The 57,163-nt window shown below is 62.2% G+C and carries 50 protein-coding genes and 1 riboswitch (2 of these 51 only partly in view); of the genes, 26 read left to right on the top strand and 24 right to left on the bottom strand.

The window, feature by feature from the left end; genetic code table 11:
* Together WKV53_RS19155 and WKV53_RS19160 are read right to left on the bottom strand one after the other, a co-directional pair.
* On the bottom strand, positions 1-469 hold the beginning of the coding sequence (locus WKV53_RS19155; RefSeq protein WP_341406398.1) for a DUF4139 domain-containing protein. It extends 953 nt beyond the left edge of the window; only the first 469 of its 1,422 coding nucleotides appear in the window; the start codon lies at positions 467-469; its stop codon lies beyond the left edge, outside the window.
* A 2-nt stretch (positions 470-471) separates the two neighbouring features.
* Positions 472-900 carry a hypothetical protein gene (locus tag WKV53_RS19160; RefSeq protein ID WP_341406399.1) on the bottom strand — a complete coding sequence of 143 codons (429 nt, stop codon included), beginning with the start codon at positions 898-900 and terminating at the stop codon, positions 472-474.
* Between the two features lie 84 nt (positions 901-984).
* Here WKV53_RS19160 and WKV53_RS19165 point away from each other — a divergent pair, with 84 nt between their 5' ends.
* Together WKV53_RS19165 and WKV53_RS19170 are read left to right on the top strand one after the other, a co-directional pair.
* Positions 985-2,853 carry a GNAT family N-acetyltransferase gene (locus WKV53_RS19165; protein WP_341406400.1) on the top strand — a complete coding sequence of 623 codons (1,869 nt, stop codon included), beginning with the start codon at positions 985-987 and terminating at the stop codon, positions 2,851-2,853.
* Complete coding sequence (locus tag WKV53_RS19170) at positions 2,850-3,782, top strand: histone deacetylase family protein (protein ID WP_341406401.1); 933 nt, start codon at positions 2,850-2,852, stop codon at positions 3,780-3,782. The genes WKV53_RS19165 and WKV53_RS19170 overlap by 4 nt, the downstream gene beginning before the upstream one ends.
* Here the strand turns inward: WKV53_RS19170 and WKV53_RS19175 are convergent, their stop codons facing one another.
* The 4 genes from WKV53_RS19175 to WKV53_RS19190 all read right to left on the bottom strand — a co-directional run bounded on the left by WKV53_RS19175 (position 3,783) and on the right by WKV53_RS19190 (position 5,832).
* The gene (locus WKV53_RS19175) at positions 3,783-4,388 is read right to left on the bottom strand and encodes an acyloxyacyl hydrolase (protein WP_341406402.1); all 606 of its coding nucleotides are present in this window, start codon (positions 4,386-4,388) and stop codon (positions 3,783-3,785) included.
* A gap of 13 nt (positions 4,389-4,401) precedes the next feature.
* Positions 4,402-4,917 (bottom strand): YbjN domain-containing protein, encoded by a 516-nt coding sequence (locus tag WKV53_RS19180; RefSeq protein WP_341406403.1) that lies wholly within the window; start codon positions 4,915-4,917, stop codon positions 4,402-4,404.
* Positions 4,918-5,412 (bottom strand): hypothetical protein, encoded by a 495-nt coding sequence (locus WKV53_RS19185; protein ID WP_341406404.1) that lies wholly within the window; start codon positions 5,410-5,412, stop codon positions 4,918-4,920.
* Positions 5,413-5,478: 66 nt separating this feature from the next.
* Entirely contained in the window at positions 5,479-5,832 is a 354-nt protein-coding gene (locus tag WKV53_RS19190) for an MmcQ/YjbR family DNA-binding protein (protein WP_341406405.1), read from the bottom strand.
* A 78-nt stretch (positions 5,833-5,910) separates the two neighbouring features.
* Between WKV53_RS19190 and WKV53_RS19195 the strand changes: the two genes are divergently transcribed.
* Complete coding sequence (locus WKV53_RS19195; protein ID WP_341406406.1) at positions 5,911-6,234, top strand: hypothetical protein; 324 nt, start codon at positions 5,911-5,913, stop codon at positions 6,232-6,234.
* A gap of 11 nt (positions 6,235-6,245) precedes the next feature.
* Here the strand turns inward: WKV53_RS19195 and WKV53_RS19200 are convergent, their stop codons facing one another.
* Positions 6,246-8,324: a S8 family serine peptidase gene (locus WKV53_RS19200; protein WP_341406407.1), complete on the bottom strand. Its 2,079-nt coding sequence runs from the start codon at positions 8,322-8,324 to the stop codon at positions 6,246-6,248.
* Between the two features lie 150 nt (positions 8,325-8,474).
* Here WKV53_RS19200 and WKV53_RS19205 point away from each other — a divergent pair, with 150 nt between their 5' ends.
* From WKV53_RS19205 to chrA, 11 genes are all read left to right on the top strand, one after another.
* Positions 8,475-9,554, top strand: a complete 1,080-nt coding sequence (locus tag WKV53_RS19205; RefSeq protein ID WP_341406408.1) for an amidohydrolase family protein — start codon at positions 8,475-8,477, stop codon at positions 9,552-9,554.
* Positions 9,551-9,940, top strand: coding sequence for a Rieske (2Fe-2S) protein (locus WKV53_RS19210; protein WP_341406409.1), 390 nt, complete (start codon positions 9,551-9,553; stop codon positions 9,938-9,940). The genes WKV53_RS19205 and WKV53_RS19210 overlap by 4 nt, the downstream gene beginning before the upstream one ends.
* A 161-nt stretch (positions 9,941-10,101) precedes the next feature.
* Positions 10,102-10,815 (top strand): hypothetical protein, encoded by a 714-nt coding sequence (locus tag WKV53_RS19215; RefSeq protein WP_341406410.1) that lies wholly within the window; start codon positions 10,102-10,104, stop codon positions 10,813-10,815.
* A 53-nt stretch (positions 10,816-10,868) separates the two neighbouring features.
* Positions 10,869-11,657, top strand: a complete 789-nt coding sequence (locus tag WKV53_RS19220) for an ABC transporter ATP-binding protein (RefSeq protein WP_341406411.1) — start codon at positions 10,869-10,871, stop codon at positions 11,655-11,657.
* 19 nt (positions 11,658-11,676) lie between these two features.
* Complete coding sequence (locus WKV53_RS19225) at positions 11,677-12,045, top strand: hypothetical protein (RefSeq protein ID WP_341406412.1); 369 nt, start codon at positions 11,677-11,679, stop codon at positions 12,043-12,045.
* 142 nt (positions 12,046-12,187) lie between these two features.
* The gene (locus tag WKV53_RS19230; RefSeq protein ID WP_341406413.1) at positions 12,188-13,414 is read left to right on the top strand and encodes a TolC family protein; all 1,227 of its coding nucleotides are present in this window, start codon (positions 12,188-12,190) and stop codon (positions 13,412-13,414) included.
* Between the two features lie 14 nt (positions 13,415-13,428).
* Complete coding sequence (locus tag WKV53_RS19235) at positions 13,429-14,607, top strand: efflux RND transporter periplasmic adaptor subunit (RefSeq protein WP_341406414.1); 1,179 nt, start codon at positions 13,429-13,431, stop codon at positions 14,605-14,607.
* A gap of 3 nt (positions 14,608-14,610) precedes the next feature.
* Positions 14,611-17,781, top strand: a complete 3,171-nt coding sequence (locus WKV53_RS19240; protein ID WP_341406415.1) for an efflux RND transporter permease subunit — start codon at positions 14,611-14,613, stop codon at positions 17,779-17,781.
* 78 nt (positions 17,782-17,859) lie between these two features.
* Positions 17,860-18,360 carry a hypothetical protein gene (locus WKV53_RS19245; protein ID WP_341406416.1) on the top strand — a complete coding sequence of 167 codons (501 nt, stop codon included), beginning with the start codon at positions 17,860-17,862 and terminating at the stop codon, positions 18,358-18,360.
* Positions 18,361-18,484: 124 nt separating this feature from the next.
* The gene (locus WKV53_RS19250) at positions 18,485-20,440 is read left to right on the top strand and encodes a heavy metal translocating P-type ATPase (RefSeq protein ID WP_341406417.1); all 1,956 of its coding nucleotides are present in this window, start codon (positions 18,485-18,487) and stop codon (positions 20,438-20,440) included.
* Between the two features lie 119 nt (positions 20,441-20,559).
* On the top strand, positions 20,560-21,855 hold the full coding sequence (gene chrA, locus WKV53_RS19255; protein ID WP_341406418.1) for a chromate efflux transporter: 1,296 nt from the start codon (positions 20,560-20,562) through the stop codon (positions 21,853-21,855).
* Between the two features lie 120 nt (positions 21,856-21,975).
* Here the strand turns inward: chrA and WKV53_RS19260 are convergent, their stop codons facing one another.
* The 4 genes from WKV53_RS19260 to WKV53_RS19275 form a co-directional block, all read right to left on the bottom strand.
* Positions 21,976-22,476: a single-stranded DNA-binding protein gene (locus WKV53_RS19260; protein ID WP_341406419.1), complete on the bottom strand. Its 501-nt coding sequence runs from the start codon at positions 22,474-22,476 to the stop codon at positions 21,976-21,978.
* A gap of 74 nt (positions 22,477-22,550) precedes the next feature.
* Positions 22,551-22,838 (bottom strand): 30S ribosomal protein S6, encoded by a 288-nt coding sequence (gene rpsF / locus WKV53_RS19265; protein WP_341406420.1) that lies wholly within the window; start codon positions 22,836-22,838, stop codon positions 22,551-22,553.
* Between the two features lie 15 nt (positions 22,839-22,853).
* Positions 22,854-23,441 (bottom strand): aminoacyl-tRNA hydrolase, encoded by a 588-nt coding sequence (gene pth / locus WKV53_RS19270; protein ID WP_341406421.1) that lies wholly within the window; start codon positions 23,439-23,441, stop codon positions 22,854-22,856.
* Positions 23,442-23,511: 70 nt separating this feature from the next.
* Positions 23,512-24,102 carry a 50S ribosomal protein L25 gene (locus tag WKV53_RS19275; RefSeq protein WP_341406422.1) on the bottom strand — a complete coding sequence of 197 codons (591 nt, stop codon included), beginning with the start codon at positions 24,100-24,102 and terminating at the stop codon, positions 23,512-23,514.
* Positions 24,103-24,475: 373 nt separating this feature from the next.
* Here WKV53_RS19275 and WKV53_RS19280 point away from each other — a divergent pair, with 373 nt between their 5' ends.
* Positions 24,476-25,768: a reverse transcriptase family protein gene (locus WKV53_RS19280; RefSeq protein WP_341406423.1), complete on the top strand. Its 1,293-nt coding sequence runs from the start codon at positions 24,476-24,478 to the stop codon at positions 25,766-25,768.
* 24 nt (positions 25,769-25,792) lie between these two features.
* Here WKV53_RS19280 and WKV53_RS19285 read toward each other — a convergent pair whose 3' ends face one another.
* From WKV53_RS19285 to WKV53_RS19295, 3 genes are all read right to left on the bottom strand, one after another.
* Entirely contained in the window at positions 25,793-27,076 is a 1,284-nt protein-coding gene (locus WKV53_RS19285; protein WP_341406424.1) for a sensor histidine kinase, read from the bottom strand.
* A gap of 2 nt (positions 27,077-27,078) precedes the next feature.
* Positions 27,079-27,756, bottom strand: a complete 678-nt coding sequence (locus tag WKV53_RS19290; protein WP_341406425.1) for a response regulator transcription factor — start codon at positions 27,754-27,756, stop codon at positions 27,079-27,081.
* A 140-nt stretch (positions 27,757-27,896) separates the two neighbouring features.
* On the bottom strand, positions 27,897-29,006 hold the full coding sequence (locus WKV53_RS19295; protein ID WP_341406426.1) for an Lrp/AsnC family transcriptional regulator: 1,110 nt from the start codon (positions 29,004-29,006) through the stop codon (positions 27,897-27,899).
* A 327-nt stretch (positions 29,007-29,333) separates the two neighbouring features.
* Between WKV53_RS19295 and gap the strand changes: the two genes are divergently transcribed.
* From gap to WKV53_RS19320, 5 genes are all read left to right on the top strand, one after another.
* Positions 29,334-30,380 (top strand): type I glyceraldehyde-3-phosphate dehydrogenase, encoded by a 1,047-nt coding sequence (gap, locus tag WKV53_RS19300; RefSeq protein ID WP_341406427.1) that lies wholly within the window; start codon positions 29,334-29,336, stop codon positions 30,378-30,380.
* A gap of 187 nt (positions 30,381-30,567) precedes the next feature.
* Positions 30,568-31,692 (top strand): alpha/beta hydrolase fold domain-containing protein, encoded by a 1,125-nt coding sequence (locus WKV53_RS19305; protein ID WP_341406428.1) that lies wholly within the window; start codon positions 30,568-30,570, stop codon positions 31,690-31,692.
* Between the two features lie 654 nt (positions 31,693-32,346).
* Complete coding sequence (locus WKV53_RS19310; protein WP_341406429.1) at positions 32,347-33,096, top strand: hypothetical protein; 750 nt, start codon at positions 32,347-32,349, stop codon at positions 33,094-33,096.
* 72 nt (positions 33,097-33,168) lie between these two features.
* Complete coding sequence (locus tag WKV53_RS19315; RefSeq protein WP_341406430.1) at positions 33,169-33,690, top strand: PH domain-containing protein; 522 nt, start codon at positions 33,169-33,171, stop codon at positions 33,688-33,690.
* A gap of 33 nt (positions 33,691-33,723) precedes the next feature.
* A complete protein-coding gene (locus tag WKV53_RS19320; RefSeq protein WP_341406431.1) occupies positions 33,724-34,527 on the top strand; it encodes a TIM barrel protein in 804 nt (267 codons plus the stop codon).
* Between the two features lie 4 nt (positions 34,528-34,531).
* Here the strand turns inward: WKV53_RS19320 and WKV53_RS19325 are convergent, their stop codons facing one another.
* The gene (locus tag WKV53_RS19325; RefSeq protein ID WP_341406432.1) at positions 34,532-35,491 is read right to left on the bottom strand and encodes an endonuclease/exonuclease/phosphatase family protein; all 960 of its coding nucleotides are present in this window, start codon (positions 35,489-35,491) and stop codon (positions 34,532-34,534) included.
* Between the two features lie 53 nt (positions 35,492-35,544).
* A complete protein-coding gene (locus WKV53_RS19330) occupies positions 35,545-36,465 on the bottom strand; it encodes an endonuclease/exonuclease/phosphatase family protein (RefSeq protein WP_341406433.1) in 921 nt (306 codons plus the stop codon).
* Between the two features lie 108 nt (positions 36,466-36,573).
* Positions 36,574-36,755, top strand: a riboswitch (cyclic di-AMP (ydaO/yuaA leader).
* A gap of 135 nt (positions 36,756-36,890) precedes the next feature.
* Between WKV53_RS19330 and WKV53_RS19335 the strand changes: the two genes are divergently transcribed.
* Together WKV53_RS19335 and WKV53_RS19340 are read left to right on the top strand one after the other, a co-directional pair.
* On the top strand, positions 36,891-37,214 hold the full coding sequence (locus tag WKV53_RS19335) for a hypothetical protein (RefSeq protein WP_341406434.1): 324 nt from the start codon (positions 36,891-36,893) through the stop codon (positions 37,212-37,214).
* A 142-nt stretch (positions 37,215-37,356) separates the two neighbouring features.
* Positions 37,357-38,928 (top strand): endonuclease/exonuclease/phosphatase family protein, encoded by a 1,572-nt coding sequence (locus tag WKV53_RS19340; protein WP_341406435.1) that lies wholly within the window; start codon positions 37,357-37,359, stop codon positions 38,926-38,928.
* A 71-nt stretch (positions 38,929-38,999) separates the two neighbouring features.
* Here WKV53_RS19340 and WKV53_RS19345 read toward each other — a convergent pair whose 3' ends face one another.
* Together WKV53_RS19345 and WKV53_RS19350 are read right to left on the bottom strand one after the other, a co-directional pair.
* Positions 39,000-42,233, bottom strand: a complete 3,234-nt coding sequence (locus WKV53_RS19345; protein ID WP_341406436.1) for a discoidin domain-containing protein — start codon at positions 42,231-42,233, stop codon at positions 39,000-39,002.
* Between the two features lie 243 nt (positions 42,234-42,476).
* Positions 42,477-43,649 (bottom strand): BaiN/RdsA family NAD(P)/FAD-dependent oxidoreductase, encoded by a 1,173-nt coding sequence (locus WKV53_RS19350; protein WP_341406437.1) that lies wholly within the window; start codon positions 43,647-43,649, stop codon positions 42,477-42,479.
* Positions 43,650-43,696: 47 nt separating this feature from the next.
* Here WKV53_RS19350 and WKV53_RS19355 point away from each other — a divergent pair, with 47 nt between their 5' ends.
* Entirely contained in the window at positions 43,697-43,891 is a 195-nt protein-coding gene (locus WKV53_RS19355; RefSeq protein WP_341406438.1) for a hypothetical protein, read from the top strand.
* Positions 43,892-43,946: 55 nt separating this feature from the next.
* Here the strand turns inward: WKV53_RS19355 and pyrG are convergent, their stop codons facing one another.
* The 3 genes from pyrG to WKV53_RS19370 form a co-directional block, all read right to left on the bottom strand.
* A complete protein-coding gene (gene pyrG, locus WKV53_RS19360; RefSeq protein WP_341406439.1) occupies positions 43,947-45,563 on the bottom strand; it encodes a CTP synthase in 1,617 nt (538 codons plus the stop codon).
* Positions 45,560-46,321 carry a 3-deoxy-manno-octulosonate cytidylyltransferase gene (gene kdsB, locus WKV53_RS19365; RefSeq protein WP_341406440.1) on the bottom strand — a complete coding sequence of 254 codons (762 nt, stop codon included), beginning with the start codon at positions 46,319-46,321 and terminating at the stop codon, positions 45,560-45,562. Before kdsB ends, pyrG begins: the two co-directional genes overlap by 4 nt.
* 66 nt (positions 46,322-46,387) lie before the next feature.
* On the bottom strand, positions 46,388-46,630 hold the full coding sequence (locus WKV53_RS19370; RefSeq protein ID WP_341406441.1) for a hypothetical protein: 243 nt from the start codon (positions 46,628-46,630) through the stop codon (positions 46,388-46,390).
* Positions 46,631-46,707: 77 nt separating this feature from the next.
* Here WKV53_RS19370 and WKV53_RS19375 point away from each other — a divergent pair, with 77 nt between their 5' ends.
* From WKV53_RS19375 to dnaN, 3 genes are all read left to right on the top strand, one after another.
* Entirely contained in the window at positions 46,708-48,330 is a 1,623-nt protein-coding gene (locus WKV53_RS19375) for a sodium:solute symporter (RefSeq protein WP_341406442.1), read from the top strand.
* 379 nt (positions 48,331-48,709) lie between these two features.
* On the top strand, positions 48,710-50,131 hold the full coding sequence (dnaA, locus tag WKV53_RS19380; RefSeq protein ID WP_341406443.1) for a chromosomal replication initiator protein DnaA: 1,422 nt from the start codon (positions 48,710-48,712) through the stop codon (positions 50,129-50,131).
* A 140-nt stretch (positions 50,132-50,271) separates the two neighbouring features.
* Positions 50,272-51,369: a DNA polymerase III subunit beta gene (gene dnaN / locus WKV53_RS19385; RefSeq protein WP_341406444.1), complete on the top strand. Its 1,098-nt coding sequence runs from the start codon at positions 50,272-50,274 to the stop codon at positions 51,367-51,369.
* Between the two features lie 136 nt (positions 51,370-51,505).
* On the opposite strand, the gene WKV53_RS19390 is transcribed toward dnaN, so the two are convergent.
* From WKV53_RS19390 to WKV53_RS19400, 3 genes are all read right to left on the bottom strand, one after another.
* On the bottom strand, positions 51,506-53,797 hold the full coding sequence (locus tag WKV53_RS19390) for a DUF7133 domain-containing protein (protein ID WP_341406445.1): 2,292 nt from the start codon (positions 53,795-53,797) through the stop codon (positions 51,506-51,508).
* 162 nt (positions 53,798-53,959) lie between these two features.
* Complete coding sequence (locus WKV53_RS19395) at positions 53,960-55,267, bottom strand: CCA tRNA nucleotidyltransferase (RefSeq protein ID WP_341406446.1); 1,308 nt, start codon at positions 55,265-55,267, stop codon at positions 53,960-53,962.
* Between the two features lie 41 nt (positions 55,268-55,308).
* A protein-coding gene (locus WKV53_RS19400) for a protein kinase domain-containing protein (protein ID WP_341406447.1) crosses the window boundary here: on the bottom strand, positions 55,309-57,163 show its 3' portion. The gene runs 428 nt beyond the window's last position; only the last 1,855 of its 2,283 coding nucleotides appear in the window; its start codon lies off the right edge, out of view; it ends in the stop codon at positions 55,309-55,311.

Consider the following 57,163-nt stretch of genomic DNA (forward strand, 5'->3'; position numbering starts at 1 on the left):
GACGAAGGATCGAGCCGTCGCCCAGCGCGGGAAACAAGGGTTCGCCGGGGAGTTGGAAGCGCAGCTTGCCATCGACCTCGATGATCGGGTCCTGCGGTTGGCCGCCGGGCACGTAGCCGGAGCGGATGATCTTGCCGGGCTTCACCTCGATCTTGCCATCCGGGTAGGTGGTGCGGAACTCGATCTCTTGTCCCTCGAAATGCTGGAGCAGCAGCCACTTGCTGACCGGGTCATTGCGGTAGCTCTGCTCGAGGATGGAGAAGGCGTTTTTCCCGGTGGGGTCGCGCAGCACCACGGAGTCCGGGAGCACCTGCGCGGTGGCGCGGTCGAAGGTCAGCGGATTCTCGCCGGCCTTTAACTGCAACGGAAGCGACTCGCGCACGACGGCGAGGTTTTGATTGTAGATGGTCAGCGCGGTCTCGGCGCTGGCGGTGGCAACAAGGGCGGTGGCGAGAGCGATGGTCTTCATGATTATTTCTGCGGAGCGACGGGGGCGTGGCGAATGATGGAATAGTAGGCCTCGTGACGGACCGACTTGTCCCGTGACAAGTCAAAGGTCATGGCTCCCTCGCGAAAGGGCCAAGGCACCTTCCTGGCCCGAATCCCCGATTCCGGCGTGGGATTGCTGTCCTGGCAGACAAAGATGAGCTCGCGCAGGGGAAATCCGGCGTCAGCGCCGGTGACGTCATAGGTCACCAGATGTTCCGTGCGGATCCAGTTTCCCTGGATCACCGTGCTGAGCACGACGTCACTTTTGAAAGTCGCCGTGACTTTCTGTTCTCCCGCCGTCTCCGCCTTCGCCAAGATGATCTTGTCCTCGGGAAGTTGCGCGTTGGTTTTCACCGGGTCGGCGGCGAATGCGAGACACGAAAGGAGTGGTAGCAGGGCGAGCGCTTTCATAGAGGGTTCATGAAGCATGACACCGATCTGAGGATTTCCTTGGGAAATTTTCGCCATGGGCGGGCGGCGTGTTAGCATCGCAACGTGAAGCCGCTCGATGAACGCGATTGGCCGCGCCTGCCGCGTCCGGGCAGCCGCGTGTTCATCGGTGGCGGGGCGGCGGTGCCGCAGGCGCTTGTGGCTTCGATGCTTGCGCATGCGGAGCGCTTCGTGGACCTCGAGATCGTGCACATTCACGGACTCGGTCCCACACCGTGGATCGAGCCGCGCTACGAGCAGGTGATCCGCACGAACTCATTTTTCCTGACGCCCGCGCTGCGCGAGGCGGTGGAGCGTGGCCAGGCGGACTACACGCCCTGTGCGATGTCGGAAGTTCCGGCGCTTTTCCAAACCGGTCGCATGCCGATCGATGTCGCGCTGGTCCAAGTGACGCCTCCGGACGAAAGGGGGCTGTGCTCGCTGGGCGTGAGCGTGGACGTGACCCGCTCCGCGGTGAAGAGCGCCCGCCTCGTGATTGCGCAGGTGAATCCGAAGATGCCGCGGACCGGCGGAGATAGCCTGATCCCGGTCAAGGACATCGACTTCTTTCTCAAGCATGCCGCGCCCTTGCCGGAAGCAGAGGTCGCGAAGATCGATGAGCGTCAGGAACGAATCGGGTGCTATGCGGCACAGTTGATCGACGATGGTGCGACGCTTCAGGTTGGGCTTGGCAATACGCCTGAGGCGGTGGTGCGTGCGCTCACCAAGCACCGGCAGCTTGGCATTCACTCCGGGATGTTCAATGACGCGCTGATGGACTTGGTCCGCTGCGGCGCGGCGGACAATTCGCGGAAGAGCTACAAGCCGGGCAAGATCATCGCCAGCCGTGTGCTGGGCGGTCGCAAGCTGTATCGCTTCGTCGACGGGCATCCCGATCTCGAATTGCATCCGAGTGACTGGGTGAATGATCCGCACCGCATCGCGCGGAATGACCGCATGGTTGCGATCAATGGTGCTCGTGAAATCGACCTGACCGGGCAGGTGGTTCGGGATTCGAGCGGGCACCGTTTTTATGGCGGCATCGGTGCCTTGCAGGATTTCATCCGCGGCGCGGGGCGGAGCAAAGGAGGTAGGCCGATCATTGTGCTCACGTCGCTGACGGATGATGGCAAGGCTTCGCGCATCGTCACGGGATTGCAGCCGGGAAGCGGTGTTTGCACGGGACGGGGTGACGTTCATCACGTGGTCACCGAGTACGGCATCGCCAGCATTTACGGCAATAGCATCCGGGAGCGGGTGGCGAGGCTGGTGGAGATCGCGCATCCCGATCACCGCGAGTCATTGCTGGAAGGTGCGCGCACGCGGGGATGGCTGCCGAAGTTCTTCACCATGCCCGGCGGGGCCCGGGGCGAGGTGGAGAGCGAGTGGGTCACCTTTTCCGGAGCACGCTTTCGGCTGCGTCCGCTTCATCCCAGCGACATGCATGCGCTGCAGTCGTTCTTTTACTCGCACGATGAGGAGACGGTGCGGCTGCGCTACGGCTATCAGCGTGGCCGCATGACCGGCGAGTCCGCCTACAAGCTGGCCGCGGTGGATCAGGCGAAGGATCACGCGCTGGGCTTGTTTGCCGAACAAGGTGGCCGCGAGGAGCTGCGGGCGGTGGGGCGCTTCTATCTCGATCCCTCGGGCAACACGGCGGAGGTGGCTTTCGTGGTTCACGAAAGCACACGGCGTGTGGGGATGGCGGGGTTCCTGTTAGGCGAACTGGCGCAGGTCGCGAAGAAGCGCGGTATCAAGGAATTCTGGGCCAGCGTGCTGGCGGAGAATCACGGGATGGCGGCGCTTTTCGTTCGTGCCGGTGGTGTCTCCGACGGGCTTGGCGAGGACTGTGAATTTCGTCTGCCGGTTTCCCGCATCCTGCGCTGGCGGGACGGCTATCTGGCGGGCAAGACTATCTTCCGCGAGACGAGATGAAACCGATCGGAGTTCACTACGATTCCTGTTACGAGCGGCACGATACCGGTCCCGGTCATCCCGAGTCCGCAGCGCGGTATCGCGTTCTGCGCGAGAAGCTGGAGGATTTGCCTGAGGATATCGTGCGTCTGCCCGGTCGCAGGGCGACGGTGGCCGAGGTCTTGCCCGCCCATGAAGCCTACTATCACGACCTCGTCTATCGCGACGTGATTTCCTGCGCCGATCAGCTGCGCACGGGCGACACGGCGATCTGTGAGGACAGCTACGATGTCGCGCTCGAAGCGACCGGTGCGGTGATCGAGGCGGTGGATGTAGTGATGCGCGGTGAGGTATCGAGGGCTTTCTGTGCGGTCCGTCCGCCGGGCCATCACGCCACTGCCTCGCGAGGCATGGGCTTTTGCGTCTTCAATCACGTGGCCATTGCTGCGAATCATTTGCGCCGGGTTCATGGCCTGAAGCGCATCGCCATCGTGGATTGGGACGTCCATCACGGGAATGGCACCGAGGCGATCTTCGAGGCCGATCCCGGCGTCTTCTACGTGTCGCTCCATGAGGGAAACATTTATCCCTACACCGGGCGTGCTGGCGACCGCGGTTGCGGACCGGGGGAAGGATTCACGCTCAATCTGCCCTTGCCGCATGGTTCCGACGGCAGCGTGGCTCTCGCGGCGTGGGATGCGCATGCGGCACCTGCGCTTGATGCCTTTCAGCCGGAATTTGTTCTAGTGTCGGCAGGCTTCGATGCGCGGAAGGACGATCCTCTCGGCGGCCTGCGGTGGGACGATGAGACCTTCGCTGGATTCACCCGGCGCGTCGTTTCGCTGGCGGAGGCGCATGCACAGGGGCGCGTGGTTTCATCGTTGGAAGGCGGCTACCATCCTCCGGGACTTGCCTCAGCGGCAGTGGCCCATGTCATGGCGCTGCGCTGATCAGAACTGCCAGCCGAGACCGATGGTGAAACCGAACGCGTCGATGCCGGGGTTCGGATCGGTTTGGCCGCCATTCGAGTGGTGGATGAAGTAGGCTCCGCCCAGCACCGAAAGATTCTTTGCAATCTCCTGGCGTACGCCGAGCTGGGAGAACCAGTTCAAGGTGAAGTCCTGGCCCTGGCCTTCGGGGTCGCGGGTGGAGTTCGTCCAGCCCAGGCCGCCGCCGATCGAGAAGAAGAGCGAGGTCTTCTGGTTCGCGAACCAATACTCGATCGAAGGCGCGCCATTGACGCCGAAGTAGTAGTCTTCCGGTCCCTCGACGATCGATTCCGTCAGCAGCGAGAAACGGCTGCGGACGATGAGCCGCGCACCGCTTTCATCTTCCCACCAATTCAGGACTACCGGACTGCGGAGGGTGAACTGGGTGGGTGCGATCTCATAGTCGATGGCGGTGTTGTTGCCGATGTTCCAAAGATAGCCGGATTCGAGCGTGAGTTCCCATGCCTCCGCCGGGTGTTTAGCGGCGGGGAGCTGGCAAAAGGCGAGGTCACTTGAACCGGCGAAAGCGGGGACGGTGAGCAGGGCGAGGGCGGAAAAGGTTTTCATGGGCTTTGAATTCTCAGATGTAGTCCTCTTCGTCTCCGGGCACGGGCGGGATGAAGTCGTCACGTTGAAGCAAGCGCTTGATGTCGAGATCATCCAACAGGTCTTCCGGGGTGCGGACCACCGTCATCGCATAGGGAGCGATGCGATCCATTTCCGCCACCGCGCAGTGGACCATGGAGGAAACGATGTCGGCATCGTAGCGTTCCTTGTCGAAGAGATTGGTGATGCGGAAGACGAGGCGATCGCGGTCGAGGTCATATTCGAAACCGCCGAGATTAAGCGTCTTGTTGGCGCGAGCCAGCAGTTCCAGCACATAGGGCCGGTGCTCGTCATCGAGCGGCAGCGGCATTTCGCCGATGACCGCGAGCGCGTTCATCGGCGGATAGGCCTGGACGGTCATCTCGATGCGCGTGTGGTGGCCGGAGAAGACCGAGCGCAGCACGTCGCGGCCTTCGACCAGTTCGGCGTGCCAACCGTTGGCACCAAAGGCTTCTTCGACGGTGAGGATCTGGCGGGATGGCGGACGCATTTAGTGAGGAGATGGTGAATCGGAGATGGAAGCAACAGGGCTCGCGGGAAGCCGGCCTTGAATCGCCTTGGCGAGCAAGCTGCGGCCGTCCTTGGAGATCGGCGAGAGCGAGAGGTGGATGCCGGCGGTCTTCTCCGCGGAAAAGTGAAGCGTCAACCGCGAGTCATTGATGTCCGCGGCGGCGATCTGCGCCCATGGGATGACCTGCATGTTCGAGGCGGGACGGAAGAACGGGAAAATCTCGACGCCGATTGGGCTGAGCAGCACGTAGGCGTGCTTGGCGCAGTGGACGGCGAGCCAGACGAGCAGGAGCGCGATGCCGATAGGGACGAGGCCCCAGGCAGGGTGGGGGAGTTCCGGAGTATCGGCGCGGTAGGGGGCGACGAGGAAGAACACGAGGCCGGCCATGACGCAGGCGGCAGCGGCGATCCCGAAGACCACGGCCTGCCCGGCGCGGGTGAAGCGCAGTTCCTTCTGGGGCTCGGCGACGGACATGCGGGGAGGGTGGAGTGCCGGGCGTGACGTGCCAAGTGCCAAGGAAGATTGAGGGGAAACCCCTTCCTAACCATTGAGTTCGGCGCGCCGTGCCCTCGGCAACCCGGCGACGACGAGGTCGTAGGAGTGGTCGATCAATTCGCGGACGAGGGTGGATGGGAGCGAGCCATCCAGCACCACGGTGTTCCAGTGGCGCTTGTTCATGTGGTAGCCGGGCAGGATGGCGGAGTACTCGTCGCGCAGCAGCAAGGCGCGCTCGGGATCGCACTTGAGATTGATGCGGGACGGGAAGTCTTCCGGGACCGCGAGGCCGAACATCTTCCCCGCGACCTTGTAGACGAGGACGTCCGGGCCGAAGGGCGTGGTTTCCTCGGAGCCGGGCTTGGACAGGAAGTGTTCGATCGCGTCGGGCAAATCCATGTCCGGAAATTGATGGCCAAGTGCCGGGACGTCGAGATCGGGATTGGCGGAGCCGGGTGACTTTGCTTTTTTCGGACGATGGAGGACGACCAGGAATGGAACTTTCCCGAACCCGGTGATCGCCAGGTGGTGCCGCCGGAGCAGCAGGATCGCTTCCGCCGCTTGCTCACCGAAGTCGTGTTCAGTTCGCTCGGGGCGGCTGTTTTCGGGCTGGCGTCGGCATTGATCCGTCCGCCGGTGAGGATTTCAACGTCGTGGGCGAAGGTTCCACCGCCGCCCCAGTGGGAGATAGTGCTTTATGAATGGCTGCCTCTGGCCTTGTTCGGGATCGCCTTCGTTTGCCTGGTCTGGCTGGTGACCGTGCTGATGCGGATAGGGGAGCTCAAGAAGGAGAGGAGCTGAATGCTCCACGCTCAAGGAGCGGCGGAAACCACCTGCAAGCGGTAAAAGCGCCGCGGCGTGGAAGGGGCTGAAACAGCGTCGGCGAACACATGAGAGCTGCCATCTCCTGTGATCACGCTGCCGAAGGCGTTCCACGGGCCGGAGGACGGATTGTTCGACCACTCCATTTGATAGGTTCGTCCGGCGACGGTGGGAAAGGAGATGGAGACGCCGGAGGCATTCGAGTTGAAGCTGGTGAAGGCGAACTTGCTGGCACCATTGAGAGGCGCGGTGCCGGCGAGAAACTCGTCGGCATTGGTGATGCCATCGCCATCGGGATCGGCCGTCGCGGTGTAGGCAAGGGTGCCGAGTTGCTCGGTCTCCCACCAGTCGGGCAACGAGTCGTTGTCAGTATCGATCATCTTGAGCAGGTCGAGCCTGCCGCCGGAGAGGACCTTTCCTGACAGTGAGGAAACCGCGGTGGTATGGTTGACGATCCGCGAGATCCGCTGGGCCATGGTTTCCGAAGGGAAATTCATCGCGGCGAAAGCGACGGCACCGGTCACATGGGGCGTCGCCATCGAAGTGCCATCCAGATACTGATAGGCGTTCGCGAAATCGACGAAACGCGTGAAGGTGGCCGAGACCGGCAGGGCCAAGGCGGCGATGGACTGGCCATCGGCCTGGGAAATGCGGATGGCGGGGATCAAATTGCTGCCCTCGCCGAGTGTCCAGCCGCCGGTGGAAGTACTGGTGTTATCGTAGATGATGGCCGCAACCGCGCCGGCAGCCATCGCATTGGTGACCTTTTGGGCGAAGGTGAGCGTGCCACGCTGGATGAGAGCGATGTTTCCCGAGACCGCGGAAGGGAATTGGCCGGTCTGGCCGATGCCGCAGTTGTAGATCGATTTCGTGAGGCCGGAGGAACCGGTCGTTCCCGAATACTCGATGTAGCTCGCCGAGTAGTTGGTGCTGCCGATTTTCAAGGCGGTCTGCGACACGTAGGGGAGCGGCAGGGTCGAATAGATCTCGCTGCCGGGCGCGGCGAGATCGACGGTGGTCGCACCATAGTTCGAGTAGCTGGCGAGCTGGTTCGTGGGAGTGAGTGCGGCGACGGAAATGATGTTGGAGACGGCGTAGTTGGCCGGATAGCTGGCGGTGGTGTCGTTGTTCGCGGCGGAGTTTCCGGCCGCGGCGCAGAGGACGATGCCTGCATCGCGCAAGGCCTGGATGGCGGCCAGCTCGGTAGAGGAAGAAGAGCTGCCGCCGAAGGAGGCATTGATTGCGACGATGTTCACCCCGCGCGCCTTCATGCTCACCGCATAGTCGAAGGCGGAGAGAACAGCCGATGATGTGATCGATTCGCCGTTGCTGGATACCTTCAGTGGCAGCAGTTTCGCATGGAATTGCAGGCCGGTGATGCCGAGGCCGTTTCCGCCGGTGGCGGCGATGGTGCCGGCGACGTGGGTCCCGTGCTCGCCGGAGTCGGACATGGAGCCGGTATTGGCGGTAAAGTCGAAGCCATGGACGTCGTCGATGCGGCCGTTGCCGTCGTCGTCGATGCCATTGCCGGCGATCTCGCCGGGATTGGTCCACAGATTTCCGGAGAGGTCGGGATGGGTGAGATCAAGGCCGGTGTCGGCGACGGCCACGACGACTTCCGGCCCGTTTTGTCGGGCAAGCGCCCAGGCCTCGGAGAAGCGTGTATCGGCCCCGGCGGTGGCGACGACACCATTAACGGTTTGGCCGGTATTATGAAGGCCCCAGAGCTTGGTGAAATCGGGATCGCCGCTTGCTGCCGCCGAGACGTGGCGAATGTAGTTCGGCTCCACGGTTTCCACGGTGGGGTCGGCCTTGAGTTCGGCGATGAGCTTGGCGGTGCCGCGATTCTTCTCACGGACCAAGGTGGAAACCTTGCCGCGTTGGCGTGAAATGCGGTCGAAGCGCTGCGCGACTGCCAGCGAGCGGCGGGCCAGTGCGGCATCTGCGCCGGTGTTGTCGACGGTGGGCTTGAAGGTGACCAGCACCTCGCCCTCGACATAGGCGTCCTCCGCCATGGCAAAGCCCGTGGCGATGGCAAGCACAGCCAGGATGCGGGGAAGAAAAGGCACGATGGGTAACAAACCACGGTTTCCCGATTTCGCGACGGTGATTCCTGAAGCAAGTGGATTCATGGCTAGGGCCGGTATCCGTAATCTTTCACACGGATCGTGAAGCGACGGTTAAGACGCGATGGCTTTTCTTCGGAACAAATCCGTGCAATGGATCAGTCCATGGAGGGCGAGAGCAAGGTGAAGGGGCAGTGGTCGCTGATTGACTGCGATGTGCACTGTACACCGCTTTATCCGGACGAAATTGTCTCCAGGTTACCGGCTTATTTTCGCACCCAGGGGCTGGTGCTGCCGGGCGGGCCGGGATTGCCGCATCCGACCGGCGTCCGGCGTGTCGATGCGCGCGGGCCGCAGGGCGAACCAGCGGGTTCGCTGCCGGAGAAGATGCGGGAGCAATTGCTGGATGCCTACGGCGTGGACTTCGCGGTGCTGATCGAGGCGAAGCTGCTGACGGTGGGTGTCCATCCCGACACCCACTTTGGCAACGAGATCGCACGCGCTCACAATGACTGGCTGCGGGAAAAATGGCTGCCTGCGGATCCCCGCTTTCTCGGCAGCATGCTGATCAACCTGCTCGACCCAACCGCCGCCGCTGCCGAAATCCGGCGGGTCGCCGGATCGGAGCGGATCGTGCAAGTCGTGATGACCAGCGCGACGCGCATCCCGCTCGGCGATCGCATTTACTGGCCGATCTATGAGGCGGCCTGCGAGGCAGGGCTGCCGGTGGCCGTCCACCCCGGTGCCGAGGGGAAAGGAGTCGCCGGGCAATTCAGCGCCGGCTTTCCCGCAAGCTATCTGGAGTGGCACACGAATCTGTCCCAGAACTTCATGGCCCAGCTCACAAGCTTGCTGTGCCGTGGCGCGATGAGCCAATTTCCCGAGCTGCGCTTCGTGATGGTCGAGGGCGGCTTCGGCTGGGTGCCGCATCTGCTGTGGCGGCTGGACAAGAATTGGAAGGGCTTGCGTTCTACCGTGCCATGGCTGGACCGTCCACCGAGCGAATACGTGCTGGAGCGGGTGCGCTTCACCAGCCAGCCGGTGGAGGAGCCGCCGTCGAATGACCAGCTGTTAGAACTGCTGCACATGATGCAGGCGGAGCGGACGCTGATGTTTTCGAGCGACTATCCGCATTGGGACAATGACTCGCCGCTGCGGGCGTTTCCCCGCTTGCCGGAGGAAATGAAGGAGCGGATTTTCTGGAAGAACGCGGCAGAGCTCTACCGGCTGTGAGAGAGAAGCGAACCATCCCTGTCTGCCCTGCGGCGGAGCTGCCGCCGGGGTCGCGGAAGATCATCGATGCCGGTGACGGCCGCTCGATCGGCGTCTTCAATGTGCACGGGAACTACTATGCCCTTCGTAATTTGTGCCCGCACGCCGGAGCGGAGCTGTGCCAGGGCATCGTGACGGGAATGAATGAGCCATCCGCCGTGGGCGAATTCCGGTGGACGAGGGAAGGGGAGATCCTGCGTTGTCCGTGGCACGGCTGGGAGTTCGATATCCTGACCGGCCGTTCGGTGTTTTGTCCGGAGAAGGTTCGCGTGGCGACCTACGAGGCCGGGGTGGAGACCTACGAGACGGGCGTGGACGAGGCGGGGGTGGTGGTCGTGCGGGTTTGAGGATCCTGGTGCGTAATTTGCGAAAATGCGAAGACTAAACCCCCGTGAATACGTAGGTTTTTTGAAATCCAGGGTCTCACGCGATTACGTAATGGGAAACTAGTTAAGAATCCCGAATAGTGGCCATGTCGAACGCAATCACCCTTCACCCCGTTCCTCCCATGACCGCTCAAGACAAGATCCAACAACTCGCGATGGCCGCTCTCCGCTCCGCTCCGTCGCCAGCAGGCGCTCCGAAGCCGTCCACGTTCATGGCGGATCCGGAAAAGCTGCGTGCCATTCCGACGGCTGCTCCGATCGAGCCGACTGCGAAAGCTGAGCCAGCCGCTCCCGTCACTCCTTCGATGCCGGTGACCGAGGCAGGCCTCCAACCGGAAGCCAAGCCCTTCAAGGATGAAGGTTGCCCGGAACTCCGCGCGATGATCGAGGAGCGCGACGCGACTAAGGAGAAGTCACACAAGCGCAAAAGCCTGGCCGTCACCTGCTCTCTTCTCGCCATGCTGGCCGCCTTGGGTGGTTGGTTCGCGGTGAGCCCCTCGGCCCAGGCCAAGGTCGCCAAGATCGTCCCTCTGATGAAGGCGTCGGTGCAAGACGTGAAGTCGCTGGCGAACACCAAGAAGAATTTCGACAAGCAGCTCGAGAAGATCGGCAATCATGGCAACCAGATCGCCGACGCGACCCGCGCGATGGGCGTCGACCCGGACTCGGTGCCCAAGGGCAATGGCGAAGAGATCGACGGTGCCATGAAGAGCATGAGCGGCGGTCAACGGACCACCACCGAGCGCAACAAGGACGTGCAGGACAAGCTCGGCTTCGTTGGCAAGCTGCTTGGAAACAAGACGCCGGGTGCCGAGGCACAGCCTGAGGCGAAGTAATCCGCCGCGGAAAAAGCTGGCCATGCTGCCAGCGTCGCGGCGGCATCAGGCGCGTGGAGCACGAGCCCTTTCTGGAAATTCGCGATGCGACCGTGTGGCGTGGGGAAACCCGCGCCCTTCGCGATTTCTCACTGACCCTTCGCCACGGTGAGAGCGTGGCCATCCTCGGCCCGAATGGTGCCGGCAAGAGCACGCTGCTCAAGCTGCTGACCGGCGAGGTCCGGCCGGAGGCAAATCCGGAAACCGTCTGCCGTCTTTTCGGCGAGGAGCTCTGGTCACTTGAGGAGCTGCGGCACCGGATCGGAGTGGTGATGCCGGAGGATATCGCCCGCTTCGAACGGGAGGAGGTGGCGCGGGATGTGGTGCTTTCGTCGCTGCGGGGTGCCTTCGGGCGCACGCGCGACATGCGATTCTCTGCCAAGGAGCGCGCCGCGGCGGATGCGGCGATGAGCCGGCTCGGCGTGGTTCATCTGGCGGAGCGTGAATTTGGAACCCTCTCGTCCGGGGAGCGCCGGCGCTTCCTGATCGCGCGGGCGCTGGTTCACGATCCCGAGGTGCTGGTGCTGGACGAACCGTCCACTGCGCTCGATTTCAGCGCCTCGATGGGGCTGACCGCGGTCATGCGAGAGTTGCTCGGCCAGGGTCATACGCTGGTGCTGGTCACGCATCACCCGGGGGAGATTCCACCGGAAATCGACCGGGTGATCTTGTTGGAAAAGGGTGCCGTGCGGGTCGATGCGCCGAAGCGCAAGGCTTTGAAGAATGAGCTCTTGAGCGCGCTATTCGGACTGCGGCTGCGGGTAACCTGGAGCCGGGGTTGGTGCGAGGTGCGGCCGGGGTAGCTGAGAAAATCGGCTTGCCGTGATCTATAATCGGGGCTTTCTGGTGAGCGTGCGCAGCGTGTTTGCATGGCTCATGGTGTTCGGCGTGATCGCCGGGCTGTGTGCCCGTGTGCTCGATTTGGATCATGTGCATCCGAAGGGCGTGCAGACCGAGTGCTGCGGACATGACCACGATGCGGGGGATGATGATCATCACTCGTCCGACTGTCCTCCGGGACCGCACAGCCATCACACCCATGCCTGCTGCCATCCGGCACCGCTGGCGGGAGTGGAGCTGTTAGCACAGCGTCAGGTGTCGCTCGACGCGCAGTGGCTTGGTGTGTCGTGGGCCTCGGCCCGGCCGCCGGATGAGCCCGTGTTTGCCCTGGATAAGCCTCCTTTGATCTGAGCGTCCCTTCTTGATGCTCCATCGTGCCCGCGTGGCGCGATGTCTTCCGCCTCGTGACCCCTTTGTCCGGCGGATCTCCTGTTAGGAAAATCACCAGGTCCGTGCCCCGCCGTCAGTGGGGCGACCTCTACCTTTTTCATTCATGCATTCATTTTTCCCAAGTGCCATCTTGGCACTCCTCATCACGGCTTCCGCGGTCCGGGCGGAGCCGGGGGTGGTGGTCTCTCTCGCCAGTGTCGGCGACCGGGTCCGCGCCCAGAATCCCGACCTTGCCGCCGCCCGCCTGCGCATCCGCGAGGCGCTCGGCCGCATGAACCAGTCCGGCCGCTTGGCCAATCCCGAGATCGAAACCGAAATCAGTCACGACCCGCGTTATCGCGAGCGGAAGCTCGAGATCGGTTTCAACCAGCGCTTCCCGCTCACCAACCGGTTGCGGCTTGAAAAGGACGTCACGCTTGCCGAGTACAAGTCCTCGGAAGCGGAGGTCCGCGAAGTCGAGCGCCAGATCATCGCCGAGGCCCGTGAGGGCGTGGTGAATGTGCTGGCGATCCGCAGTCGCCGCGAGCTGCTGAACCAGCAGTCAGCTCTATCGAAGGAGTTCGCGGACTTCCTGTCCGCTGTCGCCGACAAAGGCGAGGGTTCCAGGCTCGATGCCGGTCAGGCGAAGCTCGAGGCCGCCAGTCTGGCCTTGGAAATGCGCCAGCTGGATGCCTCCGAAACCGCCGCTGTGGGCACGCTCAAGCCGCTGCTCGGCATGATGCCGGCGGAGACGCTGATGGTCAGTGGCACCTTGCCCGTGCCTGCCCTTCCGACGGCTGCCGTCGATCATGTCCGCCGTCCCGACTATCAGGCCGCCGTATTGCAAGCGGATGCCGCGGCGAAAGGCGTGGCACTCGAACAGGCCAAGCGCTACGATGATGTCGAAGCTGGCATCTTCGCCGGTGCCGAGAAGACGGAGGATGCTCCGGAAGGCTACGACAAGGAGGCGCTGGTCGGCGTGCGCTTCAAGTTCCCGCTGCCCTTGTGGAACAAGAACGAGGGTGCGATCCAAGAGGCCCAGGCCCTCAAGGAGCGCAAGGACAAGGAGGCTAGTGCCCTGGCCCGCTCCATTCATCTGGAAGCGGAAGCAGCGCGAGCCGAGATGGAGCAGTGGCAGAAGCTGCTCGCCGAGACCGGTGAGACCTTGCTGCCGCTCGCCGAAGAGCAGGCAAAGGCCGCGGAGGACGCCTACCGCAAGGGTCAGGGCGAACTCCAAACCGTGTTCCGCATGCGCGAGAAGCGCGTCCAACTGCTGGCCGCGCGGCTTGATGCGCTGCGCCAGTTTCACCTCGCCCGCGTGCGCTACGAGAGCGCCTTGGCAAAACCGTGACCTCCTTCCTATTCATGAAATTTCGACGCCAAATTTTGGCCGCTATTGGCACCGCGGCATTCTCATTCATTCCGCCCGCACTTTTCGCGGCGGCCACCTCCAGCAACACCATCGTCCTCGATGAGACCGGGGTGAAGAACCTCCGCATCGAAACGGTCGTCGCTGAAGAGACGACCTTCGAGGAATCCGTCTTCTCCCTGGGGCGCATCGAATCGATCCCGAGCCGTGCCTCTGCCGTGAGCAGCAGGATCTCCGGCCGCATCGTCGAGCTCGGTGTCTCTCCCGGCGATACCGTCCAGGCGAATCAAGTGGTCGCGAAGGTGGAAAGCCGTCAACCCGGCGACCCGCCACCGGTCATCGATATCCGTGCTTCCGCCGGCGGCATTGTGATGAGCAGCGCTGCTCGCCTTGGCGAGCCTGCCGAGCCGGACAAGGCGCTGTTAGAAATCATCGATCTCAGCGAGGTGTATGCGATTGCCCGTGTCCCGGAGCATCAGGCTGGCACCATGAAGGCGGGGACCAAGGCACACATCCGCGTCGCGGCGGTGCCCGGGGGCGACTTCGACGGTGAACTGCTCCGCTTCGGCAATTCAGCCGATCGCGAGAGCGGAACCATCGATGCGATCTTCCGCCTGCCGAATACCGGCGGCCTGTTGCGTCCCGGCATGCGTGCCGAGTTCTCGATCGTCATCAGCAAGCGGGAGAACGTGCTCAGCGTGCCGCGTGCCGCGCTCCAAGGCGAGGCGAGCAAGCGCTATGTCTACGTGAAGGACTTCGATCTCGAACACGCCTTCATCAAGACACCGGTCGAGGTCGGGGAAATGAATGACCGCGCGGTGGAAATCGTCAGTGGGATCTTGCCCGCGGATGAAGTCGTGACGCGTGGTGCCTATTCGCTGTCCTTCGCCGGTGGTGGCAGCATCTCGCTGAAGGAAGCGCTCGATGCCGCCCACGGCCACGAGCACGCGGAAGACGGTAGCGAACTGACACCGGAGAAGCGGGCGGAGATGGCCGCGAAGAAGCGGGCTGCCGCAGGCCTGCCGCCTGAGAATGCGGGTGGCGGCAATGCCAACCCCGTCTGGATGTACATCAGCATCGTCCTCTTCGTGCTGCTGCTCGCCTCGCTCTTCACCAGGAAGCGTGGCACCGCGCCAGAGGAAGAAGAAGTCACCCCAACCCCCGAGGCCCACTGAATCATGCTCAATAAACTGATTCACTGGTCGCTCGCAAACCGGGCGATCGTCATCGGCCTTGCACTGATCCTGATGGTGATGGGTTTCCGCACCTCGACCGAACTTCCGGTGGAGGTGCTGCCTGACCTTTCGAAGCCGACCGTCATCATCCTCACGGAATCGGCGGGTCTCTCGCCGGAGGAAGTGGAGATGCGCGTCACGCAGCCGATCGAAAGCGCACTGATGGGCGTGGCGGGGCTCACCCGCTTGCGCACGAACTCCGATGTCTCGCTCTCGCTGGTCTATGCCGAGTTCGGCTGGAACACCGACATCTACAAGGCCCGCACCATGGTGCAGGAGCGCTTGCAGGGCGTGAGCGAACAGCTGCCGGATGGCGTGCAGCCCTTCATGACGCCGGTCGCGTCGCTGATGGGAGAGATCCTGCTGGTAGGTGTTAGATCCAAGATAAAGGAAGGCGAACCCGGCTACATGTCGCCCAGCGACGTCCGCTCGTTGGCCGACTGGACGATCAAGCGCCGGCTCCAGAGCGTCTCCGGCATTGCCGAGATCCTCAACATGGGCGGCGGGGTCAAGCAGATCGAGATCCAGCCGGATCCCTATCGCATGCAGGCGAATGGCGTGAGCTTCGAGGAGCTCGAGAAGGCCGCGCAGGAGTCCGCTACCACGACCACTGGCGGCTTCATCAATACCGGCACTACCGAGATCATGGTGCGGAATCTCGCGATGAGCGTGCAGCTCGGCGATATTTCCAGTACCGTCATCAAGACGGTCAACGACCGCCCGATCTCCATCAGCGATGTCGCCAATGTGGTCTGGGGAATCGAGCCGATGCGCGGAGACGCCACCGTCAGCCAGAGTCCTGAAAAGACGCCGACCTACGGGGTCATCATGTCGATCACCAAGGCTCCCGGCTTCGATACCCGGGCGCTGACCAAGGAGATCAATGATGCCCTTGAAGGCTTGAAGGCATCCTATCCGTCAGGGATCGAGACCACGCTGCTATTCCAGCAGAAGGACTTCATCGATCACGCCATCGGCAACCTCACCGAGGCGATCCGCGATGGTGCGATCATGGTGACCATCGTGATCTTCATCTTCCTGCTGAATTTCCGCACCACCTTCATCACGCTACTGGCGATGCCGCTGTCCTTCGGCATCACGGTGCTGATCTTCAAGTGGGCGGGGATCAGTGTGAACTCGATGACCCTCGGCGGCCTCGCCGTAGCCATCGGGATGGTGGTGGACGATGCGATCGTGGACGTGGAGAACGTCTTCCGGCGACTCAGGGAGAACGCTGCCCTCGCCACGCCTCATCCACGTCTGGCGGTCATTGCCAGGGCCTCGGGCGAGGTGCGGAATTCGATCCTCTACGCCACCGTCCTGATCATCCTGGTGTTCCTTCCGCTGCTGGGGTTGACCGGTGTGGAAGGCAAGCTCTTCGCTCCCATCGCGATCGCCACGATCATCTCGATGATCGCGTCTTTCATCGTCTCGCTCACGGCGATTCCGGTGTTGTGTTCCTTCCTGCTGAATCCGAAGGCGGGCCATGAGCACAAGGACGGCATCGTGACCCGTGCGATGAAGTGGGTGCTGGAGCATGTGTGGCTCCGCTTCAGCCTGAACCAGCCATTGCTGATGTTCGCCATCGTGGCGGTCATCGTCGCGGTGGCGTTTTCGCTCTATCCGAAGATGGGGAAGGACTTCCTGCCGAAGTTCAAGGAGGAGACCGCCTTGGTCGCCGTTACCAGTGCCCCCGGCACCTCGTTGGAGGAGATGAACAAGATCTCGGACATGATCGAGCAGCAGATCCTCTCGGTTCCTGAGGTCCGGAAGGTCGGCCGCAGGCTCGGCCGGGCGGAACGTGGTGACCACGTGGTGCCGGTTTCCACTGCCGAGTTCGATGTCGATTTCCGCGAGCCGGAAGGGGAGCAGAAGGGCACGGGTCGTGACCGGAATGTGATCCTCGAAGATATCACCAAGAAGATCAGGACGGTGCCCGGTGTCTTCGCTGTCGTCGGTGGGCCGCTTGCCGACCGTATCGGGCACATGCTCAGCGGCGTCTCGGCTCCGGTGGCGGTGAAGATCTTCGGGCCCGATCTCGAAGAACTCCGCAAGATCGGCGTTGAGATCCAATCGATCTGCAAAACCATCCCGGGCTTCGAGGATTGCAAGCTCGACCAGACGTCCTCAATCCCACAGCTCCGGATTGAAGCAGACCGCGATCGCGCGCGTGCCTACGGTGTCGCTCCCGGCCATCTCAACGAGCAACTCTCGGCGCTCGTCGGAGGGAAGGAGGTTGCCGAACTTCGCGATGGCCAGCGCGCGGTGAACCTCGTCACCCGCCTGCCATTGGAATGGCGCGACTCGCCTAACAAGATCGCGCAGATCCCGATCGAAACCGGCGACGGGCATCGTGTCCCGCTTTCACTGGTGGCGGACGTCAGGGAAGCGAAGGGCCCGAACGTGATCTTCCGCGAGGATAGCCAGCGGCGCTTCGCCCTGGCCATCAAGCCGACGGTGCGTGATGTCTCAAACCTGGTCGTGAAGCTTCAGGAAGAGGTGAAGGCCAAGGTGAAGTTGCCCGAAGGCTACTTCGTGAAGTTCGAGGGCGAGTTCCAGGCGCAGCAGGATGCCACGCAAAGGATCGCGATCTTCACTGCGGTGATCCTGCTGGTGATCGGGTTCCTTCTCTACGGCTACTTCAGGACGCCATTCTTCGCGCTCCAAGTGCTCTGCGATATCCCGCTGGCGATGGTCGGCGGGCTCATCCTGACCTACTTCATGCTGAACAATATCAGCATCGCCACCTTGGTCGGCTTCATCGCCGTGGCAGGCGTGGCCGCGCGAAATAGCATCATGCTGATCAGCCACTACCTGCACCTGATGCAGCATGAGGGGGAAAAGTTCTCCAAGAAGATGGTCATCCGCGGAACCAAGGAACGGCTCGTTCCCGTGCTGATGACCGCGCTTGCCGCTGGCATCGGCCTAATCCCGCTGGTGATGGCTGCGGATCAACCCGGCAAGGAGATCCTTCACCCGGTGGCTGTCGTGATCGTGGGTGGCTTGGTCACCAGCACCCTGCTGGGGCTCGGCGTCACGCCCGCGGTCTTCTTCACCTTCGGCCGCAGGGCCGCCGCCAAATCCATCGAACTCGAATCCGCTGCATCTCACTGAATGAACCAAGCGGCTGCCCGTCTCACTGGGAACGGGCGCCACTACCAACCTAACGACAACCGACTACCAAGAATAACCATGAAAACGAACATCAGCATCCTCCTCGCCGTCTTCGGCCTTGCCTTCTCACCTGCTCTCCGTGCTGCCGATGAGCACGAGCACAAGGACGGCGACAAAGCCGAGCACGCGCACGAACACGCCAAGAAAGAAGCCGGACCGAATGGGGGCCGGATCGTGACCGCCACCGATCCGCACTTTGAGTTCTTCGTGACGCCCGAGCGGAAGGTGAAGATCACCTTCCTGGGTGAAGACGGCAAGGCGGTCGCCTTGAAGGAGCAGACCGCGACCGCCATCGGCGGCGAACGTGCAAAGCCCACCAAGCTGGCCTTTGCCAAGGATGGCGAATCATTGCTATCCGACAAGTCGCTGCCGGAAGGCAACGAGATGCCCATCGTCCTTCAGGTGAAGATCTCCAAGGAGGCAAAAACGGTCACCGAGAAGTTCAATGTGAATCTCGCCAAGTGTCCGACCTGCGAGCATGCGGAGTATGCCTGCACGTGTGCGCACGGCGGCGAATAAGGTCCCGATCACGGGCATTGAGTAGCTACTGGCTCCTTCCCGATGCAAGGCACGGGAAGGAGCTCTCGTTGCCTGTCGGACATTCTTTGCTGGCCAATCATCCTAACACGCCAACCTTCTGGTCATGAGTTGCGCACCATCCCGGGACAACCACGGATCCTGCTGCGAGCATGGTCATGACGACTCTCCTCTGCCGCGCACGTTCCTGGTCGCGGCTTCCGGCGTGCTGACGGGTGCCGGCCTTTTGCTCCAATGGTTTCATGCGGGGCCGGAGTGGCTGAAGACCGCTGCTTTCGCACTCGCCACGATCGCCGGGGGATTGCTCGTCTTTCCCGCTGCGTGGAAGGCCCTGTTAGGCCGCCGTCTCGACATGAACGTCTTGATGGCCGTGGCGGTCATTGGGGCCTGGGTCATCGGCGAGCATGGTGAAGCCGCCGCAGTGGTGTTCCTGTTCTCCCTGTCGGAGCTGCTGGAGTCATGGGCCGGCACGCGCGCACGTCGTGCTGTTGCCGCTTTGTTGGATTTGTCGCCGCCCACGGCCGTCGTTGTTGGAGACGATGGTTCGGAACGTGAGGTCAAAGTCGCGGAAGTGGAGAAGGGCTCAAAAGTCCGGGTCCGCAGCGGCAGTCGTATCCCGCTCGATGGCGAGGTGATTTCCGGTAGCTCCTCGGTCAATCAAGCGCCCATCACCGGTGAGTCCGTGCCGGTGGACAAGGCGCCCGGCGATCCGGTCTTCGCCGGAACCGTCAATGGCGAGGGCTCGCTGGAAGTCTGCGTCACCAAGGCCGCCAGTGAATCCACCCTGGCGCGTATCATCCAGCTCGTGGGCGAGGCAGAGGAACACAAGCCACCGACGCAGCGCTGGGTCGATCGCTTCGCCACGATCTACACGCCGGCGGTGTTTGTGATGGCACTGCTCGTGGCGATCATCCCGCCGCTACTGATGGGGCAGCCGTGGAGTGCCTGGGTCTATCGGTCGCTGGTGCTGCTCGTCATCGCTTGTCCCTGTGCACTGGTGATTGCGACACCGGTGAGCATCGTTTCGGGGCTTACGGCGTTGGCACGTCGGGGTGTGCTGGTGAAGGGTGGCGTGTATCTTGAGGAAGTCGGCAAGCTTCGCGCGCTGGCCGTGGATAAAACCGGCACCATCACCCGCGGCAAGCCGGAGGTGGTCGGCGTCTCGCCTGTCGCCGGCCTTTCCGAGGAAGAGATCCTGCGCCGTGCTGCTGCCATCAACAGTCACTCCGGCCATCCGCTCGCTGCCGCCATTGTTGAAGCAGCGCGTGCCCGTGCTCTCGCCTTCGATCCGGCGCCCGATTACGTTTCGGTCACTGGCCAAGGAGCACGCGCCACCATTGATGGCCATCCCCATTTCATCGGAAATCATCGCATGGCCCACGAGGCCGGTATCTGCACGCCGGAAGTGGAGCAATTGCTCGCAGGCATCGAGTCGAAAGGGCAATCGCTCGCGGTCCTCGGACACGCGCCCCATGAGGGTTGCAAGGGTGAGATCCTCGGAGTCATTGCCATCGCCGACACGCTTCGCCAGGAAGTCGCCGAGGCACTGAAGGCCATCCATGCCGCCGGCATTTCGAAGGTGGTCATGCTCAGTGGTGACAATCAGCGCACCGCTTCCGCGATCGCCCGGCAGGCTGGCATTGACGAAGCCATCGGCGACCTGATGCCGGATCAGAAGGTCGAGCACGTGCGCAGGCTCGTGGCCGAGCACAAGCATGTCGGCATGATCGGCGATGGAGTGAACGATGCACCTGCGCTTGCGGTGGCCAGCGTCGGCTTCGCGATGGGTGCGATCGGCAGCGACACCGCCATCGAGACTGCGGACATCGCCCTGATGAAGGACGATCTGACGAAGGTGGCCGAGGCTGTCCGAACCGGTCGCCGGGCGGTGGGAATCATCCGCTTCAACGTCATTTTCGCCCTGGTGGTGAAGGCGGTCTTTCTCGTGCTTGCCTTCATGGGCATCGCTGGCCTGTGGCTGGCCATCCTGGCTGATACCGGGGCGACGCTGTTGGTGATTGTGAATGCCTTGAGGCTGCTCAACGGGTCAAAGGAGCGGTGATGATCCTTCCGGATCCGTGAAGTAAGGGCGTGCGTGTTTCGATTTCGCCACCGATCATGGCGCGCATGCCGGATCGACTGCCATCGTCATGACGGCGATTGAAGCGAGCACGCGCGACGATGACTCCACCTCCCGTTCCCACCTTTGCCGAAGCGCTGCGCTTCTGGATCAAGCTCGGCTGGATCAGCTTCGGCGGCCCGGCGGGGCAGATGGCGATCATGCACAAGGAGCTGGTCGAAAAGCGCCGCTGGCTCAGTGAGGATCATTTCCTCCATGCTCTGAATTTTTGCATGCTGTTGCCGGGGCCGGAGGCGCAGCAGCTCGCGACTTACCTCGGCTGGCGCTTGCATGGGGCGCGCGGTGGGATCGCGGCGGGAGCGCTGTTTGTGATTCCGTCGGTCTTCATCCTGTTCCTGCTGAGCTGGCTCTACATGGCGGGAGGTGAGGTGAAGTGGATCCAAGGCATCTTCTACGGGCTGATGCCGGCGGTCATCGCCATCGTGGTGTCGGCAGTGAAGCGGATTGGCTCGAAGGCGCTGAAGACCGCCGCGCTGTGGGCAGTGGCGTTGCTCGCGTTCGTCGCCATCTTCTTCTTCAAGGTGAACTTCGTTGCGATCATCCTCTGCGCGGCCTTGGCCGGGTGGATCGGTGGAAAGCATTTCCCCAAGCAGTTCCCGGCGGGGAAGGGGCATGGCAAGTCCGACGTGGGTGAAGCGCCCTTTGTGGAACTTCCGCCATCGCCACCGGCGAGCTGGGGACGGACGTTCGCGGTGTTGGCGATCTGCCTCACGCTGTGGTGGCTGCCAGTGCTGGCCTGCGGGCTTCTATTAGGTTGGCAGGGGATTCATTTCCAGCAGGGGCTGTTCTTCAGCAAGGCGGCTCTGGTGACGATTGGCGGTGCGTATGCGGTGTTGCCGTATGTCTCGCAGATGGCGGTGGAGCACTACGGCTGGCTGGGCCAGCGGCAGATGATGGCGGGCCTTGGCCTGGCAGAGACGACGCCGGGGCCGCTGATCATGGTGCTGCAATTCGTCGGGTTCGTTGCCGCCTGGCAACATCCGGGCGAGCTATCGCCGCTTCATGCGGCGATGCTTGGCGCGGGGATCACGACGTGGGTGACGTTCTTGCCGTGCTTCATGTTCGTGTTCCTCGGCGCACCGCATGTGGAGGGACTGCGCGAGCGGAAGGTGGTGGCGACCATGCTCACCGCGGTGACTGCCGCGGTGGTGGGGGTGATCCTCAATCTCGCCATCTGGTTCGCCTTGCACGCGCTGGTTCCAGCGGAGGGGAAGTTCGACGTCTTCGTCGCGTTGGCGGCCGTTGGCACTTGGGTGGCGATGGAGCGGTTCAGGATCGGCGTGATTCCGGTGCTCGGGGTTTGCGCGGCCTTGGGCGTGGTGGTGAAGATGCTCTGAGGCGTCGCGTTGCGACGAAGAGCCCAGAGCCCAGAACCCAGGCCGTTGGAGCGATGAACCCTACACGAAAAAGGCCGGGCATTGCTGCCCGGCCTTTTTCAGATAGATCAGATCAGACGATCAGAAGGGAATGTCGTCTTCCTCGTCGTGGTACTCGCCGGAACCGGCTGGTGAGCCGCCTTGCGGCGGACCGGAGGATTGGCGAGGCTGTGAGTAGCCGCCGCCATTGCCGTCTCCATTGCCGGGACGCGGGCCACTGCCACCGCCGCTACCACCTGCACCTTGCTTGCCATCCGGCAGGAACTGCAGGACTTCGGCGACGACCTTGAGCTTGCTGCGCTTCTGGCCGGACTGCTTGTCCTCCCAGGTATCCATCTGCAAGCGGCCTTCGACGAAGACGCCGCGGCCCTTGGTGAGGAACTTCTGGGCGTTCTCCGCATTGGTGCCCCACACGGTGATGTCCACGAAGGTGGTCTCGTCGGACCAGTTGCCATTGCCATCCGAAACGCGGCGGTTCACGGCCAGGCCGAGATCACCGACAGCGGTTCCTTTGGGAGTGTAACGGACTTCAGGATCACGGGTGAGGTTCCCGATCAACATCACTTTATTGAGATTGGCCATGGCAGGGAAAAGTCAGGCTAGTTAGGGCAAAGGAAAAGAAGTGAGCTGTTCGTGAGAACAGCTCAAGCGAAATCTCAGGCGACGCGCGAGAAGTGCTGCAGGTGAACGTTCGTGTTCAGGCGAAGCTTGGCCTGGATACGGGTGATCGTTTCCGGCTCGGCCTTGAAGGAGTAGGTCACGTAGTGGCCGCTTTCCAAGTGCTTCGAAGCATAGGAGAACTTGCGGCGACCGAGTTGCGAGACGTCGGCGACCTTGGCACCTTCGGATTCGATTTCCTTGCTGACGGTGGCGACGAGGTCTTCAAGGGTGCCTTCGATCGACTTGGTGTTGAGGACGACGAGTCCTTCGTACTTGCGGCTCATGTGCGGACGTTTTGGTTAGATGGTTCCGTTATTACTATTGTAAAAACTGGCGGCGGCCGGGAGGCCTTGGGAGAGCGCAAGCTGCACAGCTGCAACGGCCCTTGCAAGTGTGTTTTCAAGCAGGTCACGCTCCTCTTCGCGGAAGGTTCCAAGCACGTGGCCGGTCATGTTTCCGGGCTCCGAGGCGCCGATGCCGACCTTGAGACGGGGGAAGGCGTCGCTGCCCAGGTGCTCGATCATGGACTTGATGCCATTGTGCCCGCCGGCGCTGCCTTTTTCGCGGAAGCGCAGCTTGCCGAGGGGGAGTGAGACATCGTCATAGACCACCAGGATCTGCTCCGGCGTCCACTTGTGGAATGCGGCGATCTGGCGGAGCGGGCGGCCGCTGAGATTCATGAAGCACTGGGGCTTCACGAGTAGAATCCCGGAGCCGGGGAGCTTGGCGATGTGGGATTGCCACTTCGGCTTCGACTCGAAGGGCGCGCCGGCGAGCAGCGCGAGGCGATCCAGCACCATGAACCCGGCATTGTGGCGGGTGTTCTCATACTGCCGGCCGGGATTGCCGAGGCCGACGACGAGGGGGATGGAGGCTTCGGTTTCCAAGAGAACAGGTCCGGGTGCGAAAAAGCCCGGGCCGCTCGTGCGGACCGGGCTTTCAAGAAGGAATGGCCGATCAGGCAGTCGCGGCAGCGGCTTCCGAGACAGCGGCGGCGCTCTTCGCCACGTGGGCGATGACGACGTCGGCAGCGTGGGTCGCGGCAACACCGGCAGGAAGCTTCACGTCGCCGATGTGCAGCGAGTCGCCTTCGTTCAGGTGGGTCACGTCGAACTCGAGGATTTCCGGAAGCACGGAGGCGACGCAGCGCACTTCGAGGGTGTGGCCGAGCTGCTCCAGCAGGCCACCGGCCTTCACGCCAGCAGGCTCACCGGTAAGGTGCACTGGGATGTGGGCGGTGATTTCCGAGTTCTCGTCGACGGAAAGGAAGTCGATGTGCAGCGGCTTGCCCGAAAGCGGGTCGTGCTGGACGGACTGGAGGAAGGCGAGCTGATTGGCACCGCCGAGGTCCAGATTGATGAGAATGTTTTCCGAGGTGGCGTGGGCCAGCATCTCGCCGAAGGCCTTGGCGTCGACCTTCAGGTTCTTGTTTTCGGTGCCACGTCCGTAGATAACGGAAGGGACCCAGCCCTCGCGGCGCAATTGTTTGAGGACACCGGAACCGGAGCGTGCGCGCGGTTCGGCTTTGAGGACGTGCTTCTTGGCCATGACGAAATGGGCGTGAGGATTCAGGATCCCGCCGCGCGGTTTTCGCGGCCGGGGGCGGGGTCTGTAGCGGCAGGCTTTGGGTTTGTCAAAATATTGTTCAGTGCGGTTTTCCGGGAAATCCACCGGGACGAGCAGGCTTTGACGGGACGGGCGTCGGCAGCCTAGGTTAGCAGCCGGATTGCGGGGAGGCCCGTGCGCCAAGCTGGCCGTGTGAAGAAACGCACCCGGCCTCTCCGGGGCTACCCCGGGGGATTGAATTACCAAGGCATTCCGAGGCGAGGGCCTGATCACGCTGCCGCGTGAGACTGCCCGCGCCAGACCGGACGCGTTGGCGGGCGGTGCCTCCCCGCATCCATCCGCGTTTCGTTTCAAAATGCCCTCCCGAGCCCATCACATCCGACTCCTCGCCGCCGCGCTGACGGCCGGGCCGCTGGATGATCCGGCGGCGATGGTGGCGCGGGCGGAGCCGCTGGTCGGGGATTTGCGAAAGGCGCGCTGGCTGGCTACACTGGTGGAAAAGCTGAGCCGGGAATTTGGCGCGCAACCGCGGCCGACCGTGCGGGAGGTGGCGGAGCGGATTGCCGCCCATCCGCCGTTTCTAAAAGCGTGGATCGCGGGGCAGGGGAGGATCCTGCCGGCATTCGTGGAGCTGGGCATGGCTCCCGCGGAGGGAGCGCCGCGGTCGTGGCCGGTGCCGCCCATTGCCACGCTGGGTGAGCTGTCGGGGGAGCTGGGACTGCATTCCGACGACCTCGGCTGGCTGACCGCCTACGGCACGGCGGAGCACTACCGCCACTGCTGGCATGAGAAGAAAAGCGGCGGGCTCCGGCTGATCGAAATGCCGAAGGCGCTGCTGAAGCATGCCCAGCGGCAGGTGCTGCGGAGGATCCTCGATTCGATCCCTCCGCACGAAGCGGCGAAGGGATTCAGGAAAGGAAGCTCGGTCCGCGATTTTGTGGCACCGCACGCCGGCAAGCACGTCTTGGTTCGCTTCGATCTTGAGGACTTCTTTCCCTCCATCACCGCGATGCGTGTGCTGCGGGTGCTTCTAACAGCCGGCTATCCCGAGCCGGTAGCCCGCGCGTTGACTCGCTTGGCCATTCATGCGGCTCCTGCGGCGGTCTTGGCGGAAAAGTCGCTGCCATGGGCGGCGAGGAGACGACTGGCAACGCCACACCTCCCCCAAGGCGCGCCGACCTCGCCTGCCTTGGCGAACCTCTGCGCATTCCGGCTCGATTGCCGTCTGGCCGGTCTCGCGAAGGCGGCAGGAGCGAACTACACGCGTTACGCCGATGACCTGCTGTTCTCCGGCGGCGAGGATTTCGCGCGGCAAGTGAAGCGCTTCGTCGTCATCGCGGGTGCGGTGATCTTGGAAGAGGGTTTCCATCCGAATCATCGCAAGACCCGTGTGATGCGACAGGGGCAGAAGCAGCACGCTGCTGGCATCGTCTTGAACGAGCGGCCGAACCTCGACCGCCGCGAATTCGACCGGCTTAAGGCGATCCTGACAAACTGCGTGCGCCACGGTCCGCAGTCACAGAATCGCGAAGGCCATGCGGACTTCGCGGCGCACCTGTTAGGCAAGCTCTCGTGGGTCGGTTTCCTTCATCCCGCGAAGGAGAAGACGCTGCGCGAGATCTACGAGAGGATTGCCTGGAGCGAGTAAGGAGCGTCTACGGAACGTTGCCCCTTATCCCTCCGTCTTCTGGAGCTCCGGCAGCGAGTTCGCTTCGGCCTCAGCGAGGAGCCGAGCCTCGGCATCGCGGGGGACTTCCATGGTGAAGCGTGTTTCCTGACCCGGCGTGGAGCTCACGCGGATGCTTCCGCCGTGCGCTTCGACCGCCCGTTTCACGATCGAGAGTCCCAGGCCGGTGCCCTTGATCTCTTCCTGCGAGTGATGCTTTTCCACCCGGTAGAAGCGCCGGAAGATGTGCGGCAGGTCGGCGCTGGGAATGCCCACGCCATCATCCGCCACCCAGATCTGGGTCGATTCATCGGTGCAGCTGCAACCGACCGTCACCGTGAGGCCGGCGCGCGGGTTCTGCTTCAGCGCGTTCTCGACCAGATTGAAAAGCACCTGCGTCCAGTAGAAGCGGTCACCGGCCAAGCTCAGGTCGATGTCCGGCATGTCGATCTTGATCGTCGCCTGCTGGTTATGGATCACCGACTCGAGGCGCTCTAACACATCGCTGACGCAGGAGCGGATGCGGAAAGGTTTCACCTTCAGCGCCGCGGCTTCGCCGGACTCGAGGCGGGAAATGACCAGCATGTCCTCCACGATGCGCGAAATGCGCTCGGTGTGCTTGCGCATCACCTTGAGGAAGCGGCGGGTCAGTTCCTTGTCGTCGAGAAGATCGTCGTCGATGAGGTTCTCCAGATAGCCATTGATGATGGCCAGCGGCGTGCGGAGCTCGTGGGAAGCATTCGCCACGAAGTCCTTCCGGATCTGCTCGGTTTGATACTCGTTGGTCACGTCACGGATCACAACTCGGGTGGTGGGGTCGTCCGCCGGACTGTCGGAAAGCCGGGCGGCGTCGATGACCCAGGCGTTCATCCCGCGGCGTTCCTGATCGCCGAGCGGGGAGGATTGTTGTGGTACGATGGCGCGCGTCACGGTCGGCTCGCCGGTTTCCAGGCAGCGCATCAGTGCGGCCGCCAGACGCTGGTCCAGGAAGGCCTCCTGCACCGTGCGGCCGGTGAGATCCCGGCCGCGGAAGAGGGTGCGCGCCGCCTTGTTGGCGAAGAGCACCCGGGAATTCGCATCCACTAGCATGAAGGCATCGCCGAGCGCGTCCAGCAGTTGGTCGCGTTCCCGTTTCGCCTGACGCAAGTCGAGGTCCAGCTTCATTTTCCATGCCGAGACTTCCTCGTTGAATTCCTTTTTCGCTCGTCGCAGGCGGAGCGCTGTCATGCCCAGTGCCGCAAGGGCGGCCAGTGCGGCAGCGGTGGAGAAGGTAGTAAATGGCTCGGGCATCCTCAGAGAGAGGACACGCAGTAGCCAATGCCACGCACGGTTTCAACCATCGCTGCATGTTCGCCGAGTTTCTGACGGAGTCGCTTCATGTGGGTGTCGAGGGTCCGGCTGTGGACCTCATCGCTGTAACCCCAGACCGTGCGGAGCAGATCGTTGCGGTCCTGCGCCTTGCCTGCCCGTTCGGTCAGGAAAAGCAGCAGCTTGAATTCAGTCGAGGTGAGCTCGACGGGCTCACCTTCGAGGTAAAACTTGAGCGAGTTCTTATCAAAGCGGAAGGGCCCGTAGGTGACTTCCACGGAGCCTGGCGGGCCGTCGCTGCGCTTCAGCACGGCCTGCACGCGGAGCATGAGCTCCTTCGGCGAAAAGGGCTTGGTCAGGTAGTCGTCGGCACCGGCTTCGAGGCCTTGGATACGGTCCTCGGTCTGGGCGCGGGCGGTGAGCATGATGACCGGGATGTCCCGGCTGCGGGAGTCGCGGCGGAGTTCCTTGAAGACCCCGTAGCCGTCCTTGCCCGGCAGCATCAGGTCGAGAATCACCAGATCGGGACGCTCGCGGATGGCCACCTCGGTGCCGGTGATGCCATCGTGTGCCTTCAGCACGTTATAGCCCGCGCGCTCCAAGTTGAAACCTACGAGGTCGGCGATATCGCGTTCGTCCTCGACAATCAGGATTTTCTGCATGCGCGGTGAGCTTTACGGCCCCCCCGTGACGCCGGGAACGGGGGGCTTGTGACGAAATTGTCGCAGGGCGATCATTAGTCAATGGTCATCGGCAAGAGGGAAAGCCAAGCGGCTGTTCCCCAATGACTGCTGACTAGTGACTACTGGCCGGAATGCTTCGCGTGCCACTCGCGATAGACGATCGGGGAAATTTCGGACGGCTTGATCTCGGACCGGCCGCCCCAGAAGACATTCGTATAGGAAACCGGGATGCCGATGCTTTCCAAGTGGCGGTCGATGGCGGCCTTATGCTCCAGAACGCGGGGTTTTTCGGTGCCGTGGACCACGCCCATGATATTGACGTCGCCGAATTGCGGACCGCCCTCGCGCCAGTAGCAGTGGGTCATGCAGTAGTGGCGGCCGACTTCGCCGCCTGCCTCGATTTCGCGGCCTTTCGGCACCGCCCAATGGAAGAGGCCGTTGAAACGGGTGACGCGTTCGCCGGTTGAGGACGGCTTGACGTGCTCGAGGAAGGTGGAAAAGCGGCCGATGACCTTCTTGTCATTGAGGGTGGTGGCGACCTCACAGAAGCGATCCACGGAGACGCCGGCCTTGATGGCGCGGCTATCCCACGGGCTGGCGATGACTTCCTCGGGAAGGAGCTCCTCCTTGAGGGCCAGCAGCACGTCCCACTCTTCCTGAGTCAAATCGACCGGGACCGTGGTCATCATGACCGCGGTTTCCTCAGCCTTGTCGCCGGGTTCCAGCGCACGGCGACGGACGTGGCCCACGCCGAGCGCGAACACGCCATGGGCCGGCATGAGAAGGTATTCCGTGGCCCCCGTCAGGCGCAGCAGGGCGGTGGCGTGCTCGTCGAGTGATTCGCCGACCGGCACCTTCAGGGTGGTCCAGAGGCGGTAGCCGGAGCCGGAGACCTCGGTATCCGTCGAGCGGATGACCACGTGGCCGGAGAACGGATCCTCCTTGGACATGAAATCAAAGGCGTCATTCAGCTTCTCCTCCGGGACCTTCCAGGCGACCAGTGCGCCGTGGGCGAGCTTGGTGGAAAGCAGCGTCTGACGCACCCGGCGGACCACGCCAGCTTCCAGCATCGCGCGAATCCGCTCCAGCACCGTGCCGAGGTCCACGCCGCTCTTTTCCGCGATCACATGGAAGGGGTGCCGGTGGAATCCGGACACCAGATCCTCCGAAACGGCGAGGATTTGCGCATTGATCGGGTCGCTGTGTTCGACGGGGATGGTGTGCTGCATGGCGGGGACGCTAGGCCGCCGGATACGCTCCCGCCACGCGGAATTTGCGGGAAATGACGCACTGAACCGCGTCGGGGGCTGTTCAGCAGAAGCCGGACGCTCCCGTCCGACCCAATTGGCGCGCCGCGAAAACGCAGTTGCACGCGCTCCCAGCACGCGGAATTTGCGGCAGATGATGCGAGAACGTGCGTCGCTGGCCCGCCGGAGGCTCCGCGGGCATGCCGCATGCTGCTTTTTCGTGACTTACCGGGCCATTGACGGCTGCGGGAGCACGTGCATCATCCCGCGCCCGGGCGGCGAAATCCGCCCGGCACACGACCTACCACCATGACCACCATCGCCATCAACGGGTTCGGGCGCATCGGCCGCCTCGTCTTCCGCGCTCTCGTCGAGCAGGGCCATCTCGGCACCACCTTCAACGTTGTCGCCGTGGGTGACATCGTGCCGGCCGACAACCTCGCCTACCTGCTGAAGTACGACTCCACCCAGGGCAAGTTCAACGGCACCGTCACCTCCAAGAAGTCCAAGCCGGAACTGGAAGAAGACGACGTGCTGGTGGTCAATGGCCATGAAGTCAAGGTCGTGTCCGCACGCACCCCCGATGGCCTTCCTTGGAAGGAACTCGGCGTGGAAGTCGTGATCGAGTCGACCGGTCTCTTCACCGCTGCTGAAAAGGCCAAGGGCCACATCGCCGCCGGTGCCAAGAAGGTCATCATCTCCGCTCCTGCACAGGGCGAAGACGGCACCTTCGTCCAGGGCGTCAACGACGAGCTCTACGACCCCGCCAATCACCACATCATCTCCAACGCGAGCTGCACCACCAACTGCCTCGCCCCGATCGTCCACGTCCTTCTCAAGGAAGGTTTCGGCATCGAGGAAGGCCTGATGACCACCATCCACTCCTACACCGCCACGCAAAAGACCGTGGACGGTCCTTCGAAGAAGGATTGGAAGGGTGGCCGCAGCGCTGCGATCAACATCATCCCGTCCACCACCGGTGCCGCCAAGGCCGTCGCGCTGGTTTGCCCCGAAGTGAAGGGCAAGCTCACCGGCATGTCCTTCCGCGTGCCGACCCCGACCGTGTCGGTGGTCGACCTCACGGTGAAGACGACCAAGGCCACCTCGCTCAACGAGATCAAGGCCGCTCTGAAGAAGGCTTCCGAAACCTACCTGAAGGGCATCCTCGCCTACACCGAAGACGAAGTGGTTTCGACCGACTTCATCCACGACGCGCACTCCTCGATCTTCGACGCCGGCTCCTCCATCGAGCTGAACCCGACCTTCTTCAAGCTGGTCGCTTGGTACGACAACGAGTGGGGCTACTCCAACCGCGTGATCGACCTCCTCACCGACGTGGTGAAGAAGGGTCTCTGATCCTTCCGGCTCACGCCTGATTGATTGATTTAAAGCGCCCGGCCTTTCACGAGGCCGGGCGTTTTGTTTTTGGAAACGAGTCACCAAGTTATCGAAATAAGCGAAAAGGTTGGTAGGTGTCGTTAGCGTATCAATGCACCGCCGCCGGCATCTGCCGGATTCACCCACTGATTCCACTTCCCCGACCATGCCTCACGCCAGCAGCACCATCCCGACGAGCCGAACGTTTGCATCCGCAACGCGTGCGCTCCTTTTCCCGCTCCTGGCTTCCGGCGCATTCGCCCAACAGGCCGATCCCTTCGCCGCCATCGATGCCAACAAGGATGGCAAGCTCAGTCGCGCTGAGGTTCCCGAGCAGCTGCGCCCGCAGTTCCCCCTCGTGGATACCAATCGCGACGGCTTTGTTTCGAAGGAGGAGTTTCAGGCCGCCGTCGGTGCCCAAGGCGGTGGCGGGAAAGCGACAGAGACCGAGCTCCTGAAGAACATCGACTACGCTGGCAGCGACAACCCGCGCCAGAAGCTCGACCTGCTTCTCCCGAAGGATCATGCCACGAAAAAGCGCCCGCTGGTCGTCTTCGTCCACGGCGGCGGGTGGAAATCTGGCCAAAAGGAGGACGGGCTTGATGTCATCCGCGCGGTGACCTCAACCGGTGACTACGCCGCGGCCACCATCAACTACCGGCTTTCCCAAGAGGCCAAGTGGCCGGCCCAGATCCAGGATTGCAAGGCTGCGATCCGCTTCCTCCGAGGCAAGGCGGATGAGTATGGCATCGATGCCGCCCACATTGGTGTCTTTGGCATGTCCGCCGGTGGGCACCTCGTCTCGCTGCTCGGCACCGAGAATGATGACGCCACTCTGGAAGGAACCATAGGTGCCTTCGCCAAGGTCAGCAGCCGCGTGCAGTGCGTGGTGAACTTCTTCGGCCCGACAGATTTCTTCAGCGATTATCTTCCGAACCCGACGCCGGAGAAAGCTGAAGGCCGGAAGATGGTCGTGGAGCTCCTGGGTCGCGATGAGGCGGAGGCCCGCCAGAATGCGAAGGCCGCATCGCCCGTATCATGGGTGACCAAGGATGACGCACCATTCTTCACCGCCCACGGGACCAAGGACACGCTGGTCCCGTTTTCCCAAGCGACCTTGATCCACACCGCGCTGGAAAAAGCCGGCGTGGAGAGCCATCTCGTCGCGATGGAAGGAGCCGGCCACGGCTTCGCCAGCCCGGAGCTGAACCAGCGCATCCGAGTCTTCCTCGACATGCACCTGCGCGGCATTCCGGGGGAGATTTCCTCGGAGCCGATCAAGATTAGATAACAACCGCTACGAGTTCATAGCTCGTGGTTTTTCCTAGTCCGATGATTCGGGGATGATGCACCATCGTTCCGAATGATGCGAATGGGAAGTCACCGGTTTGGGCACCTCATCCTGGTTGCCGCGAGTCTTGGGACAGCGGCTTCCGTAGCGAATGCTGCCGGTTCCTCGGCCCTGGAGGTTCGTTGTGGTGTCGTCTATTCACTCCACACCCGCGACGCCTATGGTACCTGGTCCAGCCTGATCACTTCCAATATGGGGAGTGGTTGGCCGCAGATGCTGATGATGACGTACGCGCCCTTTGCGGCGATCACCAACCACGCTGCCGGGCCCATGATGCTGGCCAGTACGGCACGGGTGGAATTTGATCAGCCACAACTGGGTTTAAGATTGAAGAGGCTTGGTCCCACACGAGCCGGATTTGTTTCTTCCCAGCCGGTCCCGATGGACAAGATGTATGTCAATGCGGGCCCCGCTTCTTCGCCTAAGCGATTCGGGATGAGACTTTTTGGTGGGGCCGTCGATCCGGCTCCTCCGTCGGGCCAAGCCGTCGTGGGGGCGGGGGAGACCGTTCTGTTCAGCCCTTGGTTGCCGTCCACCGCTAATCTTGAATATGTGCTGGATTGGCAAAGCGATAAAACCTCATCCATTTCGTGCGTGCCAGGGTGGAAAGGGGCCTCGAACGGCTACTGCGCCAACTGGATGGGAGGACTCGGCTATTCTCCCAATTCCGCGGTGAATGGTGGCCTCGGGGTCGTCGCTACCCGTTTCCTTTTGGATCAGTGGGACGTCGAGGTTCAAGCGGTAGGTGCTCTCAATGGCTGCCGCGTCTTTCGTCCCAGCACGACCGCTTCGACTACGTGGCCATGGCAACCCGACGCCTCGCTCGAAGTAACTTCCTTCCCTTTCAATTTTTCGGATTCCCAGCCGGCAATCTCCGTCGGATCAATGTTTGTGAACAGTTCCGCGACGGTGAGTTCGTGGGCGGTGAAGCCGGTCTTTTCGGTGGTGCTGCCGCCGGCAACCACCCAGCTGCTGCTGAAGGACGCGAATTCCAATGGCATCGACGATGACTGGCAGCAGCAGTATTTTTCCTCACAGCCCTTCAACAAGAACGCGGATGCGGATGGAGATGGGTATTCCAATCTGTTCGAGTTCCTTGCAGGAAGCTCTCCCGTGAATGGTCAGGATTTCATCCGGACCTCGCTGATTCAGGAAGGAGGAAATTGGCGGCTCGAGTGGTCGTCAGCGCCCCAACGCTCCTACATCATCGAGTCTTCCGAGGATCTCACCGGATGGACGGAGGTGGCTTCCGTGACCGCATTTTCGTCCACGAGCAGCTATTCTCTTGGAGCGTCCTTGGGGAGTGCCCGCTACTTCCGGTTACAGATCCTCCCTCCCATCTGAACCTTTTCGCGCTGCAAAACTGGGCCGATTCTCCACTTGTTGAACCGGGCTGGATTCATTCACTCTGCGACCGTGAGCGAAGAAGTTCTCTGGAAAGGCAGTCCGTCGCAGGTTCTCAACCTCGGCAAGTATCTAGTCGCGTTGTTGCTGGCCGCCGGCATCGCCGTCGGCGGGCTGTTGTCTGCGATGCCGTTCCTTTGGGCTGCCTTGGTGGTGCCGCTCGTCTGGATCCTGTGGACCTTCATCGAGACCAAGAGCATCCGCCACGAGCTGACCACCGAGCGGATCCGGATGACCCGCGGGATCTTCAACCAGAAGCTCGACGACGTGGAACTCTACCGCGTGAAGGACACCTCGATGGAGCGTCCTTTCTGGTATCGCGTCTTCGGGCTTTCCACGCTGCTCATCGAGACCTCCGACCGCTCGCAGCCGCACATCGAGATCAAGGCGATCCGCAACGGCGATGAACTTCGCGAGACGCTGCGCAAGCAGGTCGAGTTCTGGCGGGACAAGAAGCGCGTCCGCGAGGTGGATATGGACGAGACCCTGGTGGACGGTGATGCTGCCGGCTCGGACGATCACACGATGGCTTGAGCAAGCGGCGGCTTTGCGCTTTCCTCCGCGCGCATGACTGATCTTCCCGGACGCACGCCGCACACGCCGATCGCCGTCAATATCGAGATGTGGTTCGAGGGCTCCTTCGTGGAGCGCATCGATCAAGCCGCAGCACTCGGCTTTCCGGCGATCGAATTGTGGTCTTGGCGTGACAAGGATCTCGTAGCTGGCGCGGAGGCTCTCAGGAAGCACGGCCTCGTTGCCACGCAGTTCACGGCGTGGGGTTTCGGCCAGCAGATCAATCATCCGGATTTCCCGAAGGAAGACTTCGTCGCCGAGATCGCCGCTGCCTGTGACGCCGCGGAACTTCTTCCCGGTTGCGAACGTTTCTGCGTGGTCGGCGGTGACAATATCCCCGGCCTGACAAAGGAGCAGATGCATGCCTCCGTGATCGAGAAGCTCCGTGCTGCCGTGCCGGTGCTGGAGGCGAAGCGGAAGATGATCATCCTGGAGCCGATGAATCCCTACAATCACCCCGGCCATTGCCTCTACGGCAGTGCTGATGGCATCGCCATCTGCGAGGCGGTGGGCTCGGAGTGGGTGAAGCTGAATTGGGACCTCTTCCACATGCAGCGCTATGAGGGCAACCTCATCGACAGCTTGGAGAAGGGGAAGGAATGGATCGGCTACGTTCAGTTCGCCGACTCACCAGCGCGCAATGAGCCGGGCACGGGCGAGATCCGCTACAGCGAGGTCTTCCGCAAGGTCCGCGAGTTGGGGCTGCCGTTGCCTCTCGGTGCCGAGTGCCTGCCGAAGGGGGGAGATGCACGCCGTGCCGCCGAGCGTCTCTATCAGGTGGATCTGGAATCCGCGTGACGGTTCACCACGCGATCTCTGCGACCACCGGCCGGTGATCGGATCCGATGTCGGGGCCGATCCAGCGTTTGCGGCAGTTCATCAGGCCGGGTTTGTCCTTGGCGTCGCGGAACAGGATGTGATCGATCGGAACGGCCAGCAGCAGGTTGCCGCGCATCCAGGTGCTTCCCGCGCCGTGGCCGAGTGAACTGTCGTTCAGTCCCACGTTCCACAGCGGCTTCATGCCAATGCTCCAACGCGTGGCATTGAGGTCGCCGGCAACGATGACGGGCAGCGCTTCCTTTGAAACCTCCTCCGCGATCATCCGCAGAAACTCGTTCCGCTCATCGCTCCAGAACTCGGTGGTTGGCGGCACCGGATGAGCGCCGAAGAAAACGAACTCTCCGCCCGGTCCCTTGAGCCGGGCCTTCAGCAAGGGGAGAGCCAATTGGCCGCAGGGAATGATCTCTTGGCTGACGATCGGCAGCTTGGAGTAAAACGAAAAGCCGAAGTTGCCCTCCACCGGATGGTCGATGGAATAGGGGTGGCTTGCCTGAAGCGGGCCCAAGGCCATTGCCCACACGTTGTCCACCTCCGGCAGGAAAATCACGTCGGGATCGGCCTCGTGGATCCACTTGATGGCATCATCGTAGCGTGTATTGGCGGTGTAGACATTGAAGTTGGCGATTCGAACCGGCGTGCCGACGGCCTTTGATCCACTCCAGATAAAGGACGGAGCCAGCCGCACCACGGGAACCACAAGGAATACGGCAGCAAGGGCCGCGAGCCGGAACGACTTCGCAAGGAGCAGCACGATCACCGCGAGTGCGATGAACACCGCATACTGGACTTGGAAGTGATTGAAGAGATCCAGCTTCCACTGCAACCCGCCGAACAAACCGAGAATCGGAAAGCACCCCACCAGCGCCGCCAGTCGCGCGAGGAATGGCAGAGGCTTGGGGAGAAGACGTGAGCGCCACTTCATTGCGTTCATCATGCAAGGGGAGAACCCATCCTACATCTGGATTTGTCTGTTGGCTACCAGACGAACTCAGCGATCACGGGCCGGTGATCCGATCCAAGCGCAGGGCCGATCTCGAAGCGCTGGCAGTCCATGTCCTCGCCGCGATAGAGCAAGCGGTCGATGGGGATTGAAATGATCGGATTGCCCCGCATCCAAGTCGCACCGGGTGCTTTTCCATAGGAGGCGTCCCTCAGCGCAGCCTCTCTGAGGGGCTCGAACTTGTGACCCCAGCGGGTCGCGTTGAAATCTCCTGCGAGAATGACCGGCCCGGAGGTCTTCTTCACCTCGCTGGCAAGGACGGCCATCGTCTCATCGAGTGCTCGTGACCAATGCGGTGAAACCGGCGGCAGGGGATGCATAGCGAACACCGTGACGTCTCCATTTGCAGTCGCGACCCGCGCGACTAACAGCGGGAACTCGATGTCGCTGCAGTGGATGATTTCGTGACTGCGAATGGGCAGCTTCGAATAGAATGCGAAGCCGGTGCCTTCCTCGATGGAGTGGGGATAGTCCTCGTGAAGATGCTCCAGTGCATCCGCCCACGTCTCCGTCGTTTCCGTGAAGTAGATGAAGTCGGGGTTCGCCTTCTTCACCCAGTCGAGGGTGTCTTGGTAGCGGTCATTCGAAACAAACACGTTGAAAGAGGCGACCCGGACCGGAGTGCCGTCGGTTTTCACCGGCTTGGGTGGCAGGTAAGAGGGGACGATGCGGCCGAGCGGGACGAGCAGCAGCACCAGGCTGGCGATGGCGACCCGGCGGGACTTCATCCAGAACAAGGCGAGCGCCATCAGCGGCAGGGCCAGCGCGTATTGATATTGGAAGTGATTGAGCAGATCGAGTGGCCAGAAGAAGCCGCCGCCGATCCACCCGATGACCGGCAGGCATCCAGTCGAGACCGCGACCACCGCGAGCAGTGCGCGGAGTTTCGGGAGCAAGGACGAGTGCCAATCCATTACAATGATCCTGTCAGACCGGCCCTCCGGTTACAAACACCCGTATTGCAAGCGCAGGGGAAACGGTTAGAAGGGAGCCGTTCGTGAGAACGATACCGTCAGCCGAGTGCACCGGACGTGTTGTCCGGAGCAGCGGGGGAACCAATCCCGACCGACTGTGGCAGGACTATTTCCTGCCCTCTGGTCTCTGGGGCAAGCGGTGCCTGCGGCACCGGGAGCACGTGGTGGCTCCAGCCCGACAGCTAACCCCGTAGGCGTCACCGCGGGGCGCGGATCGTTCGGTCTCCTCTTGTTCGGGGAATCGCCGGAGCCGCCGCCGCTTCGCAATCCCAAGGAAAGAAATGCATCCGGCCCCTGCCTCCCGCAGGAGCAGGACCGGACATCCACAGAACAAGGAGACCAATAACATGAATGCTGACATCTGGTTCAGCGCAGGCGTCACCGTGGCTTCGCTCGCCGCGGTGGCAGTCGCCATCCATCGATCTACCGGCACGCGCGGCATTCCGCGCGGCCGTGTGGGAGTCCTCGTGAAAATCCTGTCGGCCGCTCGTTTTCAGCGGTCCGGCGAAGCGCGTGAGGACTGGGGATGTCGTTTGCAATCCTTCGGTGACGTCGCCTGTGCCTTCGCCGATGCGATGAATGATCGTGGGAATGCGGCGCCGTCGCACACGGAAGCAGCATCGCGAGGGGGAAGTCATGAACGCCGCCGCCTGGAGCGGGCTCTTCTCTAACAGCATCCCAAGCTCGTTGAGGACAATGTCGCCGGGCAGTCTTTTTGGCTGCCCGGCCTCTTTTTCCCGGCGATCGTGCCCCGGCTTCCGGCGATAATGCCCGTTGCCGCCCATCGTCTCGTGCCGCGAAGTCTGCGATGCCATGAACAAGCCCAAGTTCACCACTGTCTGCTTCGCGGTCGTCCTCGCCTTACCCGCGGCTGCCGCACCGAAGTTCGTAACCCTCAGCGCGAACTCCTATCCCGCCGGAAGTCCAATCACCGCCAACTTCGGCGGCGGTCTGGGAAACAACAATGACTGGATCGGGATCTTTCCCGCCAGCATCACCACGCCGTCCACCGGGACCTTTCTCGACTGGCTTTACACGAATGGAACGCAAACTCCGGGCGGGAACCTGAAGAGCGGCAGCGTGACCTTTGCCAATCCCACGCTCGCTCCCGGCAGCTACAAGGTGTGGTTCCTCGCATCGAATGGCTACACGAAGCTCGCTGGCCCTGCTCAGTTCAGCGTGACGCCTGTCGGTGGCCCGGCTCAGCCGGCGTGGGTGGTGACGAGCTTCGTGCAACGCCATGCCGTGGCCGGGCAGGCGTATTCAGGAAAGATCCAGGCCTACGCCTTCGATCCCGATCCGGGAGATGCGCTCACCTTCTCAAAGGTCTCCGGCCCGGCGTGGCTGCAGGTCTCGACAGCAGGCGTGCTCACGGGAAACCCCGCAGTATCTGATGCCGGTGCCAATACCTTCACCGTGCGCGCCACGGACCTGTTAGGCAACTCCAGCATCGCCACGATGTCGGTTCCCGTCTTCCAGGCGGGACAGGAGCACGTCGACGTGTTGCGCGTGATGTCTTACAATCTTTGGCATGGCTGGGGCCAGGTGAATCAAGGTGCCACCAAAGGCATCCGCTCCATCATCGAGGCGGACGTGGACATCATCGGCACCCAGGAGACGGTGGACAATGCCTCGGGCTCGAACGCCTACCGCGTGCAAACCATCGCCGATGAGCTCGGCTGGTACTACAGCCCCACGGGTTCCGGAGACAGCGGCATCGCGAGCCGCTATCCGATCACCGCGACCTACACCGCTGCCAATGGTGTGGCCAAGGGAGCGCGGGTTCGCCTGTGCAGCAATCCACTGCGCGAGGTGGTGATCTTCAATACCCATCTCGACTACCTGCACTACGGTCCCTACGAGGCGAAACGTGCCGGCTCGACGAGTGCCAGCGTCCTCGCCGAGGAACTGGCCTCGCAGCGTGACGAGCAGATCGCGGACATCATGACTGGCCTGTCGAGCCACCTCGCGAATGCGAATGCGGCACCCGTGTTTCTAACAGGAGACTTCAACTGCCCTTCGCATCTTGATTGGACAGCTGCCAATGCCTCGGCTCACTACGGCAAGGTCGTCCAATGGCCGGCCACGGTGGCGGTCGCCAATGCGGGGATGACCGACTCCTTCCGCCAGATCTTTCCCACCCCCCAATCCCAACCGGGAACCACCTGGTCACCGCTCTACAGCAGCCCGGACGAGCCGCATGACCGCATCGACTTCGTCTTCCACAAGGGCGGTCCTGCCACGCCAAGCTCAGCGGAGATCTTCACGAATGCCCTGCAGAACCAAGGCTACGTCTACGGCGACAATGTCGATGCTGCCCGGAACAATACCTGGCCGAGTGACCATGCCTCGGTCGTGGTGACCTTCCAGCTTGCCTGGCCATGACCCGCTGAATGGACAAGAAAAAGGCCGCCACCGGATGATCCGGTGACGGCCTGCCATACCGCGAGTAAAACTCAGGGGACTTCCACCTTGAGGCGGGCGAAGAGCTTGAAGCCCGGAGCTGCCAGCGACGCGGGCAGCGTGGCAGTCACCGTATCGAGACCCGAGCTCGGCGTGTTCGGCTGGACGACCGCACCACCGAAGGTGGTCCAGCTGGCCAGGGTGGTGCTGTATTCCACCGTCGGTGCCAGGTAAGCCGAAGACGACTTGCGCACGAAAGTGAAGACGAGCGCACCTGCCGGATTGGTCGAGCTGTGCGGCAGATCGGCGAGGCTGCTGGCGTTCGGGTTCGAGTTCAGGACGAACTCGATCACGTTTGCCATGCCATCGCCATCAATGTCAGCTTCCGGATCAGGGTCGCTCAGGCCGGCGGACCACACCTGATACGCCGTTGCAGTATTGGAGACCAGAACGATCGAGTTCGTGGAATACTGCAGCGTGTAGCCCGCGGGAACTCCGGTCGCATTGAAGGTTCCGGTGATTCCCCCGGTTGAGGAAACGATCTGATAGGCCGGTGCATTGAAGGTTCCGCTGAGGGTCAAGGCTGCGCCGGTGATGTTGAGCGTGCCATTTACCGCCAGCTTGTCGGCGGATTCGCCTTCCGATCCGATTTCCAAGGTACCGGTAAGCACCGTGTTGCCGACAGTCAACGTGCCGGTTGGCGTGTTGGCATCGCCAGGTGCAATGATACCCGGAGTGGTGATATTGCTCAGGGCCGAGCCGATGCCTTGCAGCTTCGTTCCGGCGGACATGGTCACCGGCGAAGTTCCGGTGGCGCTGCCGGTGGAATTGTTCGCGGTCAGCGTTCCGGCGGATACCAGGATGCCCGTCGGATTGGTGTAGGTGACGGGAGCCAGGGCGAGCTCGTTGGCACCGGTCAGCACCAGGTTGCCGGCACCGGTCTTGGTGAGACGCTTGTTGCCGAGGATTCGCTTGGTCACGACCAGGTCGTCCGTTGCGGCACCGTCGGCCACATCCAGGGTCAGCGAGCAGTTGTCGGGGTTCAGCGCCAGCGCACCACCGCCCGTGATGAAGGAGGAGTCCGCACTGGCCAGGGAGGTGAACGTGGTGGTCACCGGGTTCGCCGCCGTGAGGCCAGCTGGCTCGATCTGGCCGCCGCCGGTCAGGGTGCCGCCTTGCAACACGATGCGGCCTTCCGTACCGACGAGGCCGGTGTGGATGTAGTTGAAGCCGCCATTGTTGAAGTTGAGCGTGCCGCCGATGACCCTCACCTGTTCAAGCGAGGTCTGGAAGTTCACGTAGTCGCCACCGAGTGCGCTATCGATGCTGAAGCTGATCTGTGCCCCGGTATTCACCGTCATCTTCATGGTGGAAGATCCGCTGGTCGTGAATGGCCGACTATTGAAGTAACCGGCTGCTGCCGCGAAATCAACAGTTCCCTCGTTGACCACGATGTCGGTTGCAGCAAAGGAGGTGCTGCCGGCATAGCCTTCGAACCGGAGCGTTCCTGGACCGGTCTTGGTCAAGGTGCCCAGCAAATCAGACGGCCCCACCTTGGTGAAGGTGAAGCCATCTGCCACATTGATCGTTGCTCCGTTGGCGGCAATCCGCAGCCGGCGCTCGGTTCGCACGTCGGTGGCTATCTGGAGTTCGGTGCTATCCAGTTGCAAGCGAGTGCGCACATTGCGTGTGCCGAGCGCTCCCGAATCATTCACGACCAGCTTTCCGCCGTCCGCATTGATGGCACCCGAGAAGGTGTTGGGGCTGTTCAGTTGGAGTTCTCCGCTTCCGCGCTTGAAGAGATCGCCGCGACCGCTGATTGGAGCGCCGCTGATCATGTAGGGATCGCCGGTGGAACTGGCAATCGACACCGCATTCGGCGACACCGGTGTATCGAGAACGACACCACGAACGCTGGAGCTATCGTCGAGGAGCACATTCCCACCATTGGTGAAAACGGTGGTCGAGCCGGCCCATGTCGCGGTGGGGATGCCGGACAGGGGAATGATGCCGGTCTTGGCACGCCGGATCGTCGGCGGGCTGTAGTCGTAAGCCGTATCGAGAAGGGTCCACGTAATACCATCGGAACTCGTCTCGAGTGACCAGCGGACCGGGTCGCGGTCGGTGGCGTCGTTGCCGGTGGTGAACTGATAGCCATCGAAGGTCTGGACACTGCCAAGATCAAAGATGAGCGCCGCGTTGTTGTGGTTGAGGTACTTGGTCCGGTAGTCCCCGTCGATCACCTTGCTGGCGGCTTCGCCGGCGTTGTTATTGTTATCGCCACCCGGATTGGTAACAGTGAGACCGGTGAGCTTGGTAGCGCCATTGAAGAACTCGAATTCGCCCATCTGGGCGATATTGCCGAGTGGATTGCGCAGCTCGTTCGCCTTGAAGCGGACGTAGCGGGTGGTCGCCGTGCCACCTGGAACGGCGCGAATCTTCTGCGTCAGTGCCGCCGTGCCTGCTGCGGTGGTCGCGCTTAGCGTGTAGTCAGTGAAGGCATTCGGAATGATCGGCGTGATCAGGCGGGTGTCGGTGAAATTGATCGCGGGTGCGGGAAGGGCCGGATTGAACGAGACGCCTGTCGGCGTATTGGTCACGCTCCAGCTCATGCTCGTCTCCGGCCCGGCGTTCTTCACGATCAACGGGAAGGCCTGATAGACGTCCTGCCCGGCGACGGTGTTGTCCACGATCGAAGCCGTGGTTTGAAAGCTTGCGAATGTGGGATAGCCGCTGCTGGCGGGTGGCGTGGTAGTGAAGAGCGGCCCGAAGGTGAAGTAGGACTTCGCCGCGGCGTTGTCGGCGCCAGTCCGGTCGTCGATCAGCACGAAATTCACGTTGTCATTGCTGCCTTGAATCAACCAGCGCACCGGTGTGCGGTCACGCGAATCATTCGCGGTGGCGAAACGATAGGCATCGATCTTCACCGGGGTGCCGAAGTTGAAAGTGACCGGCACCTTGTTTCCGTCGAACCACTTCGTGTTGACGTTGCCATCTACCAACTTCTGCGCACTTTCGGCATCGCCCGGATTCGGGAAAGTGACGCCGCCGGTCACGACCACAGAGGAGACATCGAGTTTATTGCCTCTCAAGAAAAACTCGAATTCGGACATTTGAGTTGCCGTTGCAGCATCACCGCCGTCGACCTTGGTAGGCGTGAATCGATAATACTGGAAAGTAACTTCCGCAGCGTGACTGATCACCGTACTGGCGGCGGCGAGAGCGAGCAGGCTTGGAATGAGGGGCAGAGTGCGTCCGCCGATACGGGGTTCGAGTGTTTTTTTCATGGGAGCTTCGAGGGCATGTATGAGGATGATTCGGTGCGCGTTCGTGCCTTCATGCAGGCTGGTCATCGGCGATCATTTGATCAGGTAAGCCAATGCCGGTTGAAACAAGTCGGCGGCTAACAGAAGCTTTGAAACTTCCGGATGAACGCATGCGGATCATTCGTTGCCATCACGTACGATACACGATGTAGGTTTAGTCCGTTTGTGAAAATTCAAACGGACGGCCTGCCCGGTTCGCACGCTTCAAGCAATCGCTGCAAGGCCCGCCAACGTTGCAGTAGCAAAGCATCCTTGCATCAGATAGCCGCCGGTGGGCGCCTCCCAATCGATCATTTCACCAGCGATAAAAATGCCGGGAAATTTTTTCAGCATCAGCCTCGTATCAAGTTCGTCCCAGCAAACGCCGCCCGCAGATGAAATCGCTTCATCAATCGGGCGGGGGGAAGTGAAGGTCACCGGGCAGAACTTAGCTCTGACCGCGAGTTCGTGCGCGGACGTTGCTTCTGGCAATCCATTGCAAAGAATCACGTGGGCGGCGTCGGAGAGCTTCCAAAACCTATGACTGGCAGCGGTGGCGGATAGTTTCGACGCCGCAAGCTTGGCTGCCAGCTGCTCGACCGAGTAGGTCGGCTTGAAATCGATATGAATCGAAGGAAGCGGCATGCTGCGAAGCGCTGCACCAAGCTGATAGAGAGCACCGCCTTCAAGGCCGTAAGCGGTGACCATCAGCTCGCCCTTTGCTGCGTAGTTTCCCGCATGAACTTCCAGATTCTTTAAAGGTTTGCCTTCGGCCACTGCGAGGACCTCCGCAGGCCATTGCGTTTCCCAACCGCAGTTCGCCGGAACCAGCGGGTTTACCTCGACGCCGAGACGGGTAAGAATCGATGTCCATCCGCCATCGGACCCCGTGATCGGCCACGAGGCGCCGCCGAGTGCCAGGATAACGGCATCCGCGGTGAAAGTACTACGTTTATCGTGGATGGAGAACTCCAGTAGATGGGGAGAGCCCGGCTTGAGGTCCATCCATCGATGGTTCATCTCGAAGGTAACTCCGAGTCCGCGCAGGCGGTCGACCCAGCGACGGAGCAGGGGAGCTGCTTTCATCTCGCGCGGATAAACGCGGCCGGTCCGTTGTTCGAAGGTCTCAATGCGGAGACCCGCGGCCCACTCGCGGAGATCCGCGGGGGTAAAGGAGGAGATGGCGCGCTGCCAGAACTCCGCCGGACCGGAGTAGCGGGAGATAAAGCGGTCGAGCTCTTCACCGTGCGTGAGGTTCAGTCCGCCGCGGCCTGCCACCAGCAGCTTGCGGCCCACCGAGGGCTTGGCGTCAAACACCGTGACCGAGGCACCGGCCGAGGCCGCCACCTCCGCGGCGCGGAGGCCGGCTGGTCCACCACCAATGACCGCGAGTTTCATGGCGTCACGAAGCTGGTCATTGCGGCGCGTGTGTCGCAGGCTGCGGCATGCGTTTGCAGCAAGACCAGTTGTGGAAGAAGGGAGCGGAGTTCATCCGGATCACGCGGCTGGAACGTTTCGAAGTGGCCTACAAGACCATGGCCGACCTGTCGACGAAGGAAGGCGAGCATCAGGTGCTGCCGAAAAAGGAATTCTGCCGGTTGATCCGCGGGGCGAAGCTGGTGGAGCCGGAGGATCAATGAAAAGGCGGCGGCATCTTTCGCCGCCGCCCTTGCAGGAAAGGACCTTGAGCCGGGCTTACTGGGCCTGGGCGCGCTCCAGCGAGGCCTTCACGAAGCCGGCGAACAGCGGATGCGGCTTGTTCGGCTTCGATTGGAACTCGGGGTGGAATTGCGCGCCGACGAAGAACGGGTGATTCGGCAGCTCGATGATCTCGACGAGGCCTTCCTTCTCGGACACCGACGAGATGACGAGGCCGCCATCCTGGAGCTTGTCCTGGAAGTCGGAGTTGAACTCGTAGCGGTGGCGGTGGCGCTCGTGAATGCGATCCGCGCTGCCGTAGAGATCGGAAGCCTTGGTGCCGGCGAAGACGACACTTTCGCAGGAGCCGAGGCGCATGGTGGCGCCCATGTCCTCCACGCCCTTCTGCTCTTCCTGGAGGCAGATCACCGGGAAAGGAGTGTTCTTGTCGAACTCGGTGGAGTTCGCACCACGCAGCTTGCAGATGTTACGGGCGAATTCGATGGTCGCGATCTGCATGCCGAGGCAGATGCCGAAGTAGGGGATGTTGTTCTCGCGGGCATACTGGGCGGCGAGGATCTTGCCCTCGATGCCGCGGTCGCCGAAGCCACCGGGAACCAGAATGCCGTCCACTTCACCGATCACCGCCTTCGCACCGTGGTCTTCGATCGCCTCGGCTTCGACGCGGACGATGTTCACCTTGGTGTCGTGATGCGCACCGGCGTGGATCAGCGATTCGTAGATCGACTTGTACGCGTCCTGCAGCTCGATGTATTTGCCGGCGACCGCGATGGTCACCTTGTTCTTCGGATGGATGACGCGGCGGACGAAATGCTCCCAGTCATCAAGAGCAGGCGCGGGAGTGTGGCCGAGGCCGATCTTGTCGACCACGAGGCGGTCGATCTTGTCGCGGCGCAGGTCGAGCGGGCACTCGTAAATGGTGTGGGCGACATCGCGGAACGCGACCACGTTCTTCTTCTCGACGTTGCAGAACATCGCGATCTTCTTGCGGTTGTCCTCGTCGAGATCGGCTTCGGTGCGGCAGATGATGATGTCCGGCTGGATGCCGAGCTCGCGCAGCTTGGCCACCGACTGCTGGGTTGGCTTGGTCTTCACTTCGCCGGCGGCCTTGATGAAGGGCAGCAGGGTGACGTGGATGAAGCAGACGTTGTCCTTGCCCACTTCGAGCGCGAACTGGCGTAGGGCTTCGACAAAGAGCAGTCCTTCCATGTCGCCGACCGTGCCGCCGATTTCGGTGATTAGCACGTCCACGTCGGGATTGCTGTCGGTCACCATGTGCAGCCGGGCCTTGATCTCATCGGTGACGTGCGGGATGAACTGCACCGTCTTGCCGAGATACTCGCCGCGGCGCTCTTTCTTGATCACGGCGTCGAAGACCTGGCCGGAGGTGAGGTTGTTCAGTCGCGACATCACGCCGGAGGTGAAGCGCTCGTAGTGACCGAGGTCCAAGTCGGTCTCCGCGCCATCGTCGAGCACGTAAACCTCACCATGTTGGTAAGGCGACATGGTGCCCGGGTCCACGTTGAGATACGGGTCGAACTTTTGCATCAGCGTCTTGAGGCCGCGGTGCTCGAGCAGCGCGCCGATCGAGGCCGCTGCGAGACCTTTTCCTAGGGACGAGACGACGCCGCCGGTAACGAAGATGTATTTCATGGGTGGGACAGTTGGCTGGTGAGGATGGATTCGACGTGGGCGGCTTGTTCGGGTGTGTCGACACCGGGCGAGGTGTCGTTGGTAGGGAGAACCTTGATCGACGCGCCGTTTTCCAGCGCGCGCAGTTGTTCGAGCGATTCGGCCTTCTCCAGCGGAGAGGGGGGCCAGGTGACGAAGCGCTCAAGGAAAGTACGGCGGTATGCGTAGATCCCCTTGTGACGATAGACGGGCAGGCCCTCGACCGGGTTACGGAAGTAGGGCAGGGGAGAGCGGGAAAAGTAGAGTGCGCGGCCATCGAGCGCGGTGACCACTTTCACCACATTCGGGTCCTGCACCGCGGGATCGGCGGGATCGAGTGGATTGGCGGCGGTCGCCATGTCGAGCGTGGCATCGGCAGCCATCGCGGCGGCGAGTTCGTCAACGAGCTCAGGATCGATCAGCGGCTCATCGCCCTGGATGTTCACGATGATGTCGGCGTGAGGCAACGAACGCACGGCCTCGGCAAGTCGATCGGTGCCGGTAGGATGCTCGGGCGAGGTCATGATCGCCTTCGCACCGAAGCTCTCAGCGGCCGCGAAAATCCGCTCGTCATCGGTGGCGATGTAGAGGTCATCGAGCCTCGTGCACTTGCGGCACTGCTCCCAGACGTGCTGGACGAGGGGCTTGCCGGCGATGAGGTGGAGGGGCTTTCCGGGGAAGCGGGAGGACCCCCAGCGCGCTGGAAGAATTCCGATGATGTGTGGTTCCCCTCCGCCCATGAAAATCGCTCGGGGCGGAGACTACGGGGCGACTCACCGGCGCGGCAAGAGCCGTGTGGAAATTCCTCAGTGGCCGGTCCACGTCCCTCCGGACTCAAGGTAAACGAGCGCTTTATCGAACGAGCAATTCGTCAGGAAATGCTCCAGTCTTGCCGGGATTTCGCCGCGATGGGCCTGGTGCCACGCGAGGATTTCCTCGGAGACCGATTTCAGTGCTTCCAGATGCGCGGCGGGATTACGGTCGCGGAAGGCGTGGTCGGCGATCGTTTCCTTTCGGCGGCGGAGCAGGGTGGCGAGGTCATCGTGCATGGGAACGCCCTAACCCGAAATGTCATGCCCGGCAATTGCGGCATCGACGCCGCGAAGCCGGACGGATAGAGCCCGGCATGGGACAATACTGGATCGACGGGGTAGTGCTGCTGACCTACTTCGGTTTGATTTTCGCGATCGGATTCTCGCAGCGCTCCAAGAGCGGCTCCATGGAGGGCTTCGCGCTCGGCGACCGGCAAATCGCGTGGTGGGCGGTGCTGGCGTCGATTCTCGCGGCGGAAATCAGCGCCGGCACCTTCTTCGGCGCGCCGGGTGAAGGCTATGCGCTCAGAAACTTCACCTACATCCAGTTGATCGTGGGCTACTTGCTGGCCCGTGTCGTGGTCAGCGCCGTCTTCATTCCCGCCTATTACAAGCATGGGGTGGTGAGCATCTACGAATTCCTCGGCCTGCGCTTCGGACCGAAGACGCATCGCGTGTCCTCCGGGGTCTTCCTGGTCACCCGTCTGCTCGCCAGCGGGACGCGGCTGTGGGTGCCTACCATGTTGCTGGTGCTATTCTGGCACCTCCAGCATCCGCAGCAGACGATCTCCCCGTCGACGGAGTTCTGGCTGACGGCGGTGGCGCTGCTGTTGGTGACCTTTGCCACGGCGATCTACACCACGGTGGGCGGCATCCGCGCCGTGATCTGGACGGACGTGATCCAGATCGTGGTGCTGGTCTGCGCGCTGGGATTCTCGCTGATGTATTTGCTCGGCCACATCCCCGGCGGATGGGGCGGTGCCACGCAGATGCTGCAGGGACCGAAAGACCTCATCGTGTGGGATTGGGGCATCAAGGAGGGCGCTGGCTTCTGGGGCAATGTGAAGGGCGTCCTGGAACAGGAATACACCGTGTGGGCCGCCTTCCTCGGCTCCACCTTCGTGACGATGGCCACCCACGGCACCGACCAGGACATGGTGCAGCGGATGCTCACCGCCAAGAACAAGCGCCAGAGCGCTGTTGCCACCATTCTCTCGGGTCTCGCGGATGTGCCGATCACGCTGGTCGTTCTCGGCATCGGCATCCTGCTGTATGTGTTTTACCAGCAGATGCCGGATCCGCTGTTGCCGCGGAATGCCGAAGGCGTCGTCCCATCGAACAAGGTCTTTCCCCACTTCGTGCTCACGGTGATGCCGGCCGGCCTGCGAGGGCTGGTGATCGCCGGGGTGCTGGCGACGACCATGGGATCGCTCAGCACGGCCCTGAACTCACTCGCGACCAGCTACGTGAAGGACTTCCACTTCCGCTGGTTCGGTGAGCCGCCGGACGAAAAGGGCAAGGTCCGTGTGCTGCGCTTCGGCACCGTGCTCTTCGCCGTGCTGCTGATCACGGTGGCGCTCGCGACCGCGTGGGTGAGCGCTCACAATCCGAAGCTGCGGATCCTGCCCATCATTCTGGGCATCTTCGGCTACACCTATGGTTCGCTGCTTGGCGTCTTCATGGTCGGGCTCTTCACCAAGACCCGCGGCAACGATCGCGGAAACATCATCGCCATGGCAGTCGGATTCCTCGTGGTCGCTTACCTCTCCGGGCTGGATCGCGACGTTTGCGCGCTCTTCAAGGCCGAGGGACTGGGTCGCCCGGATTGGATGCCGGTCATCGAATTTCCATGGCGGATCATGTTCGGAACCATCACCACGTTCCTCATCGCGGTCAGCTTCAGGACCCCCGCGAGCCATCGCGGTGTGACCTCATGAACAGGCGTAAGGGAGGGATTCATTCTGGTGTAAGGACTTCCGCGTCCTGAACGTTTCCGAATGAAATTTTATGCCTCAGTTCGGGCGGGGAAAACCGTTGATTTCAAACGGCGAGCGCCTTTTTGCGAGGCGGATTAAACCTCGGATGGTTCGGGAAAATTAACGAAAGGTTGGGTCAAGATTTAAAAAAATTTCGGCGTGGAACGCCTGTGGAAAAGGGGCGAAGACGTGAGACCTGTTAGAGCGGGTAAAATTTGAGTCCCACTCCCCGCACGGCACGCGTTATCCCTCCAACCCGTCGCGCACCGGAGGGCTCCCAAATTTCCCCTCCGGCTGTGGTTCGGCGCAAAAACCTTTTTTGACTACGCACGTGACAAACATGGAATCTGAGGAGTTCGAGGAGGATGCAATGACGGCCATCGCTGACGTGGCTGCACAATGGGAAGCAACCTGCGAAGTTCTCGGCGGTCTGGTGAGCAAGGATGCTTACCAGCGTTGGTTCCGGGCTTCGCGGTTGGTGGCGGTGGAGGATTCGAAGGCGGTCGTTGCCGTGCCGAATGACATCCACCAGGTGTGGATCGAGACGAACTACATGCCGGAACTCGCCACCGCGGTGGCAGAGACGATCGAAGGCGTTCGCGGGGTGAGGCTGGTGGTGGAGGACAAGCTCGCCGAGATCCTCGAGCCCGCTGCTTCGGACATCGATCGCGCGGTGCCGGCTCGCCCGGCGCAGGTCGCTCCGATGGGCGGTGAAGTGAGCTTTGAGAAGCGTCTCAAGACGTCCGGTCTCAATCCGCAATTCACGCTCGATAACTTCGTCGTCGGCGCGAACAGCCAGTTCGCCCACGCCGCCTGCGAGGCCGTCGGCAAGCGCAAGGGGCCGGGCTACAACCCGCTCTTCATTCACGGTGGCTCCGGTCTCGGCAAGACCCACCTCATGCAGGCGATCGGCCAGGAATTCCTGCGCAGCATGCCTGCTTCCCGCGTGGTCTATTTGACCTGCGAAAAGTTCACCAACGAGTTCATCGACGCCGTCCGCAAGGGCGACCTCGAGCGCTTCCGCAAGCGCTACCGCACGGCCGAGCTGATGCTCATCGATGACGTCCAGTTCATCGGCGGCAAGGAGCGCTCGCAGGAGGAATTCTTCCACACCTTCAACTCGCTGCTCGATGGCCGTTGCCAAGTGGTCCTCACCAGCGACCGCCCGGCCAGCGAGATCAAGAATCTGGAGCCGCGCCTCGTATCCCGCTTCGAATGCGGCCTCACGGTGGAGATCCAACCGCCGGTCTTCGAGACCCGCCTCGCGATCCTCCAGAAGAAGCGCGACGAGTGGAAGGTGAAGGTCGAGGAGGGCATCATGCGCTTCCTGGCTGACCGCATCCGCAGCAATGTCCGCCGCCTGGAAGGTGCGCTGATGCGCGTCGCCACCTTCGCCTCGCTGGCGGGGGAGAGGGTGACCGAGGAGCGCGTGGAGCACCTTCTCCGCGACCTCCTGCGCGAGGAAACCGGCAAGCAGGTGACGGTCGATTCGATCCAGCGCGCCGTGGCCGATCATTTCGACGTTCGTCTGGCAGACATGACCAGCCGCCGCCGTCCGGCCAGCATCGCCTTTCCCCGCCAGGTGGCCATGTACCTGAGCCGCACGCTCACCAAGCAGTCGCTCATGGAGATCGGGGAGGCCTTCGGCGGACGGGATCACGGGACGGTTATCCACGCGGTGAAACGGATCACGGCACAAATGGAGGCCGATCTCTCCACACGGGACGCGGTCGCGGTCATCGAGGCCTCGCTGCGACGCTGAAAACGGTGGGGATTTTTTGAAATTCCGGGAGGTCGTCCGAGGCGGGCGACCTTCCATGGCATTCCCGATAGATTGGCTTGCCAAGGGTCGGAGATTGCGGAGAGCATCACCCCCAGCCAACGAGTCTCCCGCTTTTCCCCATGAAGTTCAGCATTTCCAAAGAAGCCCTCCTTGAGGGGCTGCAGAAGGTCCAGCACGTGGTCAGCACTCGCACGACCCTGCCGATTCTTTCGAACGTGCTGCTGGTGGCGAAAAACGGCCGTTTGACCTTCACTACCACCGACCTCGATGTGGGCATCACCGGCTCGGTGGAAGCCAAGATCGAAAAGGAAGGCGCGACCACCCTGCCGGCCAAGCGCCTCGTCAACATCGTCCGCGAGCTCCCGGCGAGCGAGGTCGAGATCACCGTCGATGCCAAGAACATCGCCTCGATCCAGAGCGGCCCGTCCTTCTTCAAGATTATCGGCCTCGGCCAAGACGACTTCCCGCCGCTTCCCGACTTCGAGGGAGCCAAGGAATTCCGCATGCCGCAGCAGCAACTGCGCGACGGCCTTAAGAAGACCTCCTACGCGATCTCGACCGATGAGACCCGTTACGTCCTCAACGGCATCTACACCTCTTTCCGTGACGGCAAGCTGACGCTCGTCGCCACCGACGGCCGCCGCCTCGCGATGGTCGAGAACGACCTCGATTTCCCGGCCAGCCACGAGACCGACGTGATCGTGCCGACCAAGGCCGTTCAGGAACTCCAGCGCTTGCTCGGCGATGCCGGCGAAGTGCTCATCCGCCTCTCGGACAGCCAGATCTCCTTCTCCATCGGCGAACACCTTCTCATCAGCAAGCTGATCGAAGGCAACTACCCGAACTACCGCCAGGTGATCCCGGGCGACTCGACCGAGCGCGTCGAGCTGCCACGCGAATCCACCCTCGACACCGTCCGCCGCGTCTCGCTCCTGTCCTCCGACAAGTCGAACTCGGTGAAGCTCGTCTTCGGTTCGAACGTCGTGGAAGTCACCGCCAACTCGCCGGATGTCGGTGAAGCCCGCGAAACGATGGAAGTCGCCTACGGCGGCAAGGCGATGCAGATCGCTTTCAATCCGGAGTTCCTGATGGCTCCGCTGCGCAACCTCGAGAGTGACACCGTTTACCTCGATCTGATTGACGAGATGAGCCCCGGCGTGGTCCGCATCGACGGCAGCTTCCTCTACGTCATCATGCCGATGCGCGTGACGGGCTAAAGAAGCCACCAACCATTTTCAAGCCCGGACGCCGCAAGGTGCTCCGGGCTTTCTTTTGGTCAGCCGCTTGAGTTGCCAAAAGAAAACGGCCCGACCGGAATCTCCAGTCGGGCCGTAAATCAGAAAGAGCCGTCCGTTACTTCAGCTCCGGCGCCGTCCACGGCCGGCCGGTGCGGGCCTTGGTGGCTTCGCGTTGCTTCTTCACGAGGTCCGGTGTCACGGCGGTAGCCTTGTTGCTCCACTCGTTGCGGACATAGGTCGCGATGTCGGCGAGCTTCTGGTCAGTGAACATCGGATTGATCCCCAGCGATGGCATGTCGGCGGTAGGGGTGTAGTTTTGGCCAGCCACGGTGACCGGGCCGGTCATGCCGTGGAGCAGGATGCTGACGAACCGCTCCGGCTTGCCGGTGACCCATTCCGAGCCATCGAGCGGCGGGCCGAGGGCGGTGACACCACCGCCATCCGGGCCGTGGCAGCTGAAGCAAACCGCTTCACCGGCGAAAAGCGCCTTGCCGCGATTGAAGGAGGCAAGCTCCTCGCCCTTGAGCGATGGGCCTTCGGAAGCGGTGGTCGCATTCTTCGCGCCTTGGTCGAGCCAGGCGACCAGCGCGTTGTCCTTCGGATCGGCCAGCTTGGCGAACTCGGCTTCATGACCGTGCAGGCCGGAAACCGCCGCTTCTCGAACGAACCGCTCCTTGGACTCGGCCTTCAGCAGCGCCGCGAGGGCATCAAGGGATTTCGCCGTGCCCAGCGAACCGAGCACGCGGGCCAGGTAAGGGGCTGCCTCCGGCGCGGCGGGCTTCAGGGTAACCAGACCGGCCTCAAGCTTGGAGAGCTCAGCAGCATCAAGTCGCGTGCAGGCCCACAGTGCCGACGACTGGACCTTGGGATCCTTGTCCCGGAGTGCCGCGGTGAGATGCTCGGCTTTCAAGGCACCCATGCCTTCGAGGGTCCAGAAGGCATGCACGCGTGCCACGGGAGTGCCGCTGGCCGCCAGCTTGGCGAGCAGGGGAACCAGCGCGGGATCCTTGCGATCCACCATCACCCGTTGGGCGGTTTCGCGGTGCCAGGCGTTCGGATGCATCAGCATCTTCACGAGCTCCACTCCCTGCAGGGCGGCGATGTCCACCTTCGGCTCTAGCTTTCCGGAAGTACTACGGATCCGGTAGATGCGGCCATTGCCGAGGCCCGGCTTGTCCAGTCCGCGCGACAAGTGCTGCTGGCGCAGGTAGCTCGTCTGGTAGGTCTTGTGCTGGATGATGCCGTGATACATGTCCACCAGGTAGAGCGATCCATCGGGAGCCGTGTAGACATTGACCGGACGGAAGCGTTCGTCGGTGGAGGCGAGGAATTCCTTTTCGCCGAAGGGATGGGTACCGCTCTGCTTGCCGTCCTTCTCCTCGATCTTGATTGCCTTCACCAGATTGACCGAGGCCTCGGTCGAGAAGCCCATGCCGTAATAGTCCTTCGGGAAATTCGTGCCGCGATAGACGGTGATGCCGGCGGCGGCGGTGCAGTTGATGAGCTTGTAGGTCTTCGGGTCCAGCGTCTGCTCGTTGTAGCCGTTGGACTTCGACATGTAGCCGCGGTTGACGCCGGGGGTGACGCGGATCGGCCACGTGCGGTTGCTGCCGAGCGCGTTGGTGTCGTTGTACTTCATCTTCACCGCTGGATTCGCCTGCAGCAGGTTCGGCGCGAGGCTCTCGCCGAACATGAAGGCGGAATTGTGATTGTGGTAAAGACGGCCCCAGTCATCGCGGGCGACCCCCCACTGGCCGCGGAAGGTGGTCGGCTCGATCTTCCACTTGCCGTCGATACGGCGCAGGCGCTTGTCGGACTTCGCGAGGTAGAGCCAGTTGTCCAGGTCCGGCATCAGGCCGTTCGGCTTGTGCTCAACATTGCCGCCACCGTTGAAGTCCGCATCGATCACCTCCGGCTCGCCGACCGCCTTCAGCCCATCGCGCTTGCACCAGAGCAGCCGGTGCTCGTCGAGGAAGAGAATACCGTCTTCGAAAACGGTGACCGCGCGGGGCAGCAGCACCTTGTCGAGGAAGACGGTCTTCTTGTCCGCCTTGCCGTCGCCATCGGTGTCTTCCAAGATGGAGATGCGGCCTTCGGGCGTGCTTTCACCGGCACCATCGATGTCCGGCATGTAGCCACGCATCTCGCAGACCCACATCCGTCCGGCGGGGTCGAAGTCGATGCACACCGGCTCCTCGATGAGAGGCTCGGTGACCACCGGCTCGATGACGAACCCCGGCGCGATCTTGAAGCTCTTCAACGCGTCCGCCACGGACAGGACCGGCGAAGGGGGGATGTCCTTCTCCGGCACCACCGGAGCCATGTTGTCGTGGTCTTTCTTGTCGCCATTCTGGGCGGCGAGCGGAAGGGTGCCGAGGAGTGCGGCGACGAAGGTGTGCGGACGCATGAGTGTGCGGAAATACGGGTTTGCGAAGCGGATTTTTCCTAAAGCGCAGCGGAAAGTCAAAAATTTGTATGACAGAAATGCAAGCCGTCAAAATTGCCCCCGGAGAGGGGACTGCCAGTGAAAGAAAGCCGGGCGGCCGAACCGCTCAGCCGCCAAACCTGCTCATAGCCGCTCCCTGACCCACGCCAACGCCTCGTCCCGCTCCGTCAGGCGACCCTCGAGTTGTTCCGTCTGCACGGCTTCCAGCAATTCCTTGAACGGCGGCCCGGGTTTCAGGCCGAGGTCGATCAGGTCCCGTCCCGTCACCAAGGGTGGGGGAATCAAGGGCTCGGCGGCGAATTCGGCCTGCTTCCCCTTCACGAAGTCCAGGTTCTCCGTGAATCCGTTCGACGACGCGCAATCCACCCGGTGCAGCTCCAGCTCAAGCGGGAAGGTCGGCTCTGCCATGAACCGCTTCAGCCTCGCCACCCGCATCTGCTGCACGTTCATGAACTGCATGTGCCGGGACACCATGAAGCTTACCGCCTCGATGACGTCGTTCGGATACTTCATCCGGCGCAGGATTTCTTCTGCCATCGTCGCTCCGAGCGCATCGTGGCCATTGAACCGGATTCGATCGCCATCGAGGGTTTGCGTGGGAGGCTTGGCGATATCGTGCAGCAGCACGGCGAGGCATAGCTCCAGCGGAGCATCATCCTCTAACATCGTGAGCATGATCTTCGTGTGCGTGAACACGTCGCCCTCCGGATGCCATTCAGGCGGCTGCTCGCAGCCCATCAACGCCAGCACCTCCGGCAGGAAATGATGGATCAAGCCGGAGTCCACAAGCAGCTCCAACGCCCTCGCTCGCTTCGGCAGCACGATCATTCGCGAGAACTCATCGCGAATCCGCTCCGGCGAGATCCGCGCCAAGCCATCGGCATGTGCGCACATCGCCGTCCACGTCGCGGCTTCGATTTCAAATCCCAGCGTCACCGCGAACCGCACCGCACGCATCAGCCGCAGCGAATCCTCAGCGAAGCGCGCGGTAGGATCGCCGATCGCCCGCAAGACACCCGCCTTCAAATCCGCCTGACCGCCCACGAAATCGATCACCTCTCCAGTCTCCGGATCCTCAAAGAGTCCATTGATCGTAAAGTCGCGCCGTTGTGAATCCTCCTCCGGCGTGGAAAAGCTCACCGTTTCCGGCCGCCGGCCATCGCGATACGAGCCATCGGTCCGGAAGGTCGCGATCTCGACGTGATGGCCATGCGACTTCGCGATCACCACGCCGAAATGCGCACCAACTTCATTCGAGCCGGGGAACAGTTTCAAGACCTGCTCCGGAATCGCAGAGGTCGCGATATCGTAGTCCTTCGGAGCTTTGCCCAACAACCGATCCCTCACGCAGCCGCCCGCGAAGTACGCGGTATGCCCCGCCTCCTTGAGACGCTTGGCGAGGGCAATCGCGGTCGAACGGGCATCGGGCACGCCATGGTGGTAATGGAGTGCCCGCCCCGTGGCAAGATGGGTCAGTTGCCCTCGGGCAGCAGCTCGATTTCCCCCGAAGGCTTCATGCCTTGCTGCACGGGGATCGGCAGGGGCCCTTCATGCGCACGATAAGTCACCATCCACATCAAAGGCACGGCCACGAAAATCCCGAGGATCAGCAGGATCACAACGATGATTCCTACTACCTTGGCGGTTCCTGACTTGGTTTTCGCGATCGCAATGATGAGCAAGACCAATCCGACGAGAACCAGCAGCAAGACAACGGGGATCACGACGAGCCACCTCGGTCCTTGCGTGGCCGCTGGCGGACCTTCTGCGCCACGGTCCCACGACACCTGCGCCTTGTAGCCGTTGGCAAATTCCAAGTTCAACTTGCTGCCCGTTGGCCATGAATCGAGCACGGCTTCCTTGGCTTCCCAGTGTTCTCCATCGAGCGACGTTGCCGCGACCACCACGGGCGAAGCGGGGCCATGCGAGACCACCCGGGCCCGCATCCATCCCGTGTGGCCGTCTTTCAGCGTCTCCCTTTGGCCGAGCCCCGGCCGGAATGGGCTCGTCTCATCCTGCCTCACCGGGAAGCCAATGGAAAAACCGCCGGAAACCGCTTCCGGATGATGGAACTCGAATTTAACCCGCCCGAGAAACGGCCCCTCATCTCCGCGGACGAGGCGGGTAGGAAAGATCCGCTGTTTGGCGAAGAAGAGCGCCAGCAGGCACAGCAGGATGCTGGCGCAGATCTTCAGCCCGCGGGAGCGGGTTGGAATGCCGTTCTTCCGGAGAGAGCGGCGATGCGCGAGCAGCATCAGCGGGACCGCTGCGATCAAAGCGACCAGCACTCCAACGAGCGACGATTTCACCAAGATGAGCAGCACAACCGGCTGGATAGGTGTTTTAGCGGCAATCGCGGTCTCATGGATCAATCCCTTGCTCTTTGTGAGAAAGACTTGGGCCAATGAGTTTGCGATCTCAGCGGCTTCCGTCGGATCGGTGTCGGTCACCCGGATTGCGACCAGGCTGGTTCCGGTGATGGGTTGGACCTCGATCATCTCCCGCAGCCGATACTCCATCATCTCGGGATCGCCCCCCCAACGTTGTCGCAAGTTCAGCCGGCTTGCGACCTCCTCCAATGACAGAGGCGACGTGATCAATCCCAGCTTCACCGGCAGTGCTCCCGCAGGCGTGGGGTTCAACGGATCTTCACTGGAGACCACCTGAATCACCGTCTGCGAAACGTAGCGCTTCGGGGTCAAGCTGCTCTGCAGGATGCCAGCGCAGAGCCCGATCAGGATGCCGATGGGGATCATCAGGGGAATCAGCCACCAGTATCGCCGCCACATGCCGGGCGCTTTTACGGGGGCGGGCGAGTCGGCTGGGGGAAATGGCGGTGGAGCTGGCTCCGGTTGGATCGTCTCCACCACCGTGCGAAACTCTTCCGCGGTTTGATAGCGGCGCTCGGGATTCTGATCCAGGGCGCGCAACACCATCTCATCAAGTCGCACGTCCACCTGCACCTTCCTCGATGGCGCCACGAGTTCCTTCGCCGGCCGCTCGCCCGTGAGCATCTCGTAGAGCACCACGCCGAGTGCGTAGATGTCTGCCCGGTGATCGACCTTGCTCGGTCCCTTTTGCTCGGGTGCCATGTAGGGCGGCGTTCCTGAGGTCTCGCCAGTGGCCCCGACTAGCGAGGCAATGCCGAAGTCGGCGATCTTGAGTCGCCCATCGCGATCTAACAGAAGATTCTCCGGCTTGATGTCGCGGTGAACGATGCCCTTTGCGTGCGCGTATTGCAGCGCCTCGCAGATCGGCGGCACGATCGCCAGCGCCTGTTCGGGCTCGAGCCTCCCTTCACGCAGCAGGTCGCGGAGGTTCACTCCG

It is taken from the genome of Luteolibacter sp. Y139, from assembly GCF_038066715.1.
GTDB classification, from domain to species: Bacteria; Verrucomicrobiota; Verrucomicrobiia; order Verrucomicrobiales; family Akkermansiaceae; genus Haloferula; species Haloferula soli.

Excerpts from the sequence above, each read along its gene's own strand:
- WKV53_RS19160 (WP_341406399.1), bottom strand. The coding sequence starts at position 900 with ATGAAAGCGCTCGCCCTGCTACCACTCCTTTCGTGTCTCGCATTCGCC.
- WKV53_RS19170 (WP_341406401.1), top strand. The coding sequence starts at position 2,850 with ATGAAACCGATCGGAGTTCACTACGATTCCTGTTACGAGCGGCACGAT.
- WKV53_RS19175 (WP_341406402.1), bottom strand. The coding sequence starts at position 4,388 with ATGAAAACCTTTTCCGCCCTCGCCCTGCTCACCGTCCCCGCTTTCGCC.
- WKV53_RS19180 (WP_341406403.1), bottom strand. The coding sequence starts at position 4,917 with ATGCGTCCGCCATCCCGCCAGATCCTCACCGTCGAAGAAGCCTTTGGT.
- WKV53_RS19185 (WP_341406404.1), bottom strand. The coding sequence starts at position 5,412 with ATGTCCGTCGCCGAGCCCCAGAAGGAACTGCGCTTCACCCGCGCCGGG.
- WKV53_RS19190 (WP_341406405.1), bottom strand. The coding sequence starts at position 5,832 with ATGGATTTGCCCGACGCGATCGAACACTTCCTGTCCAAGCCCGGCTCC.
- WKV53_RS19195 (WP_341406406.1), top strand. The coding sequence starts at position 5,911 with ATGGAGGACGACCAGGAATGGAACTTTCCCGAACCCGGTGATCGCCAG.
- WKV53_RS19205 (WP_341406408.1), top strand. The coding sequence starts at position 8,475 with ATGGATCAGTCCATGGAGGGCGAGAGCAAGGTGAAGGGGCAGTGGTCG.
- WKV53_RS19215 (WP_341406410.1), top strand. The coding sequence starts at position 10,102 with ATGACCGCTCAAGACAAGATCCAACAACTCGCGATGGCCGCTCTCCGC.
- WKV53_RS19230 (WP_341406413.1), top strand. The coding sequence starts at position 12,188 with ATGCATTCATTTTTCCCAAGTGCCATCTTGGCACTCCTCATCACGGCT.
- WKV53_RS19235 (WP_341406414.1), top strand. The coding sequence starts at position 13,429 with ATGAAATTTCGACGCCAAATTTTGGCCGCTATTGGCACCGCGGCATTC.
- WKV53_RS19240 (WP_341406415.1), top strand. The coding sequence starts at position 14,611 with ATGCTCAATAAACTGATTCACTGGTCGCTCGCAAACCGGGCGATCGTC.
- WKV53_RS19245 (WP_341406416.1), top strand. The coding sequence starts at position 17,860 with ATGAAAACGAACATCAGCATCCTCCTCGCCGTCTTCGGCCTTGCCTTC.
- WKV53_RS19250 (WP_341406417.1), top strand. The coding sequence starts at position 18,485 with ATGAGTTGCGCACCATCCCGGGACAACCACGGATCCTGCTGCGAGCAT.
- chrA (WP_341406418.1), top strand. The coding sequence starts at position 20,560 with ATGACTCCACCTCCCGTTCCCACCTTTGCCGAAGCGCTGCGCTTCTGG.
- WKV53_RS19260 (WP_341406419.1), bottom strand. The coding sequence starts at position 22,476 with ATGGCCAATCTCAATAAAGTGATGTTGATCGGGAACCTCACCCGTGAT.
- rpsF (WP_341406420.1), bottom strand. The coding sequence starts at position 22,838 with ATGAGCCGCAAGTACGAAGGACTCGTCGTCCTCAACACCAAGTCGATC.
- WKV53_RS19275 (WP_341406422.1), bottom strand. The coding sequence starts at position 24,102 with ATGGCCAAGAAGCACGTCCTCAAAGCCGAACCGCGCGCACGCTCCGGT.
- WKV53_RS19280 (WP_341406423.1), top strand. The coding sequence starts at position 24,476 with ATGCCCTCCCGAGCCCATCACATCCGACTCCTCGCCGCCGCGCTGACG.
- WKV53_RS19285 (WP_341406424.1), bottom strand. The coding sequence starts at position 27,076 with ATGCCCGAGCCATTTACTACCTTCTCCACCGCTGCCGCACTGGCCGCC.
- WKV53_RS19290 (WP_341406425.1), bottom strand. The coding sequence starts at position 27,756 with ATGCAGAAAATCCTGATTGTCGAGGACGAACGCGATATCGCCGACCTC.
- WKV53_RS19295 (WP_341406426.1), bottom strand. The coding sequence starts at position 29,006 with ATGCAGCACACCATCCCCGTCGAACACAGCGACCCGATCAATGCGCAA.
- gap (WP_341406427.1), top strand. The coding sequence starts at position 29,334 with ATGACCACCATCGCCATCAACGGGTTCGGGCGCATCGGCCGCCTCGTC.
- WKV53_RS19305 (WP_341406428.1), top strand. The coding sequence starts at position 30,568 with ATGCCTCACGCCAGCAGCACCATCCCGACGAGCCGAACGTTTGCATCC.
- WKV53_RS19320 (WP_341406431.1), top strand. The coding sequence starts at position 33,724 with ATGACTGATCTTCCCGGACGCACGCCGCACACGCCGATCGCCGTCAAT.
- WKV53_RS19325 (WP_341406432.1), bottom strand. The coding sequence starts at position 35,491 with ATGAAGTGGCGCTCACGTCTTCTCCCCAAGCCTCTGCCATTCCTCGCG.
- WKV53_RS19335 (WP_341406434.1), top strand. The coding sequence starts at position 36,891 with ATGAATGCTGACATCTGGTTCAGCGCAGGCGTCACCGTGGCTTCGCTC.
- WKV53_RS19340 (WP_341406435.1), top strand. The coding sequence starts at position 37,357 with ATGAACAAGCCCAAGTTCACCACTGTCTGCTTCGCGGTCGTCCTCGCC.
- WKV53_RS19345 (WP_341406436.1), bottom strand. The coding sequence starts at position 42,233 with ATGAAAAAAACACTCGAACCCCGTATCGGCGGACGCACTCTGCCCCTC.
- WKV53_RS19350 (WP_341406437.1), bottom strand. The coding sequence starts at position 43,649 with ATGAAACTCGCGGTCATTGGTGGTGGACCAGCCGGCCTCCGCGCCGCG.
- WKV53_RS19355 (WP_341406438.1), top strand. The coding sequence starts at position 43,697 with ATGCGTTTGCAGCAAGACCAGTTGTGGAAGAAGGGAGCGGAGTTCATC.
- pyrG (WP_341406439.1), bottom strand. The coding sequence starts at position 45,563 with ATGAAATACATCTTCGTTACCGGCGGCGTCGTCTCGTCCCTAGGAAAA.
- kdsB (WP_341406440.1), bottom strand. The coding sequence starts at position 46,321 with ATGGGCGGAGGGGAACCACACATCATCGGAATTCTTCCAGCGCGCTGG.
- WKV53_RS19370 (WP_341406441.1), bottom strand. The coding sequence starts at position 46,630 with ATGCACGATGACCTCGCCACCCTGCTCCGCCGCCGAAAGGAAACGATC.
- WKV53_RS19375 (WP_341406442.1), top strand. The coding sequence starts at position 46,708 with ATGGGACAATACTGGATCGACGGGGTAGTGCTGCTGACCTACTTCGGT.
- dnaA (WP_341406443.1), top strand. The coding sequence starts at position 48,710 with ATGGAATCTGAGGAGTTCGAGGAGGATGCAATGACGGCCATCGCTGAC.
- dnaN (WP_341406444.1), top strand. The coding sequence starts at position 50,272 with ATGAAGTTCAGCATTTCCAAAGAAGCCCTCCTTGAGGGGCTGCAGAAG.
- WKV53_RS19390 (WP_341406445.1), bottom strand. The coding sequence starts at position 53,797 with ATGCGTCCGCACACCTTCGTCGCCGCACTCCTCGGCACCCTTCCGCTC.